Below are 54,490 nucleotides of genomic sequence, written 5' to 3'. Positions count from 1 at the left end.
TGGCCGGCGGCCAGGTCGAGTTCCTCGACTGAGCGCCACTCAGCCCCGCTCTTCCTGGCTGGCTCGCAGGCCAGCCAGCAGCAAGCGCTGGTAGAGTTCCTCGCGAAGCCCCTGCGGGTCGTCCAGGTCCATGCGCCGCAGATGCGCCGGGTAGGCTTCTGGCTCCGGCGCGTCCAGGGTCGCCTTGCCCAGTTCGAGGATCTCGCTCAGCTTCAGCTTGCGCTTGAGCCAACCCAGCGCCCGCAGCAGGTCCTGCTCGACCTCGTCGAAATCGCTGCCCAGGGGAAACTCCGGCAGCGCCGCTGCGTGGGCCTGGTGCAAGGCCTGCAGGCGCTCCGGAGTATTGTTGCGATAGCGTTCGGGGAGGACGAAATCCTTCGGCAGCTTGCCGGCCGCCTGGGCCTGCTCGGCCAGCGCCTGCTGGAAGCGCGAGTCGGCGATGGCCAGCAGCGCGGCGATCACTTCCGCGTCGTTCTTGCCGCGCAGGTCGGCGATCCCATACTCGGTGACCACCATGTCACGCAAGTGCCGGGGAATGGTGGTGTGGGCGTACTGCCAGACGATGTTCGAACTGACTTCCCCGCCGGATTCGCGCCAGCTACGCAGCATCAGGATCGAACGTGCGCCCTCCAGCTCGTGGGCCTGGGCGACGAAGTTGTACTGCCCGCCGACTCCACTGAGTACCCGGCCGTCCTCCAACTGGTCGGCGACCCCGGCGCCGAGCAGGGTCACGGTGAAGGCGCTGTTGATGAAGCGCGCGTCGCGCCGCTGCAGGCGCTTCAGCTCTTCCTGGCGGTACAGGTTGTTGACGAAGCCGATGCCGGTCATGCCGATCCCGGCGCGCTCTTCCAGCGACATCTCGCGCAGGCGCCGGTAGAACGCCAACGGACCGAGGAAAAAGCCGCCGTGCAGCCACACCCCGCCCTCCACCGGCGCCTCACCGCGCTCGGCGGCACGCTGTCGCGCTTCGTCGGGGTAGACCCGGCGGCTCAGTACGCCGGCCTCGGCCAACGCCAGCAGACCCGGCACGAACATCTCGCTGCAACCGTAGAGCCCCCGGCGGAACGGCTCCAGGCCGCCGTCGCGCTCGACCGCCTCGGCCCAGCGCGCACGCACACCCAGCTCGTCGATCAACGCCCGGTAGGTGGCGTTGTCGCGCTGGCGCAGCAGCAGGGCGGCGGTCAGCGCGTCGCCCATCGAGCCGATGCCGATCTGCAGGGTGCCGCCGTCGCGCACCAGCGCGCTGGCGTGGAGACCGATGCAGTGGTCCTGCAGGTTGACCGGCATGTTCGGCGTGGAGAACAGCCGGCTGCTTTCCGCCGGCGCGTCGATCAGCAGGTCGAATACCGACTCCTCGACCTCGGCGTCGCCCGGCAGGTAGGGCAGGTCATCGTGGACCACGCCGATGGCGACGATGGTCTCGCCGGCGGCGCGGCGCTTCTCCAGCATCGGCAGGAGGTCCAGGGTGATATCCGGGTTGCAGGCCAGGCTCAGCTTGCCCGGCCGCTCGGGATGCCGCGCCACCAGTTGGGCTACCGCGTTGACGCCCTTGGCGTTGATGTCGCGGGCGACGTGGCTGTAGTTGCAGCTGATGTAGTGCTGCTGCGCCGGCGCGCTGTCCAGCAGGCTGCCGGGCTGCAGGTAGAACTCCTCGACGCGGATGTTCGCCGGCAGTTCGTCGCGGCGCAGGGCGTGCAGGTAATCCAGCTCCGGGTAGTCGGCGAAGACCCGTTCGGCGAAAGGCTCGAGGAAGCGCCGCTGCAGGTCGCCGGCGGCAGCGGGACGCCCCAGGGAAAGCGCGGTATACAGCGTCAGCTGGCGCTCCGGCAGGGTCCGCAGACGCTGGTAGAGCGCGTTGACCAGCCGGTTGGGCTTGCCCAGCCCGAGGGGCAGGCCCATGCGGATCGGGCCCTCGATGGTCTGCAGCAAGTGATCGACTGCGGCGTCGATGGAACAGGTTCGGCTCAAGACGATGCCCTCCGGCGAATGGGTAGCCGGAAGTTTGGACCCTGTTTGCCGGCGGGACGATCCGCCAGCGGGAAAAACCCGCACCGTGGATACGAAAAAGCCGCCAGAAGGCGGCTTTTCGCGACACTGTTCCGGCGTTGTTACAGGCCGGACATGTGCTTGATCGCGGCTTTCAGCTCGTCGTCCGAGCAATCGGCGCAGGTGCCTTTCGGCGGCATGGCGTTGATACCGGAAATCGCCTTGGCCAGCAGGCCATCGAGGCCGCCCTGCTCCTTGGCGCGCTTGCCCCACTCGGCCTTGTCGCCAATCTTCGGCGCGCCCAGCAGGCCAGTGCCGTGGCAGGTGTTGCAGGTCTTGCCGACGATGTCTTCGCCGGAACGCGCACCGCCGCCACCGGCGGCTGCCGCGACGGCGCCGACGCCTTCGCATTCCTTGCCTTGTACGCAGACCTTGCCTACCGGCTCGAGGCGCTTGGCGATCGCATCGTCAGTGGTCGTAGCCTGAGCGCTTACAGCCCACAGGGCCAACACGGCAGCTTGGGCCGCCAGCATTTTTTTAATCAGGTTCACCCTTACACCCTCATCGTGGCTTATCACACCCGGGCACGATACCGATCACTGCGGGCCGCGCGGGCGGGCGCAAGTATAACGGCAAAGAAAGCCCGGCAGAAACAATTGCACACCCTCGCAAAGCCTTGCGGCATTAGGTCGCAGCCCCGCATGCCCCTTGTCGGCCGGCGCCCTTGGGGCCCGGCGGGGTCTTGTGCTTCAGGTCAGAAATTTGCGGGCGTGGTGGCACTGATCAAGCGTGCCGGCACATCGTAGGGATTGCGAAAACGGTGCGGCTTGTTGCTCTCGAAATAGTAGCTGTCGCCGCGCTCGAGCACATAGGTCTCGCTGCCGACGGTCAGTTCCAGGCGCCCGTCGACCAGCACGCCGGCCTCCTCGCCTTCGTGGTTGAGCATTTCCTCGCCGGTGTCGGAGCCCGGCGGGTAGGTTTCGTCGAGGAAGGCGATCGCCCGGCTCGGGTGCGCCTTGCCCACCAGGCGCATGGACACCGCGCCGCTGGAAATATCGATCAGTTCGTCTGCCTTGTAGACAACCTGGGTATGGCTGTCCTGCTCCAGGTCCAGGGAGAAGAACTCCACCAGGGACATGGGGATACCGCCCAGCACCTTCTTCAGCGAACTGATGGAAGGGCTCACGCTGTTTTTCTCGATCATCGAGATAGTGCTGTTGGTGACACCCGCCCGTTTGGCGAGTTCGCGCTGGGAAAGACCTTTGAGCTTTCGGATGGTTTGCAGACGAGCACCGACGTCCAAGGGTGGAGTCCTCCTTATTCTTCTGGCAGGCAAGGCAAAACGAGGCCGCACACGGCTGGCGACCCCAAGTCGGCCGTATCATGGCAACACTGTTCAGTATTTACAACAGATCGGTCGACATGCCTGCGCAAAGAATTCGGAAAGTTTTTCTCAAGCCCCGGAATAGACGCGCGGCACCCTTTTCAGGTTGCACAACAGCTGGTAGGGAATGCTGCCGAACTGCGCCGCCAGGGCGCCGACCGGCACGTTCGGGCCCCATAGTTCGACCCGGCTGCCCAGCCCGGCCTGGGGATGGTCGGTAAGGTCGACGGTGAGCATGTCCATCGATACCCGGCCAACCAGGCGCCCGGGCTTGCCGTCGATGAACACCAGGGTGCCGTCGGCGGCGTGGCGCGGGTAGCCATCGGCGTAGCCCATGGCGACCACACCGATGCGCTGCCTACGCTCCGTGCTGTAGCGCGCGCCGTAGCCGACCGGTTCGCCGGCCGGCAGGTCGCGGACGCTGATCACCTTCGATTCCAGGGTCATCACCGGGCGCAAGCGGTCGGCCAGCGGATGTGTGCGCTCGAACGGCGTGGCTCCGTAGAGCAGGATGCCCGGACGTACCCAATCGCTGGGCACCTTCGGCCAGCCGAGCACGGCTGGCGAATTGCGCAGGCTGATCTCGCCTTCCAGGCCCTGGCTCGCGGCCGCGAAGGCGGCGAGCTGTTCCTCGGTGCGCGGGCAATCCAGTTCGTCGGCGCGGGAGAAGTGGCTCATCATCACGATCTTCGCCACCTTGCCGCTGGCCCGCAGGCGCTCGTGGGCGGCGCGGAAGTCCTCGGGGAAGAAGCCGACGCGGTGCATGCCCGAATCCATCTTCAGCCAGACGTTCAGCGGGCGGGCCAGGCTGGCGCGTTCGATCGCCTCCAATTGCCAGGCGCAATGCACCACGCACCAGAAGTCGTGGGCGACGATCAGCTCCAGCTCGGACGCCTCGAAGAAGCCCTCCAGCAGCAGGATCGGCTGGCGGATACCGGCCTCGCGCAGCTCCAGGCCTTCCTCGATGCAGGCCACGGCGAAGCCATCGGCCTCGGCCGCCAGCGCTTCGGCACAGCGCACCGCGCCGTGGCCGTATGCGTCCGCCTTGATCACCGCGAGCGCACGGGCGCCGGTGGCCTCGCGGGCCAGCCGATAGTTGTGACGAAGGGCTTGCAGGTCGATCAGGGCACGGGCGGGGCGCATGGCGACGGGTCTCTCTTCAGCGAGGTGCGGCATCGCGCACCTTTCATCAGGCGAAAAAAAGCCCGGCTCTCCGGCCGGGCCAGACAAACTCAGGGCAGCGCAGCGACCACCGACATCTCTACCAGGATCTCCGGCTCGCAGAGCTTGGCTTCGACGGTGGCGCGCGCCGGCGCGACGCCGCGCGGCAGCCACTGGTCCCAGACGCGGTTCATGCCTTCGAAGTCGGCGTCGATGTCCTTCAGGTAGATGGTCACCGAGAGGATCCGGGTCTTGTCGGTGCCGGCCTCTTCCAGCAGACGCTCGATGGCCGCCAGGGTCTCGCGGGTCTGCTGCTCGACGCCCGCGGACATGTCCTCGCCCACCTGGCCCGCCAGGTAGACGGTGCCGTTGTGGACGACGATCTGGCTCATACGCTCGTTAGTGTGCTGGCGCTGGATGGGCATTCTTGGCGTTCTCCGGGGAATTGCTGTAGCGGGAAATATCCAGGCCTTCGGTGCTGATCTGCGGGCGCTTCTTCGCCATCAGGTCGGCCAGGTAGCGACCCGACCCGCAGGCCATGGTCCAACCCAGGGTGCCGTGGCCGGTATTGAGGAACAGGTTGCGGTAGCGGGTGGCGCCGACGATCGGGGTGCCATCCGGGGTCGCCGGGCGCAGGCCGGTCCAGAAGGTCGCCTGGCTGATGTCGCCGCCCTCGGGATAGAGGTCGGTGGTGATCATTTCCAGGGTCTCGCGGCGGCGCGGGTTCAGCGACAGGTCGAAGCCGGCGATTTCCGCCATGCCGCCAACGCGGATGCGCTGGTCGAAGCGGGTGATCGCCACCTTGTAGGTCTCGTCGAGGATGGTCGAGGTCGGCGCCATCTCCGGGTTGGTGATCGGCACGGTCAGCGAGTAGCCCTTCAGCGGATAGACCGGAGCCTTGATACCCAACGGCTTGAGCAGTTGCGGCGAGTAGCTGCCCAGGGCCAGTACGTAGTGGTCGGCGGTGAGCAATTCACCGTTGACCAGCACGCCGTTGATGCGGTCGCCGGCGAAGTCCAGGCGCTCGATGTTCTGGCCGAAGCGGAACTCCACGCCCAGGCCCTTGGCCATTTCCGCCAGGCGGGTGGTGAACAGCTGGCAGTCGCCGGTCTGGTCGTTGGGCAGGCGCAAGGCGCCGACCAGCTTGTCGGCGACCTTGGCCAGGGCCGGCTCGACGCGGGCGATGCCGTCGCGGTCGAGAACCTCGTAGGGCACGCCGGAGCGCTCGAGCACGGCGATATCCTTGCCAGCGGCATCCAACTGCGCCTGGGTGCGGAACAGTTGAGTGGTGCCGAGGGTGCGGCCCTCGTAGGCGATGCCGGTCTCGGCGCGCAGTTCGTCGAGGCAATCGCGGCTGTACTCGGACAGGCGGACCATGCGCTCCTTGTTCACCGCGTAGCGCTCGGCGGTGCAGTTGCGCAGCATCTGCAGCATCCAGGCGTACTGGCTGGGATCGGAGGTGAGCTTGATGGCCAGCGGCGCGTGCTTTTCCAGCAGCCACTTCATGGCCTTCAGGGGGATGCCCGGGGCTGCCCAGGGCGAAGCGTAGCCGGGAGACACCTGGCCGGCGTTGGCGAAGCTGGTTTCCAGCGCGGGACCGTCCTGACGGTCGACCACCACCACCTCGAACCCGGCACGGGCCAGGTAATACGCACTGGCGGTACCGATGACACCGCTGCCAAGGACCAGAACTCGCATTGTCGCCTCCCACGTCGCGGAGGAACCGCGGACGTTTGTTATTTTGAGCGTGTAGATGCGCGCAGTATAGGAAGAGGCAGACAGAAATAATCACCAATTTTAGGCGGTTACTCAGGTAAAAAACCGGACAACGACAGGTTTTACCGAGGCGCATCCACCATAAAACTGGAAAAATACCGCATATTTAAATGATCGAACTCAGGCCGGGAGCCGCTTTTTCGGGAAAGCCTGTCGCAGAAGCCATGGAAAACGGCAGGAGTCCCTGATGGAACCGCTCGCGACAGGAAAAATTCCGCGGACACTGCCCGACCCTTGCGACCGGAGCAGCGTCCCAGAGCGCTCGCGGAGCCTTTGCGCTATTTCTTCACCCACTTGCCGCCGACCTGGACATACTGCCCGGCAGGGGTTCTCTCCATCGCCTTCTTGCCGGCCATGGCCTCCACGTCGGCCAGCGAAGCGCCGCTGCTGTTGGCCACCTTCTGGTATTCGGCGCGCCGCGCGGCATTGATCTGCGCGGCGATGTCCGCCGCCTGGCCGCTGTTGCTGACCACGCCAAGGTAACCGTCCGCCTGCTCGCCGACCAGGCCCTGGGCCTTGGCGCCGCCAAGGGCCGACATGGCCTGGCCGAGGTCCATCGCCATGGCGGAAAGGCTGATGCCGAGGGCCAGCAGGGCGATACCGAGTTTGCTACGGGTTGTCATGGATCCGCTCCTTTAGAACAGGCCGCTGTTCTCGTTGATGATGCCGTCCAGAGCCTTGTCGACCTTGATGTAGATCTCGTGCTCGATTTTCACGTTGAGATTGATGTTGATCGGCTCGCTGGGAGCCGCCAGCTGCACGGTGGGCGTGCAGGCCATCGTCAGGCTGCCCAGCAGCAGGACAGCGAATAGAGCGCAGAGGCGCATCGGGGGTTCTCCTGTATGGCTCATGGCGCCGAAGCCTTGCGTTTCTGCATGCGCTCCTGCACACGTTGGCGAATGGTTTCGCTGACCCGGTCGCTCAGTTGCAGGCTGGTCAGCAGTGCCGGGATATCCTCCTCCAGGTTGACGTTGAGGTTGACCGGGCGCCCCTTCTCCAGGTCCGGGTTGCTGCCCTGCAAGCGCAGGCCGAGCAACAGCTTGCCATTCTCATGATAATCGACGCTGCTTTGCAGGACGTCGTAGTGGAAATCGTCGAGGGCATCGGCGACCAGCTTCATCCCCGGGTTGCTGCGCCCCAGCGCCTCGATCTTCGCCGAGCGGAAGCGCAGGTAGCCGGGCTCGCGGGCCTTGACCTGGCCGCCGGAGACGCTGGGCTTCCAGCGGTTCAGCATCAGCGGCAGCTCGCCGTCCAGGGTGCCTTCGCCGGCCAGGCCCTCCGCCGGATAGACCCGGAAAATCTCGCCGAGTTGTATGCCCTGGATACGCAAGGCGAACTTCTGCTCGGCCTGACCCAGGCGGATGCTCCCCGCGGGGACCGAGGCCTGCCCGCCGAACAGGCCGCTCTGCAACGTCTGCCAGCTCAGGCGGCCGCTGCCCGGCGCGGAAAGCGGGGCCTCGTAGCGCCCGCGGAAACTCATCGGCCCCAGCGGCAGGCCGGGATTGGCCTCGGCCAGGTTCAGGCCGGGGCTGTCCAGGCTCAACTGACCGCCGCGCAGGCGCAAGGCCAGGCTGCCGCCCAGCCCCTTCAGCTCGCTGCGGTCGTAGATACCGTCGAGGCCTTTCAGGGTCAGGTCCAGGTCGAGGGACGAGGCGCCCGCCGCATCGAGCTTCCAGCCGGCCGCGGCGATTGCGCGCCCATTGCCCAGTTCGAGCAGCCTCGGCCAGTCGGCGAGGGTCGCGGCCAGCGGATTGCCGGTACGGAAGAACACCTCGGCCAGCCTGGCGGAGAGTGCCAGGGGCGTCTTCGCGTCGCGCTGCAGCTGGATGTCCGCCGCCAGCCCCGCGCCGTTGCTCAGCCGTCCCTTCAGGCTGGTGCGCTCGAGGGTGGTGTCGAGCGGCCCCTTGAAGGTCCAGGCCAACGGCTTGAGGTTGGCCTGGCGGAGTTGTCCGACCTGCGCCTGCAGCGGCCCGGCGAAATGCAGCGCCAGCGGCTGGTAGGCCAGTTCGAGAGCGGTGCCGGCAAGGTCGAGGCGGGGCTGGCCAAGGTGCAGCGTCGACGGCTCGCCCAGGGAAGCCGCCTGCAATCGCGCGCCCGTGCCGAAGGAGAGGTTGGCACGCTGCCCGTCCAACCGGCCCTCCAGGGGAATCTCCGCGACCAGTCGCTCGGCTTTCCAGCCCTGGTATTGCAGGCGCGGCGCATCCACCTGCAAGCGGCCCTCCACCAGCCTGGCGGCCCAGGGCGAGATGCCCAGCAGGTCGAGTCGCGTCTCCAGCTTCAGCGTACTCGCGCCCTCGCTGGCGAACGCCAGGCGCAACGCGGTGATGCTATCGGCATCGCGCTCCAGCGGCTCGCTGCGCAAGCCCAGCACGCTCGGCCGCAGCTCGGCCGGGAGCGCCTGCAGCCACTCGCCGTGCAACTGGCTGAGGCGCAAGTCGCTGCGCAGCTGGCGTGGCAGCCAGGCACCCTCGTCCCCATCCAGTTGGACTTGCAGTTCGCCCTGTACATTACCCAGACCGGGCAGCGGCCAGGCTTGCGGAGCCTGCACCAGCAGCGCCGCCGAGCCACCGCCGTCGAGCACCCGGCGCGGCTCCAGCCAGTCGCGGCCAGGCGCCAGGCGGATCGTCCAGTCCGCTTGCAGACGCAGGGCTTGCGGTGCGTCGGGCAGGCGCTGCGCTTCCGGCAGCCAGCGATTGAGCCAGACCACCAGGCCACGGGTGTCCGGCAGGCCGGGCGCCTCCAGGCGCCCCCGCCAGAGGCCGTCGCCATCGGATGGCGCGAGCTGGCTATCCAGCGTCAGCAGCGCCTGCCGGTCGAGTTGCGCGCGCGCCCGCAGGCGCCAGCCGGCAGGCTCCTCGAAGAGCTGGGCGTCGAGCTGGGCCTGCTGTGCCTCCTGTTGCAGGCGCAGTTGCGCGGCCAGCGGAAACAGCGCTCCCGGCGGGCGGCCGATGTCCAGCCCGCCGTCCTGCTCGCAGCGGCCGGCGGGACAAGGCAGATCGAGATGGAAGCGTTCGAGGTGGATCTGTTCCGGCAGCCAGGCGAGGGTCTCGCGCAGGGACGTCCAGTCCAGCGCAGCGGAATCGTCGTCGGAACTCGCGGCAGCCGGTTGCCAGGCGAGCGCCACTTGCTCCACGCGCAGGCCGGGTAGACGCGGACGCCAACCCGACAGCCCGGGCCAGCGCAGCAGCGCGTGTTCCACGTCCAGTCGCAGTCTGGCGCCATCCGCGCCGCGCCGCTCCAGCGCCAACCGTCGCAGCCCGATGCCTTCGGCGGACAAGCCCAGACCTTGCCACTCCAGGCGCTCGACACCCTGCTCGCGCAACAGGCCGCGCCAGGCATGCCAGCCGTAGCCGAACGCCAGCAGCAACAGCACTGCAAATACCAGCAGCAACGTCGTCCTTTTGCGCAAACGCATGTCCTACCTCTGTCCGTTGCCGACCCGGCCAAGGGTGGCGGGGGCCTCGTGCAAGATCAAGGCGTTTTCCCTGGCCAGTGTTTTTCCCTGCTTTGGACGTTATATTGGCGGAAAATTTCCGGATTTTCCGAGCCAGACGGGGAGCCTCCATCCATGCGTACCCAGCATCAGAGCAAGCGCGAGCTGGACAAGATCGACCGCAACATCCTCCGCATCCTGCAGGAGGAAGGTCGCATTTCCTTCACCGAGCTGGGCGAACGCGTCGGCCTCTCGACCACACCCTGCACCGAACGCGTGCGCCGCCTGGAGCGCGAAGGCCTGATCATGGGCTATCACGCCCGGCTCAACCCGCAGCACCTGAAGGCCAGCCTGCTGGTGTTCGTCGAGATCAGCCTGGACTACAAGTCCGGCGATACCTTCGAAGAGTTTCGCCGGGCGGTGCTCAAGCTGCCCCATGTGCTGGAGTGCCACCTGGTGTCCGGCCACTTCGACTACCTGGTGAAGGCTCGCATCTCGGAAATGGCGTCCTACCGCAAGCTGCTCGGCGACATCCTGCTGAAACTGCCGCACGTACGCGAGTCGAAGAGCTATATCGTCATGGAAGAGGTCAAGGAATCGCTCGACCTACCGGTTCCGGATTGACCCAAGGCACTTTCCGGGAGTCCGCCAGGACTCCCGGCATAGACGGGAAACACCGTCGTTTCCGCACACGATCCCCGCAACACCTCGCAGTTTTTTCCTTTTTCGCCCTTGGCGAGCGCCTCGACTGACGTTTATGCTCCGTCAAATTTTCCACACATAATAATCAGGATTTCACACATGAACGCCCGCGTTCACCAGCCGGTGCATACCGCCCAACACGCCCCCTCCTACTACGCCGCCACGCTCAACCGACGCATCGAGTGCCCGCCCCTGGCCGGCGAAGAGCAGGCCGACGTGTGCGTCGTCGGCGGCGGCTTCTCGGGAGTGAACACGGCGTTGGAACTGGCCCAGCGCGGCTTCTCCGTGGTCCTGCTGGAAGCGTACCGGATCGGCTGGGGCGCCAGTGGACGCAATGGCGGCCAGTTGATCCGTGGCGTCGGCCATGACGTCGAGCAGTTCCTTCCGGTTATCGGCGCCGACGGCGTGAAGGCCCTCAAGCTGATGGGACTGGAGGCGGTGGAGATCGTCCGTCGCCGGGTCGAGCAGTACGCCATCGACTGCGATCTGCGCTGGGGCTACTGCGACCTGGCGAACAAGCCCGGCGACTACCAGGGCTTCCGCGAAGACATGGAGGAACTCCAGGCCCTCGGCTATCGCCACGAGATGCGCCTGGTGCCGGCCGCGGAGATGCGCAGCGTGGTCGGCTCCGATCGCTACGTCGGCGGCCTGGTGGACATGGGCTCCGGCCATCTGCATCCGCTCAACCTGGTCCTCGGCGAAGCCGCCGCTGCCCAGTCGCTGGGCGTCCGCCTGTTCGAGCGCTCGCCGGTGACGCGGATCGACTACGGCACGGAAGTCCAGGTGCATACCGCCGCCGGCAAGGTGCGGGCGAAGACCCTGGTGCTGGGCTGCAACGCCTACATGAACGACCTCAACCCGCTGCTCGGCGGCAAGGTACTGCCGGCCGGCAGCTACGTGATCGCCACCGAACCGCTGGACGAGCAACTGGCCCACCAACTGCTGCCGCAGAACATGGCGGTGTGCGACCAGCGCGTGGCCCTCGACTACTACCGGCTCTCCGCCGACAACCGCCTGCTGTTCGGTGGCGCCTGCCATTATTCCGGCCGCGACCCCAGCGACATCGCCGCCTACATGCGGCCGAAGATGCTGGAGGTATTCCCGCAACTGGCGAACGTCCGCATCGACTACCAATGGGGCGGCATGATCGGCATCGGCGCCAATCGCCTGCCACAGATCGGCCGCCTGCCAGGGCAGCCCAACGTGTACTTCGCCCAGGCCTATTCCGGACACGGGGTGAACGCCACGCACCTCGCCGGGCAGTTGCTCGCCGAAGCCATCGGCGGCCAGCAGAGCGACGGCTTCGACCTGTTCGCCAAGGTGCCGCACATCACCTTCCCCGGCGGCAAGCTGCTGCGCTCGCCACTGCTGGCGCTGGGCATGGCCTGGTACCGGCTGAAGGAAAAACTCGGTAGCTGAGCCCATCCGAGGCTCGCTGGATTCTGAAAAAATCAGGCGGGGCATCGCTCTTCCGAGGAAAACTCCTAGAATTCGCACGACCGGGATGAGCCGGTCGTTCGAGTTTCCACGGGAGATATCCTTGCTTCGCCGATTCCTCCTGCTGGCCCTCCTGGCCCTCTCCGGCTGCGCCAGCACTCCTCCGCCGCAACCGTCGTCGGCACTGCCCGCCGAGGGTACCTGGCTGGCCAGGCAGGCCGAAGTCCTGGGACGCGACCACCCCGGCCAGTCCGGCTTCCACCTGCTGGGCGCCAGCGAAGATGCCTTCGTCGCCCGCGCGGCGCTGATTCGCGCAGCCCAGCGCAGCCTCGACATCCAGTACTACATCGTCCACGACGGACTGACCACGCGCGCCCTCGCCTACGAGTTGCTCAAGGCAGCCGACCGTGGCGTGCGGGTACGCATCCTCATCGACGACACCGCCAGCGATGGCTGGGACTACGAGATCGGTGTGCTCTCCGCCCATCCGAACATCCAGGTGCGCCTGTTCAACCCGTTGCACCTGGGCCGCGCCACCGGCATCACGCGAGGCGTCGGCCGCCTGTTCAACCTGTCCCAGCAGCACCGGCGCATGCACAACAAGCTGTGGCTGGCCGACGGCACGGCGGCCATAGTCGGCGGACGCAACCTCGGCGACGAGTATTTCAACGCCAAGCCGGAGATGAACTTCACCGACCTCGACCTGCTCGGCGTCGGCCCCATCGCCAACCAGCTCTCGCACAGCTTCGACCAGTACTGGAACAGCGCCATCAGCCGGCCGATCGAAGACTTCCTCTGGCGCGCGCCCTATCCCGGCGAGCTGGACTCGGCCCGACGCAAGTTGCAGCGCTACCTGCGCAAGGAATCGGTGAAGGAGTCAGGCTACATCCGCCACCTGTTCGACCGCGGCGACCAGCCACGCCTGGGCAACTGGCTGGAGAATCTCACCTGGGCACGCGCCGAGGCGATCTGGGATGCCCCGCTGAAGGTATTGAGCCGCGGCGAACCCGACCCGCACCTGCTGCTCAGTCCGCACCTGGCGGGCCTGTTCAAGGGCGTGCAGAAGGAACTGATCCTGGTCTCGGCGTATTTCGTCCCGGCCAAGGACGGTCTCAACTACCTCACCGGCAAGGCCGACAGCGGCGTCCGCGTGCGCCTGCTGACCAATTCCCTGGAAGCCACCGACGTGCCCGCCGTGCATGCCGGCTACGCACCCTATCGGATGGCGCTGCTGGAACATGGCGTGAAGCTCTACGAGCTGCGCGCCAATCCCGACCAGCCGCTGAGCGGCGCACCCTGGCGCCTGCACGGATCGAGCAGCGCCAGCCTGCACAGCAAGGCGATGGTCTTCGACCGGCGCAAGGTATTCATCGGTTCGTTCAACTTCGATCCGCGCTCGATCCTGTGGAACACCGAAGTCGGGGTCATCGTCGACAGTCCGCTGCTGGCCGAGCAGGTCCGCCAACTGGCGCTGGAGGGCATGGCGCCGAGCGTCAGCTACCAGGTTCGCATCGACCGCAGCGGGAGCCGGCCGAGACTGGTCTGGATCGACGAACGCGACGGCCGGACCCAGGTCCTGCGCCACGAGCCGGGCAGCCTGTGGCGACGCCTGAACGCCTGGGTCGCGGGATTGATCGGACTGGAAAAGATGCTCTGAGGGTCACTCGGAGGCTTCTAGGCCGGTCGCCTCGTCGTCCGCCGGAGTCGCCCCGCGCAGCCGCACCAGCACCACGAAGCCCGCCGCTCCGAGCGCCATCATCAACGGCAGGGCGTGACCGCTGATCCACTGGCTGGCGGCGCCGGTGGCCAGCGGGCCGAGCAGGCAGCCGATTCCCCATAGCTGCGCGACATGGGCATTGGCCCGGACCAGGGCATCGTCTCGGTAGCGCTCACCGATCAGGATCAGCGCCAGGGTGAACAACCCGCCGGCGCTGGCCCCGAACAGCACCAGCAGCGGCCAGATCAACGGCGTCTGCAGCAGCAGGGGAATCGCCAGGCTGCTCAGCAGCAGCACCAGGCCGCAGCCGCCGAACAGGCCGCTGCGCGAGACCCGGTCGGCGAGCCAGCCGATCGGCAGCTGCAGCAATGCATCGCCCACCACCACGGTACTGACCATGGCCAGCGCCACCGCTTGCGGAAAGCCCTGGCGCAACCCGTAGACCGGCAGCAGGGTGAGGATCATCGCCTCGAAGGCAGCGAACAGCACCACCGCCCAGGCGATCGCCGGCAGGCCCCGGCAGAAGGCCCACAAACCGCGCCCGGAGGCGCTGTGCGGATCGACCTTGGGCGCACCGCTGCGGCCCAGCAGCAGCAACGAGCCAGCAATCAGCAGGCAGACGCCGAACCAGAAGCCACGGTCGTCGGCGGTACCGATGAAGGTCAGCAGTACCGGCCCGGACAGTTGGCTGAGGGCGTAGCCGGTGCCGTACAGCGCGACCAGCCGGCCACGCCACTTCTCCACTGCCAACTGGTTGATCCAGCTTTCCCCGAGGATGAACACCACGGTGAGCTGCACGCCGATCAGCAGGCGCAGCAACAGCCATACCGGGTAGCTCTGCAGCAGCGCCAGCAGGCCGACGGAGGCTGCCCCGGTGAGCAGGCACAACTGCATCAGCCGCGGCGTGCCGACGCGCGCGGCGAGGCGCCCGGCGATCATCGCGCCGAGCAGCACGCCCACTGCCGGCGTGCTGGCCATCACGCCGATGGCGAAACTGCCGTAACCCCAGCTCTCCAGGCGCAACGAGACCAGCGGCATGGTCAGGCCAAGGGCGAGGCCGATGCTGATGACTGCGGAACAGACGGCGAAATAGCTTCCCCAACGCATTGCGATTCTCCCGTTGGCACCCCGGAAGCCTTGCCGGGGCGAGCGGATATATCCGGCGCACGAAGCACAGCGGCCGGGCTTCCAGAAGGAAACCCGGCCGCGGGTGTGGCTCGAGAGAGCCGGCCCGGAAGGGCCGACCTAGGCGATCAGAGCTTGATCCAGGTCGCCTTCAGCTCGGTGTACTTGTCGAAGGCGTGCAGCGACTTGTCGCGACCGTTGCCCGACTGCTTGAAGCCGCCGAACGGAGCGGTCATGTCGCCGCCGTCGTACTGGTTGACCCAGACGCTGCCGGCGCGCAGGGCCTTGGCAGTCAGGTGCGCCTTGGACAGGTTGCTGGTCCAGACCGCCGCCGCCAGCCCGTAGGGCGTGTCGTTGGCGATGCGCACGGCTTCCTCGGCATCCTCGAACTCGATCACCGAGAGCACCGGGCCGAAGATTTCCTCGCGGGCGATCTTCATCGCATTGGTCACGCCGTCGAAGATGGTCGGCTCGACGTAGGTGCCACCGGTTTCTTCAAGAGTCCGCTTGCCGCCGGCAACCAGCTTGGCGCCGTCGTTGTGACCGGCCTCGATGTAGGACAGCACGGTGTTCATCTGCTGGGTGTCCACCAGCGCGCCGACGTTGGTTTCCGGATCCAGCGGGTTGCCCGGCTTCCAACCCTTGAGGGCCTCGATCACCAGGGGCAGGAACTTGTCCTTGATGGAGCGCTCCACCAGCAGGCGCGAACCGGCGGTGCAGACTTCGCCCTGGTTGAAGGCGATGGCGCCAGCAGCGGCCTCGGCGGCGGCCTTCAGGTCCGGAGCGTCGGCGAAGACGATGTTCGGGCTCTTGCCGCCGGCCTCCAGCCAGACGCGCTTCATGTTCGACTCGCCGGCATAGACCATCAGTTGCTTGGCGATCTTGGTCGAACCGGTGAACACCAGAGTGTCGACATCCATGTGCAGTGCCAGCGCCTTGCCCACGGTGTGACCGTAGCCCGGCAGCACGTTGAACACGCCTTTCGGAATGCCGGCCTCGACGGCCAGCTGGGCGATGCGGATGGCGGTCAGCGGCGACTTCTCGGAGGGCTTGAGGATCACCGAGTTGCCGGTGGCCAGGGCCGGACCGAGTTTCCAGCAGGACATCAGCAGCGGGAAGTTCCACGGCACGATGGCGGCGACCACGCCGACCGGCTCGCGGGTCACCAGGCCCAGTTCGGCATGGGGAGTGGCGGCGACTTCGTCATAGATCTTGTCGATCGCCTCGGCGCTCCAGCGCAGGCTGTTGGCAGCGCTGGCGACGTCGATGTGCAGCGAGTCGCTGATCGGCTTGCCCATGTCCAGGGTTTCCAGCAGGGCCAGTTCCTCGGCGTTCTCCAGCAGCAGATCGGCGAAGCGGATCATCGTCTGTTTGCGCTTGGCCGGCGCCAGGCGCGACCAGGCGCCGGAATCGAAGGCATTGCGGGCGACCTTGACCGCCTGCTCGGCATCGGCCAGGTCGCAACTGGCGACCTTGGCCAGGAAGCGGCCATCCACCGGGCTGAGGCAATCGAAGGTCTCGCCGGAGGCGGCGTTGCTGTATTCGCCGTTGACGAAGGCACGGCCTTCGATCTTCAGGTCTTTGGCGCGGGCTTCCCAGTCGGCGCGGGTCAGGGTGGTCATGACAACGTGTCCTCTTATTGGTGTTCTGGGCGCCTGGGAGACAGGCGCGCTGTCAGATTCTGCAAGGCGGGCGCGCGGCCCGTGGTGTCCGCCACCCTAAACCAGAGCAGCGCCTGTTTTCAATATATTTGACAGGAACGCCTCTAACTCCCTTGTCACGTTCATTATTTTAAACATAGACTCGCTCGGACTAGCGTCTTCATCCCTCGCGTGCAACCTGGGTGGCCCTATGACAATGAATAACGAGCCGCAGTCGAGCAGCCTCGACAACTTCTGGATGCCCTTCACCGCCAACCGCCAGTTCAAGGCGCGGCCGCGCCTGCTGGAAAGCGCCGAAGGCATCCACTATATCGCCCAGGGCGGGCGCCGCATCCTCGACGGCACCGCCGGCCTCTGGTGCTGCAATGCCGGCCACGGCCGGCGCGAGATCAGCGAAGCGGTGGCCCGGCAGATCGCCACCCTCGACTACGCCCCGCCGTTCCAGATGGGTCACCCGCTGCCGTTCGAACTCGCCGCACGGCTGGCGGAAATCGCCCCGGCGGGCCTGAACAAAGTATTCTTCACCAACTCCGGCTCGGAATCGGCGGACACCGCTCTGAAGATCGCCCTTGCCTACCAGCGCGCCATCGGCCAGGGCACCCGCACCCGCCTGATCGGCCGCGAACTGGGCTACCACGGAGTCGGCTTCGGCGGCCTGTCGGTAGGCGGCATGGTCAACAACCGCAAGGCCTTCTCCGCCAACCTGCTGCCGGGGGTCGACCACCTGCCGCACACCCTGGACGTCGCCAGCAACGCCTTCACCGTCGGCCTGCCCGAGCATGGCGTGGAAAAGGCCGAGGAGCTGGAACGCCTGGTGACCCTGCACGGCGCCGAGAATATCGCCGCGGTGATCGTCGAGCCGATGTCCGGCTCGGCCGGCGTGGTGCTGCCACCCAAGGGCTACCTTCAGCGGCTGCGCGAGATCACCCGCAAGCATGGCATCCTGCTGATCTTCGACGAAGTGATCACCGGTTTCGGCCGCGTCGGCGAAGCCTTCGCCGCGCAGCGCTGGGGCGTCGTCCCGGACCTGCTGACCTGCGCCAAGGGGCTGACCAACGGCAGCATCCCGATGGGCGCCGTATTCGTCGACGAGAAGATCCACGCTGCCTTCATGCAAGGCCCGCAGGGCGCCATCGAGTTCTTCCACGGCTATACCTATTCCGGCCACCCGGTAGCCTGCGCCGCCGCCCTGGCGACCCTGGACATCTACCGTCGCGACGACCTGTTCCAGCGGGCCGTCGAACTGGAAGGCTACTGGCAGGACGCGCTGTTCAGCCTGCGCGACCTGCCCAACGTGGTCGACATCCGCGCCGTCGGCCTGGTCGGCGGCGTGCAACTGGCGCCGCACGCGGACGGCCCCGGCAAGCGCGGCTACGACGTCTTCGAGCGCTGCTTCTGGGAGCACGACCTGATGGTCCGGGTGACCGGCGACATCATCGCCATGTCGCCGCCGCTGATCATCGACAAGCCCCACATCGACCAGATCGTCGAGCGCCTGGCCCAGGCCATCCGCGCCAGCGTCTGATCCAGCGGGCGGCTGGCGCCGCCCTGCCCCCAACTGGCCAGAACCACAAGAACCGAGAGTCAGCATGAACATCGAACAGATCGTCGACTTCGCCCAGGCCAACAGCGCCCCGGAGCACTACAGCCCGGCGCCGGAGAAAATCCTCAAGGGCGACCCGAAACAGAGCGTGCGCAACCACTACGGCAGCCCCTGCGGGCAGTTCAACGCCGGTATCTGGGAAGGCGCCGTGGGCCAGTGGACGGTGAACTACACCGAACACGAGTACTGCGAGATCATCCAGGGCGTCTCGGTGCTGCGCGACCGGCACGGCAACGCCAAGACCGTGCGCGCCGGCGACCGCTTCGTGATCCCTGCCGGCTTCCAGGGCACCTGGGAAGTGCTCGAAGCCTGTCGCAAGGTCTATGTGATCTTCGAAGCCAAGGCCTGAGCCCCGGCTTCATCCAGAATGCTTGTTACCCTTGCCCGCCACCTGGCGGGCTTTTTTGTGCGCGGCCCGGGGTTCGTACGCCGGAAATGAAAAAGCCCGCCAGGTGGCGGGCTTTTCGCAAGGTGCCGGATCAATTACTTGATCTTGGCTTCCTTGTAGATCACGTGCTGACGAACGACCGGATCGTACTTCTTGATCTCGATCTTCTCAGGCTTGGTACGCTTGTTCTTGTCGGTGGTGTAGAAGTGGCCGGTACCGGCGCTGGACACCAGACGAATCAATTCACGCATGATTCAGCTCCTTAGAATTTTTCGCCGCGGGCACGCAGGTCAGCCAGGACGGCCTCGATGCCACGCTTGTCGATGATACGCATGCCCTTGGCGGAAACGCGCAGACGTACGAAGCGCTTCTCGGACTCGACCCAGAAACGGTGGTGCTGCAGGTTCGGCAGGAAACGGCGGCGGGTTTTGTTGTGTGCGTGGGAAATGTTATTCCCGGTAACCGGACCCTTACCGGTTACTTGACAGACTCTAGACATGCCTCAGCCCTCTATAACCTCATGCCCAACCCGGCATGGGTTGGCTGCTTTAACTCAAGTTCGATACTCAGTTTCACCGGGGTCTTACCCGCTGCATCCCGACGAAGGAGAGCGTGGCCCCAGAAAAGAGCGCAGCTTTATATCAGAAAGGCGCCCCGCGCCGCAAGGGCGAAGACCCATGGCGCAGCCGCGGCCCGCCTCGCTGCGGGCTTCGCACCGCGGCCGTTCGTCGCCTTGCCTCGTTGTCGCTGCCCGCCGCATGGTCTAGGGTAGCGATTCAAGGTCGCCAACGGCCTTGCATGACTGCGCCCAACCGCTGCGGATGGGCATGTTAACCGTTCGAATGGAGCCCGTCATGCGCCTCGCCGCTTTCTCCCTGTTCCTCGCCCCCCTGCTGCTCGCCCAGCCCGCCGCCGCTGCCGCCTTGAGCGTGTGCACCGAAGCCAGTCCCGAGGGCTTCGACGTGGTCCAGTACAACTCTCTGACCACCACCAACGCCTCGGCCGATGTGCTGATGAACCGCCTGGTCGAGTTCGACGCCGGCAAGGGGGCGGTGGTGCCCTCGCTGGCCGAGCGCTGGTCGGTGTCCGACGACGGCCTGAGCTATCGCTTCGACCTGCGCCAGGGCGTGCACTTCCACAGTACCGCCTACTTCAAGCCGAGCCGTACTCTCGACGCCGACGACGTGGTGTTCAGCTTCCAGCGCATGCTCGATCCGGCCAATCCCTGGCACAAGGTGGCGCAGAACGGCTTCCCGCACGCCCAGTCGATGCAACTGCCGGAACTGATCGAGCGGGTGGAGAAAAGCGGCGACCACCAGGTGCTGTTCGTTCTCGACCACCCCGACGCGACCTTCCTGCCGATGCTGAGCATGGGCTTCGCCTCCATCTATTCGGAGGAATACGCCGACCAGTTGATGAAGGCCGGAACCCCGGAAAAGCTCAACGCCGAGCCGATCGGCAGCGGCCCGTTCGTGTTCAAGCGCTTCCAGAAGGACGCGGTGGTGCGCTACGCCGCCAACCCCGAGTACTTCGCCGGCAAGCCGGCGGTCGACGCGCTGATCTTCGCCATCACCCCGGACGCCAACGTGCGCCTGCAGAAGTTGCGCCGCGGCGAATGCCAGATCGCCCTGTCGCCGAAGCCGCTGGACGTGGAGAGCGCGCGCAAGGACGCCAGCCTGAAGGTCGAGCAGACGCCCGCCTTCATGACCGCCTTCGTCGCCCTCAATACCCAGCATCCGCCGCTGGACGATCCCAAGGTGCGCCAGGCGATCAACCTGGCCTTCGACCGCACCAGCTACCTGCAGGCGGTATTCGAAGGCAGCGCCAGTGCCGCCACCGGCATCTATCCGCCGAACACCTGGAGCTATGCCAGGGATATTCCCGCCTACCCGCACGACCCCGAACAGGCGCGCAAGCTGCTGGCCGGCAAGCAGCTTCCCGAGCTGAACATCTGGACCCGCCCTTCCGGCAGCCTGCTCAACCCCAACCCGAGCCTCGGCGCCCAACTGCTCCAGGCCGACCTGGCGGAGGCCGGGATCAAGGCCAACATCCGCGTCATCGAATGGGGCGAACTGATCCGTCGCGCCAAGAACGGCGAACACGACCTGCTGTTCATGGGCTGGGCCGGCGACAACGGCGATCCGGATAACTTCCTCACCCCGCAATTCAGCTGCGCCAGCGTCAAGTCGGGGCTCAACTTCGCACGCTATTGCGATCCCGGCCTGGATAAGCTGATTGCCGACGGCAAGGCCGCCAGCAGCCAGGAACAACGCACTGGCCTGTACCACCAGGCGCAGAAACTGATCCACGAACAGGCGCTCTGGCTGCCCCTGGCCCACCCGACCGCCTTCGCCCTGACCCGCCAGGAGGTGCAGGGCTACCAGGTCAATCCGTTCGGTCGCCAGGATTTCTCGCGGGTCGCCGTGAAACGCTGAAGGCCACGCCCGGGAGAACGCAGCGATGGATCTCGACCGTCTCTACCTGCCGCATTGGCAGTTCAGCGAACACCACCAGCGGCTGATCGACGCGCCGGCCGCCGCGCTGCTCGACGCGGTGGAAGACCTGCTGCGCTTCGACGACCCGCTGGTGCGCGCCCTCCTCGTCCTGCGCGAAGCTCCGGGAAGGCTGGCCGGCCTGCTGGGCCGGCGCAACGACCTGGCCGGCCGCCCACGCTTCGGCCTGCATGAGTTCACCCGCCTGGAGCGCCACGCCGACCAGGCCATCGCCTACGGACTGGTAGGTCGCTTCTGGCGCGCCGACTTCGCGCTGGAGCGCATCGCGGACGGCGAACATTTCCGCCGCTACGACCAGCCCGGAGTGGCCAAGCTGGTGCTGGGTTTCCGTTGCACACCCAGCGCCGGCGCTACCCTGCTGCACACAGAAACCCGGGTGTTCTGCCCCGATCGCGCCAGCCGCCTGCGCTTCACCCCCTACTGGTGGGCGATCCGCCCGGTCAGCGGGCTGATCCGCCGGCGCCTGCTGGCGGGCATCGAGCGGCGCCTGGGCTGAGCCCTTCGCCGAACGCTCACAGCCAACCGTATTCGGCCAGCGACAGCGGCTCGCCATCGCCGATGATGAAGTGGTCGAGCACCCGCACGTCGATGAGCGCCAGGGCTTCCTTGAGGCGCGCGGTGAGCTGGCGGTCGGCGAGACTCGGACGGGCGTCGCCGGAAGGGTGGTTATGGGTCAGGATCAGCGCCGCCGCGTTGTGCGCCAGGGTGCGCTTGACCACCTGGCGCGGGTAGACGCTGGCGCCGTCGATGCTGCCCTGGAACAGCACCTCGAACGCCAGGACCCGGTGCCTCGTGTCGAGGAACAGGCAGGCGAACACCTCGTGCTGCTCGTGGCGCAGGCGCGCCTTGAGATAGTCGCGCACCGCCTGCGGGCTCTCCAGTATCGAATCGCGACGCAGGCGCTCGGCCAGGTGGCGCCGGCCCATCTCCAGCACGGCCTGCAATTGCGCATACTTGGCCACGCCGAGCCCGAGATGGCCGCAGAACGAGGCGAGGTCCGCCTCGAGCAGGGCACGCAGCCCGCCGAACTCGCTCAACAGCCGCCGCGACAGCTCGACCGCACTGCAACCGGTCACTCCGGTGCGCAGGAAGATCGCCAACAGCTCGGCATCGGAAAGGGCCGCCGCGCCCTGCTCCAGAAGCTTCTCCCGAGGCCGTTCGGCTTCGGGCCAATCGCGGATGCTCATTCGCTTTCCCCATCGAGCCCGCCCGCTGTTCCCGTGCGGACGCTGTGCTATCTTAGCCCATCCTTTTTGCGCGGCAGACGACCTGGGGAGGCGCGTTTGCCGAAGCGCATGTCATCCATTTCCTTATTAAGGCAAGCCTATGCAGCGGCTCTATCGGAAACGCATCGTCCTCGGCGTGGGCGGCGGCATTGCCGCCTACAAGAGCGCCGAACTGGTCCGCCGCCTGCGCGACCAGGGCGCTGAAGTCCGAGTGGTGATGACCCAGGGCGGCCGCGAGTTCATCACCCCCCTGACCCTCCAGGCGTTGTCCGGCCATCCGGTGCACACCGATCTGCTGGACCCAGCGGCGGAAGCCGCGATGGGCCACATCGAACTGGCCCGCTGGGCCGATCTGGTGCTGATCGCACCGGCCACCGCCGACCTCATGGCGCGCCTGGTCCAGGGCGTGGCCAACGACCTGCTGACCACCCTGGTGCTGGCCACCGACGCGCAAATCGCCCTGGCACCGGCGATGAACCAGGCCATGTGGCGCGACACCGCGACCCAGGCCAACGCCGAGCTGCTGCGCCAGCGCGGCTTCCACCTGTTCGGTCCGGCAGCGGGCAGCCAGGCCTGCGGCGACGTCGGCCTCGGGCGCATGCTCGAAGCCGAGGAACTGGCGCAGCGCGCCGCCGACTGCTTCCAGCGCCAGGCGCTGACCGGCGTGCATGTGCTGATCACCGCCGGCCCGACCCAGGAAAACATCGACCCGGTGCGCTACATCACCAACCACAGTTCCGGAAAGATGGGCTTCGCCCTCGCCGAGGCGGCGGTGGAAGCCGGCGCACGGGTGACCCTGGTCACCGGCCCGGTGCACCTGCCGACGCCCGACCGGGTGCAGCGCGTCGACGTGGTCAGCGCCCGCGACATGCTGGCCGCCTGCGAGGCGGCGATGCCCTGCGACCTGCTGATCGCCTCCGCGGCGGTCGCCGACTACCGCCCGGAAGTGGTCGCCGCGCACAAACTGAAGAAAGACCCTACCAGCGGCGAGGGCTTGCTCTTGCAGCTGGTGCGCAATCCCGACATTCTCGCCACCCTCGCACAGCGCGAGGACCGTCCCTTCAGCGTGGGCTTCGCCGCAGAAACCGAAAACCTGCTGGACTATGCTGCACGCAAGCTGAAGGACAAGAACCTCGACCTGATCGTCGCCAACGACGTGGCCAACCCCTCGATCGGCTTCAACAGCGACGAGAACGCGATCACGGTGATCGACCGCGACCTGCATCCGAGCACCTTCGCCCAGACCAGCAAGGGCAAGATCGCTCGCCAGTTGATCGCCTTCATCGCCGACCGCCTCAACCAGCAATGAGTTACTGATGCACTCTCTCCAAGCCAAGATCCTCGACCCCCGCCTGGGCTCCGACTTCCCGCTCCCGCAGTACGCCACGCCGGGCTCGGCCGGCCTGGACCTGCGCGCCATGCTCAAGGAAGACAGCGTCCTCGGCCCGGGCCAGACCCTGCTGATTCCCACCGGCCTGTCCATCTACATCGCCGATCCCGGCCTCGCCGCCCTGGTCCTGCCGCGCTCCGGCCTGGGCCACAAGCACGGTATCGTGCTGGGCAACCTGGTCGGCCTGATCGACTCGGACTACCAGGGCGAGCTGATGGTGTCCTGCTGGAACCGCGGCGAGTCGCCGTTCACCATCGCCGTCGGCGAGCGCATCGCGCAGTTGGTACTGGTGCCGGTGGTGCAGGCGCATTTCGAGCTGGTCGAGCAGTTCGACGAAAGCCAGCGCGGCGCCGGCGGCTTCGGCCATTCCGGCAGCCACTGACCCCGAACACAGGACGAGACGCCGAGGAGACGCGGCATGAAGCTTTTCCAGCGCACCGCCAAGGATGGAAACGAGTTGGGCGATCTGCTCGAACCGGAAAAGAAGCCGCTCAAGGCAACGTCCGAACGCGCTGACCGCAAGGACCTGCTGCCCGGCATAGGCGCCAGCCTGCTGGGCGTGGCGGCCGCCGGCGCCCTGCTCTGGTTCGGCGTCTTCGGCGGTGCCGGCGAGGCGCAGCAGCGCCAGTTGGACGCGGCCTGGGCCGAAGGCCAGGCCGGTGCCTTGCGCCAGGCCTTGCAGCAACTCGCTGCCGATACCCGCGCCGCCGCGGCCAGCCCCCTCGCCCTCGAAGCCCTGCAAAGCGGCGACGCCGCCCGTGTCGAGGCCGCCCAGCGCAGCCTGCTGGCCTGGGACGGCGTGGTCGATGCCCACCTGAACGCGCCCGGCCAGGCCGCCCAGGACAACGACAGCCCCGGCCCGGTCAGCTTCGCCGCCCTGGATATCCTGCACCGGGTGGAAAGTGGCCAGAACGTCGCCGCCGAAGCCTACAAGGTCGGCCAGCGCTGGCTGCTGTACAGCGCCGCGCCGGTGCGCGGCGCCGACCAGAGCCTGCAAGGCACGCTGCTGCTGGCGGTCGACCTGCAACGGCTGCTGCGCGCCCTGCCGCCCTTGCCGGGCGATGCCGGCCAGGTGCAACTGGTCCAGCAGTTCTCCGGCGCACCGGCCCAGGTGCTGCTGCAACGCGGTACGCCGGCGCCGGGCAAGGGTGCGCAAGCGTTGGACAGCGGCAATCCGAACTGGAAACTGAACTACACGCCCGGCAGCATCGCCTCGACCCAGGCCTCGCCGCTGCTGCTGGCACTCGCGGCGCTGCTGGCCCTGCTCGGCGGCATCCTCGGCGCCTACCTCACCCGTTCGTCGCTGTTGCGCCGCCTGCATCAGGATGTCCTGACCCTCGGTCAGTATCTTCAGGAACTCGGCGGGCAACGCACTGCCAAACCCCCTGTGCCTAGCCTGCCGGGCTTCGCCCCGCTGATCCAGGCATTGGCCCGCCAGCCGCGGCGCAAGCCGGAGCCGACCGGCGCGCCCAGCCCTGCCAAGGCAGCGCCAGTGGCGCCGGTGGCGGTGGCGAAAGCGCCTCCTCGCGAGGAGCCGGCATTGGCAGATCCGTTGTTCCAGAACACCGACATTCTGGATATCGACATTCTCGATGAAGACCAGGACCTCCTGGGATTGGAGCAAACCCCCATCATGAGCACTGCAAAAGCACCGACGCTGCCCGCCAGCATCTTCCGCGCCTACGACATCCGCGGCGTGGTAGGCGACACCCTCACCGCCGAGACCGCCTACTGGATCGGTCGCGCCATCGGCTCGGAAAGCCTCGCCCGCGGCGAACCGTGCGTCGCTGTCGGCCGCGATGGCCGCCTGTCCGGTCCCGAGCTGGTCAAGCAGCTGATCCAGGGCCTGGTGGACTGCGGTTGCCAGGTCAGCGACGTGGGCATGGTGCCTACCCCGGTGCTGTACTACGCGGCCAACGTGCTCGAGGGCAAGTCCGGGGTGATGCTGACCGGCAGCCACAACCCGCCGGACTACAACGGCTTCAAGATCGTGGTCGCCGGCGAGACCCTGGCCAACGAGCAGATCCAGGCCCTGCGCGAGCGCATCGAGAAAAACGACCTGGCATCCGGCGTCGGCAGCGTAGAGCAGGTCGACATCCTGCCGCGCTACTTCAAGCAGATCCGCGACGACATCGCCATGGCCAAGCCGATGAAGGTGGTGGTCGACTGCGGCAACGGCGTGGCCGGGGTGATCGCCCCGCAGCTGATCGAGGCCCTGGGCTGCAGCGTGATCCCGCTGTACTGCGAGGTCGACGGCAACTTCCCGAACCACCATCCGGACCCGGGCAAGCCGGAGAACCTGAAGGACCTGATCGCCAAGGTCAAGGCCGAGAACGCCGACCTGGGCCTGGCCTTCGACGGCGACGGCGATCGCGTCGGCGTGGTCACCAATACCGGTACCATCATCTATCCGGACCGTCTGCTGATGCTGTTCGCCAAGGACGTGGTCTCGCGCAACCCGGGGGCCGACATCATCTTCGACGTCAAGTGCACCCGCCGCCTGATCGCCCTGATCAGCGGCTACGGCGGCCGTCCGGTGATGTGGAAGACCGGCCACTCGCTGATCAAGAAGAAGATGAAGGAAACCGGCGCCCTGCTGGCTGGCGAGATGAGCGGCCACGTGTTCTTCAAGGAGCGCTGGTTCGGCTTCGACGATGGCATCTACAGCGCCGCCCGCCTGCTGGAAATCCTCAGCCAGGACCAGCGCGACAGCGAGCACGTGTTCTCGGCCTTCCCGAGCGACATTTCCACCCCGGAAATCAACATCACCGTCACCGAGGACAGCAAGTTCGCCATCATCGAGGCGCTGCAACGCGACGCCCAATGGGGCGAAGGCAACATCACCACCCTCGACGGCGTGCGGGTCGACTACCCCAAAGGCTGGGGCCTGGTACGCGCCTCCAACACCACGCCCGTGCTGGTCCTGCGCTTCGAAGCGGACACCGAGGAAGAGCTGGAGCGCATCAAGACCGTCTTCCGTAACCAACTGAAGGCAGTGGATTCCTCGCTGCCCGTGCCCTTCTGACATGTCGGAGCTCCCCATGACCCTGAGTCGCGATGACGCCGCCCAGGTTGCCAAGGTCCTTTCCGAGGCCCTGCCCTACATCCGCCGCTTCGTCGGCAAGACGCTGGTGATCAAGTACGGCGGCAACGCCATGGAGAGCGAGGAGCTGAAGGCCGGCTTCGCCCGCGACGTGGTGCTGATGAAAGCGGTCGGCATCAACCCGGTGGTGGTGCATGGCGGCGGCCCGCAGATCGGCGACCTGCTCAAGCGCCTGTCGATCGAGAGCCACTTCATCGACGGCATGCGCGTCACCGACGCGGCGACCATGGACGTGGTGGAGATGGTCCTCGGCGGCCAGGTGAACAAGGACATCGTCAACCTGATCAACCGCCACGGCGGCAGCGCCATCGGCCTGACCGGCAAGGACGCCGAGCTGATCCGCGCGAAGAAGCTCACCGTGACCCGCCAGACCCCGGAGATGACCAAGCCGGAGATCATCGACATCGGCCATGTGGGCGAAGTCACCGGGGTCAACGTCGGGCTGCTGAACATGCTGGTCAAGGGCGACTTCATTCCGGTGATCGCGCCGATCGGCGTGGGCAGCAACGGCGAGTCCTACAACATCAACGCCGACCTGGTGGCCGGCAAGGTGGCGGAAGCGCTGAAGGCCGAGAAACTGATGCTGCTGACCAACATCGCCGGCCTGATGGACAAGCAGGGCCAGGTGCTGACCGGGCTGTCCACCGAACAGGTCAACGAGCTGATCGCCGACGGCACCATCTACGGCGGCATGCTGCCGAAGATCCGCTGCGCCCTGGAAGCGGTGCAGGGCGGCGTGACCAGCGCGCACATCATCGATGGCCGGGTGCCGAATGCCGTACTGCTGGAAATCTTCACCGACAGCGGCGTCGGCACCCTGATCAGCAACCGCAAGCGTCACTGATCGCCCGCCACGGCGCGCTCCGGCGCGCCATGGCGGTTCCCCCATTAGCGTCGCGCGGCCAGCGTGAAGACCTGGTCCAGCGGGCTCGTGCCCTCGCTACGGAAGGTCGCCGGGCTCACTCCCGTCCAGCGCTTGAATGCGCGTCTGAAACTGCGGATATCACGATATCCCACTTCCTCGGTGATACGTTCGATGGACATCCCGGGGTTGCCCAGCAGGCTCATCGCCCGCCCTCGCCGCACCTGCTCCAGCAACGCCTCGAAGGTCAGCCCGTGTTCGGCCAGCCGGCGCCGCAGGGTGCGGCTGCTCATGTTCAGTTCGGCGGAAATCCTTTCTATCTGGCTGCCCAGGCTGAGGTCGCGGGCGATGGCCCGTTCCACCGCCTGGACCAGGTCGAGTTTCCGGTGCACCTGGGTGCTTTCCTGCTCCAGCAGGGCAAGCGCCTGGCGCAACGCCAGCAGGTTGTGGTTGGGCAGGCGCATGTCCAGCCAGTGGCTGGCGATCGCCATGCGGTTGTGCAGGCAGCCGAAGCGTACCTGGGGCCCCAGCAGACGCAGGTATTCGCCCGCGTAGGGCGGAGCGGCATGGATGAGTTCGATGCCCAGCGGTTCGAACGCCGGGCTGACCAGGGCACGCCCATACACCAGCAGGCTGGCGAAGAACTCCTCGATGGCGAACACCTGCACCTCGCTGCTGGGCAGGTGGCATTCGACCTCGACGAAGAAGGTTTCGCCCTGCTGGTAGACGCTGGAGGTGACGATCCCGCCCGAGCTGTGCTGGTAGCGCACGCCGATGTCGAACGCGTCGCGCAGGGTCCGGCACAACGACAGCACATGGCCCAGCAGGCCAAGGGTGCCGAGCACGTTCTGGTGTCCGACCCACAGCCCCAGCCCCCGCTCCGGCAGGGCCTGGAGGGCACGCTGGATCATGCTCACGGCCTGGCGGTAGGAGATGCGCTGGGTAGGGTCCTGCAGGTCTTCGACGGTGAAGCCCAGGCCCCGGCACAGCCGCGCGGGATCGACGCCATGGCCTTCGACCACCTCGGCCAGCGTCTGCAGCAGGAAGGTGGATACCTGGGCGAGTTCGTAGCGCGCATCGGCGGCATTGTGCATGGGCGAAATCCTGAGCCGGTCTCGGCTTCGTTCTTGTTCTGGCGGTGGATCGCGACATGGGATGAGCGTCCCATCATATAGCGTTCCGCGCAGATGTAACAAAGCATTGCGCAGTGTCCGCAAATCCCCCCCTCGCTGACCGTCAATGCCCTGCCTCGGCCTGCCGTTAGGGCTTATTCCTATGCCGTGCCCCGAGCCACGCCAACAATAATAAGAGCCCGCCCATGAACCCGATCCGCCCCCACAGACCCCTGCGCCTGGCCGCTTGCGTCACCCTCGCCTTCAGCTGCTGCACCCACGCCAGCGAAGGCGGCGTGGACAACATTGGTCCAGGAACCGACGGTTTCTTCACCCTGCCACTGGACGTCGACAACCTCCCCGACCACATGTTCGCCTTCAACGTCTACTACAACCACTACGAAGCCAGGAAGCTGAACATCAGCTCCTTCGGCGGCAAGGTGTCCGACGTGAAGATCAGCTCGGATGCGATCATCCCTCGCCTGGACTACCTGAGCCCGCTGCGGATCTTCGGCGGGCGCCTGGGCGGCTACATCGCCCAGCCCTATCTCCGCCAACGGGTGGCCGCGTTCGGCCTGAGCGACGAACGGGAAAGCATGGGCGACACCACCTTCGCGCCGATCATCCTCTGGGACATGGGCAAGGACCTGACCCTGGCCGCCGCCGTGGAAATCACCGTGCCCACCGGCAAGTACGATGCCGAGCGGCTGGCCAACACCAGCAACAACTTCTACACCTACAAGCCGCTGTTCTCCTTCACCTGGCTGCCCAGCGAACGCACCGAGCTGTCGCTGAAGGCCACCTACAGCTTCAACATGGAAAACCACGACACCGACTATCGCTCGGGGCAGATCTTCCATTTCGACTATTCGGCCAGCTACCGGGTGACCGACAACCTGCGCCTCGGCCTGAACGGCTACTACCTCAAGCAGACCACCGACGACAAACAGAACGGCGAGACCGTACGGGTGTTCGGTTTCGGCGAGGAAGTCGACGACGGCGTACGCGGCCAGGTCTTCGCCATCGGCCCGGCCGTGCACCTGACTTTCCTCAAGTACGCCAGCGCGGAGATCCGCTGGGCCAAGGAGTTCGACGTGGAGAACCGCCCCGAAGGCGACATGCTCTGGGCCAAGCTGACCATTCCGTTCGAACTCTGAGGCATCGGAACGAAGCGGCAGCCCGGTATCCGCAGGCTGCCGCCATCGACGAGGAAAAGCGCCAGGCGTCCTAGGCGTAAACCGGCCAGCGCTCGACGATCCGCCCGCCGCGCAGCGCCAGCAGGTCGCCGAATTGCAGCAGCACCGACTCGCTCTGGGTCGGCCGCAGGAAGACCTGGTCGTCCACCTCCAGGCCCACCGAAGGCGAGCCGTTGACCATTTCCTGGTTCGAGCTGCGCCCGTAGATGCCGTTGCTGCGCAGTCCCTCGGGCGAGGCGAAGTCGGCCATCCAGTTGCCGCCGTAGATGAAGAAGGTGCCGCGCTGGTTGGGGTCCCACCAGGAAAACAGCCGGGACTTGCCGTCCAGCGCGGGGATCTGCACCGCGCCGGTGCTCTTGAGTACCGGCGTGGCGATGTAGACGGCCGGCACGTGCTCGGCCAGGGACGCCAGGTCGTAGTGGCTCGGCTTGAGCATGGCGGTGCCCACCGAGACCTCGCTGCTCAGCGTTTCCTTCTCGTGCATGCGATAGCTGGGGCTGCCGGCGGTATTCAGGGTCAGCTGTGGTGTCCACAGCGCGGCGAAGCGCTGGCGGGCGAAGTCGACATGTCCCTGGTAGAGCGCCATGACCTTGGCGAACAGCTCCTCGGGCGAACCGAGGATGCCCGGCACCCCCATTCCGACGAAGGGGTCGTAGCCCATGAAGCCAGCGAACTCCAGGTACTGCGGATGCGCCGCGATCAGCGCCAGCAATTCGCCCAGCGCGGCCTGGTCGGCCACCCCGCCGCGATGCAGGCCGACGTCCAGTTCGATGTTGACGCGCATCCGGGTACCCAGCCCCTGGGCCAGCGCCAGGTACTGACGCAAGCGCTGCGGCGTATCGATCAGCCATTGCAGCTGCCGCGCCGGGTCGAACGCACCCTTGTGCTCGCGGTAGAACAGTTCCGCCGAACGCACCGGCAACGGCTTGCCGAGGAGGATGTCGGCATCCGCAAAAGCGACCGCGTCGTGGTTGAGGAACGGTTGGTGGAAGGACATCAGCCGCCGGGTGCCGGCGCGCCTGGCGATGTACGCCAGCAGGCCGGGCGAAGGCAGCGATTTCTCCACCAGCCGCAGATGCTTGCCGCCGCGGCGGACCGAACGCATCACCACATCGATGTTGTGGTCCAGGCGATCGAGGTCGATGAGCAGCACCGGGCACATCGGGCCATTGGCCTTGAGTTCGCGGTTCAGCGCGCGGAAATAGTCGTCGTACGGCCCGCCACGGTCGGCGGGACGCATCCAGGCGGCAGTTCCCGCCAGCAGCGCGCCGGCCCCGAGGCCGGCGAACATGAACTTGCGTCGATTCACGGCGTCGCTCCTTTCAGGTCACGCCCAGGATGGAAGAGAGGTGCGCATTGAGGAACCGCCCGCGGGGATCCAGCGCCTGGCGCACCTCGGCGAACGCCTTCCAGCGCGGATAGAGCCCCTGCAACTGGTGCGCGTTGAGGCCATGCAGCTTGCCCCAGTGCGGCCGCCCGGCGTATTTCCAGAAGATCGGTTCCACCGCGGCGAAGAAGTTGTGGTGGTCCATGCTGTAGTGCTGATGCACGGAAATGGAACAACTGTCGCGGCCCTCGAACATGCTCAGGGGAATATCGTCGGCCTTCACGTAGCGGTACTCGATGGGAAACCAGGTGCGCAGGTCCTTGTCGCGGATCAGCGCGAGGATCTCCCGCAGGCAGGCGGGGCCATGCTCGGCGGGGACCGAATACTCCATCTCGTTGAAGCGCACGTTGCGCACGTTGGCGTAGACCGCATAGGAATCGTCGACCCGCTCGTCGAAGCGGGCGAAGTGGCGCAGGCTGTTGAGCAGGGTGCGGCGGGTCTCCGGGAAGTCGCTGAGGTACTTGTCGAGACCTTCGATCAGGCCGACGAACTCGTTGCCGCCTTCCTTCGCCGGGTCCAGGGGCGGGGTCTTCGGCTCGTCGGTCTCGTTGAGGGCGATCGACAGGGCGTAGTCGGAGTGGGTCACCACCAGCATCTCCCAGTGCTGGTTCTCGCGCGTGTTCTTCTCCACGTCTTCCAGCAACTCCTCGGTCCGGGCGATCCACTGCCGTTCACGCAGGCGGTAGGCCGCGCGGTTCTGCAGGCGCACCCGGGTCACGACGCCCAGCGCCCCCAGCGAGACCCGCGCGGCATCGAACACCTCCGCGTTGCGCTTGGCGTCGCACTCGAGCACCTCGCCGCTCGCGGTGACCAGTTGCAGACCGCGGACCTGGGCGGAATAGGAACCGAAGCCGACCCCGGTGCCATGGGTGGAAGTAGCGATGGCGCCGGCCAGGGTCTGGTAATCGATATCGGCCATGTTCACCAGCGCCTGGCCGATCTCCTTGAGCGGAGCGCCCATCTGCGACATCGGCGTGCCGCCGCCGAACTCGGCCTGGAGGGTCGCGCTGTCGTGGCTGAGCAAGCCGCTGAAGTAGGCGAGCGAGAGCAGGGTGCCGTCGGTCGGGACCAACGCGCTGAAGGAATGGCCGGAACCCACCGGGCGGATCCTGCCGGGTGCCTGGCGGACGACCCGGACCAGTTCGTCGAGGTCTTTCGGCGCCTCCCGCGCCAGGGGCAGGCAGCTTTGCGCGCCGGACCAGTTGCGCCAGGGGATCAGGCGCGGTGCGCGGAGCAACTCCGCCAGCGCGGGGTTTCCTACCATGGCGGCGAACGCGCCGAGCGCTCCCGCCCGGTGCAGGAGCTGGCGTCGCGACAGATGACTTGGCATGCCGGTATCCCCTATCGGTCCTGCGCTGCGGACATGAAATCGATCAAAGCCCGGAACTGTTCTTCCGAGCACTGCATGCACATGCCCATGGGCGGCATGCCCTTGTAGCCGTTGATGCTGTGGTCCAGCAGGGTGTCGATGCCCTGCGCCAGGCGTGGCGCCCAGGCAGCGGTATCGCCGGTCAGCGGTGCGCCGGAGGCGGGATTGGCGTGACAGAGCTTGCAACTGGCGGAATACACCTGCGCCAACGCAGGGTCCGCAGGGACACGCTGGGAATCGGCGGCCCGCGCCGGCGGCTCCGTGGATTCTCCGCAGGCCACCAGCATCAGGCCCAGGGCAAACAGCAACCCCGGGCGGCAAAGGCGCGAGTTGCCCGGTCCGGGACGGAGCGTGGACGACATGGTGTTCCTCTCTCGTTGCGCACGGCGTGCGTTCTCGTCGAACAACACTAAGGCCGCGACGCCCCGAGGATGAGGGCAATGCGGGCCAGCGACGGGGGGTTCTGCGGCCAGCCCTTTCGCACCGCGCGATGGCGGTCTAGAGTCGATGTCTGCAGCAGCGTCGAGGAACCGGCATGAGCAGCGCAGCACAGCGCCAGAACTACACCTTCTTCCATTCCCTGCGGGTTCGCTGGGCGGAGGTCGATCCGCAAGGCATCGTCTTCAACGGCAACTACCTGACCTATCTCGACGTCGCCACCACCGAGTACTACCGCCAGCTCGGCATGTCCTACCCGGCCGACCTGCTGCGCGGCGGAGGCGACCTGTTCGCGGTGAAGAGCACCCTGGAATACCGCGCCCCGGCGCATTTCGACGACTGGCTGGACATCGGCACCCGCGTGGCGCGGCTGGGGCGCAGCAGCCTGGTTTTCGAGCTGGGCATCTGGCGCGACGAGCAGTTGCTCACCGTCGGCGAGCTGGTCTACGTCTATGCGGATGCGAACGAGCGACAGAGCCAGCCCCTGCCGGACTGGCTGCGCGAGAAGATCAGGGCGTTCGAGCGACAGTCGCCAGTGGAATCAGGGACTCACGCCGAGTAGCTGGGAGAGCCGCGCGCGGTCGGCGGCATAGGTTCTTTCCGCGTCTTCGCGGGCCTTCTGGAAACGCCCGATCTCGCCCTGCAGGCGCTTTTCCTCCTGCTTGAGATCGTCCAGCTGATCCACCAGCGCCTGCGCCACCGGACGTCCGGCACGCTCCTGGTTGGCCGCCTGGCCTTGCAGGTTGGCCTGTTGCAGCTTGAGCGACTGCAGGTTGCCGCGCGCCACGCTGCTCAGCCCGTCCAGTTCCGCCAGGCGCCGTTCGCGAGCGCGATCGACGTCCTCGAGGCTGGAATACAGGCGCAGCAGCTGCGCATCGGAGCTGGCCTGGGCCTGGGCCGCCTTGCGCTGCCGCAGTTCCTCGGCGGTCGGCGCCGGCGGTACGGTGCGGATCACCCGGCCCTGGTCGTTGAGGACCTGGTAGCCCTTGCCGATGTACTGCGGCGGCACACCCTGGCGGTCGAGCACCACCACGCCCTTGTCGTTGACGTAGCGGTACAGCTCCACCGCTCCGCCCGGCGCCGCCTGGGCGCCGAAGGAAAGCCCCTGGAGCACCAGCCCCAGGGCCATCAGGCAACGCATTACATCCTGTCCGAGCATGCCAGTCCCTTGTGAAAGGTTCAGATACCGTATTGGGCGCGATAGGCCTCTACCGCCGGCAGATGCTTCTTCAGTTCAGCATCTTCGGCAAGATATTCCAGCACCTGCTCCAGGGAAACGATGCTCACCACCGGCATGCCGAAGTCGCGCTCGACCTCCTGGATCGCCGACAGCTCGCCCTTGCCGCGCTCCTGGCGGTTCAGCGCGATCAGCACGCCCGCCGCCCTGGCGCCCTGGGCGTCGATGATCTGCATCACTTCGCGGATCGCGGTGCCGGCGGTGATCACGTCGTCGATGATAAGCACACGGCCGCTCAGCGGCGCGCCTACCAGCGTGCCGCCTTCGCCGTGGTCCTTGGCTTCCTTGCGGTTGAAGCACCAGGGCAGGTCGCGCTGGTGCTGCTCGGCGAGGGCCACCGCGGTGGTGGCGGCCAGGGGAATGCCCTTGTAGGCAGGGCCGAACAGGACGTCGAAGTCGATTCCGCTGTCGATCACCGCCTCGGCGTAGAAGCGTCCCAGGCGGGCCAGCGCCAGGCCGCTGTCGAACAGGCCGGCATTGAAGAAATAGGGGCTGGTGCGCCCGGACTTGAGGGTGAACTCACCGAAGCGCAGAACCCCGCGCTCGATGGCGAAACGAATGAAATCGCGCTGATACGCCTGCATGAATGACACCAAGCCGCATGAATTTAGCTAAACCGTTTGAGCTCGGGTATCATACACGCACGTGATTTTGGGGGCCATTTATGCGGATCATCAGTGTGAACGTGAATGGTATTCAGGCTGCGGCCGAGCGCGGTTTGCTCAGTTGGCTGCAAGCACAGAATGCCGACGTGATCTGCTTGCAGGACACCCGAGCCTCCGCCTTCGATCTGGATGACCCGTCCTTCCAACTGGACGGCTACTTCCTTTATGCCTGCGATGCCGAGCTACCCGAACAGGGCGGTGTCGCACTCTACAGCCGTTTGCAGCCCAAAGCTGTGATCAGCGGCTTAGGTTTCGAAACGGCCGATCGTTACGGGCGCTACCTGCAAGCCGACTTCGACAAGGTGAGTATCGCCACCCTGCTGCTGCCTTCCGGGCAGAGCGGAGACGAGAGCTTGAACCAGAAATTCAAGTTCATGGACGACTTCACCCATTACTTGAGCAAGCAGCGTCGCAAGCGCCGCGAATATATCTACTGCGGCTCGCTGTACGTCGCCCATCAGAAGATGGACGTGAAGAACTGGCGCGAATGCCAGCAGATGCCGGGCTTCCTCGCGCCCGAACGGGCCTGGCTGGACGAAGTGTTCGGCAACCTCGGCTATGCCGACGCCCTGCGCGAAGTCAGCCGCGAAGGCGACCAGTTCAGCTGGTGGCCGGACAGCGAACAGGCCGAGATGCTCAACCTCGGCTGGCGCTTCGACTACCAGGTGCTGACCCCCGGCCTGCGCCGCTTCGTGCGCAACGCCAAGCTGCCGCGCCAGCCGCGCTTCTCCCAGCATGCGCCGCTGATCGTCGACTACGACTGGCAGCTGAGCATCTGAGCCCTGTCAGACACGAAAAAGCCGGCGCATGCGCCGGCTTTTCTATTTTCCGTACGGCCTACTTGATCAGCCGCAGGCAGAACGGATAGCGATAGGCCTTGCCTTCGTTGGCCTTGATGCCGGCGATGATGGTCAACACCAGCGCCGCCAGGCAGACCAGGCCGAGCAGGAAGAAGCCGATCACCACCAGCATCAGCAGGAAGCTGACGAACATCGCCAGCGCCACGGTGATCTGGAAGTTCAGCGCTTCCTTGCCCTGGGCGTCGACGAACGGATCGCTCTCGCGCTTGAGTTGCCAGACGATCAGCGGCCCGAGCAGGCTGCCGAAGGGAAACACCAGGCCGATGAATGCCGCGAAATGGCAGAACATCGCCCATTGCCGGGCTTCTTGGCCGGGGTTCGCGGCGACCTCTTCGGATACATCGTTCATGTAGCGCTCCTTACTCCGGGGCCCGGCAGGCAGTGCCGGGCGTCTGCTCATTCGGCCAGCGCGGCGCGCTGAAGTTCGAACAGCTCCTGCATGCCCTGCTGGGCCAGTTCGAGCATGGCGTTCAGCTCGGCGGGACGGAACGGCGCGCCTTCGGCGGTTCCCTGCACCTCGATGAAGCCGCCGGCATCGGTCATCACTACGTTCAGGTCGGTTTCCGCGGCGGAATCCTCCAGGTAGTCCAGGTCGAGGACCGGCACGCCCTGGTAGATGCCCACGGAAACGGCGGCGACCATCTGCTTCAGCGGGTTGCCCTTGAGCGCGCCACGCTTCTTCAGCACCGCCAGGGCGTCGATCAGCGCCACGGTGGCGCCGGTGATCGAGGCGGTGCGGGTGCCGCCGTCGGCCTGGATCACGTCGCAGTCGATGTACAGGGTGTTCTCGCCGAGCTTGCCGAGATCCAGCGCCGCTCGCAGGGAGCGGCCGATCAGGCGCTGGATCTCCAGGGTACGACCGCCCTGCTTGCCGCGGCTGGCCTCGCGCTGGTTACGCTCGCCGGTGGAGCGCGGCAGCATGCCGTACTCGGCGGTCAGCCAACCCTGGCCCTGGCCCTTGAGGAAGCGCGGCACCCCGGACTCGGCGCTGACGGTGCAGATCACCTTGGTATCGCCGAACTCGACCAGCACCGAACCTTCTGCGTGCTTGGTGTAATGGCGGGTGATGCGGATCGGGCGCAGCTGGTCGGCGGCACGGCCACTGGGACGATTCATCGTGGATATCCTGTACTGAGAAAGCGGAATTGGCCGCCATTATAGAGGCCAGCCCGGGCTCTCAACCACCGTCGGCGTGCGGGCCCCGCCGGACGTGGGTTACAATGCCCGGCTCGAATCACGGCAGCCGCACGCGTCCGGCGCCGAACGCACTCCCCCACACGACTATCGAGGTAGACCCATGGTGCACAGCATGACCGCCTTCGCCCGCGTCGAGCAGGCCGGTACCCACGGCACCCTGAGCTGGGAGCTGCGCTCGGTCAACCACCGTTACCTGGAGCCCCACCTGCGCCTGCCCGACGCCTTCCGCGACCTCGAAGGCGCGGTGCGCGAGGCGCTGCGCCAGGGCCTGTCGCGTGGCAAGGTGGAATGCACCCTGCGCTTCGCCGAGGAAACCGCCGGCAAGAGCCTGCAGGTCGACCAGGAGCGCGCCCGCCAACTGGTCGCCGCCGCCGAAGGCGTAGCCGCCCTGATCCGCCAGCCGGCGCCTCTCGATCCGCTCGCCGTGCTGGCCTGGCCCGGCGTACTGGTAGCCGACTCGGCCGACCCGCAGGCGCTCAACGCCGCCGCCCTGGAAGCCTTCGGCCAGGCCCTGGAGCAACTCAAGGCCGGCCGCTCGCGCGAAGGCCAGGAACTGGCGAAGCTGCTCAACGAACGGCTCGACGCGATGCTGGTGGAAGTCGGCAACCTGCGTGAACTGGTGCCGACCATGCTGGCCAACCAGCGGCAGAAGATCCTCGACCGCTTCGCCGAACTCAAGGCCGAACTCGATCCGCAGCGCCTGGAGCAGGAGCTGGTCCTGCTGGCGCAGAAGAGCGATGTCGCCGAGGAGCTGGACCGCCTCGCCACCCACGTCGGCGAGGTCCGCCGGGTCCTCAAGGCCGGCGGCGCCGCCGGTCGGCGCCTGGACTTCCTGATGCAGGAACTCAACCGGGAAGCCAACACTCTAGGCTCCAAGGCGTTCGACCCGCGCTCGACCCAGGCGGCGGTCAACCTCAAGGTCCTGATCGAGCAGATGCGCGAGCAGGTCCAGAACATCGAATGACCGGCGGGCGCCTCCGCCCGATCTCTTTCCAACCCGTACGAAGCACCAGGAACACCCCATGTCCGGCACCCTGTACATCGTTTCCGCTCCCTCCGGCGCCGGCAAGACCAGCCTGGTGAAGGCCCTGCTCGACGCCGCCCCCGAGGTCCGCGTGTCCGTCTCCCATACCACCCGCGGCATGCGTCCGGGCGAGGTGGACGGGGTCAACTACCACTTCACCAGCCGCGAGGAATTCCTCGCCATGCTCGAGCGCAACGAGTTCCTCGAGCACGCCGAGGTCTTCGGCAACCTCTACGGCACCTCGCAGCGCTGGGTCGAGAAAACCCTCGCCGAAGGCCTCGACCTGATCCTCGAGATCGACTGGCAGGGCGCCCAGCAGGTGCGCCGGCTGATGCCCGAGGCCCAATCGATCTTCATCCTTCCGCCGAGCCAGGAAGCCCTGCGCCAGCGCCTGACCAACCGCGGCCAGGACAGCGACGAGGTGATCGAGCGGCGCATGCGCGAAGCCGTCAGCGAAATGAGCCACTACGTGGAGTACGATCACCTGGTGATCAACGACGATTTCGCCCACGCCCTGGACGACCTCAAGGCGATCTTCCGCGCCCGCCAGTTGCGCCAGGACGCCCAGCAGCAACGCCACGCCGAACTGCTCGGTCGTCTGCTCGCCTAAATCGGCTCTTCCATAAAGATTGGCGATTTTTTAGACTATTCAGTCCGCCCGGCAAACGTCGGGCTCACTTTTCGTTACGAGGAACACCATGGCCCGCGTCACCGTTGAAGACTGCCTGGACAACGTCGATAACCGTTTCGAGCTGGTCATGCTCGCCACCAAGCGCGCCCGTCAGCTGGCTACCGGCGGCAAGGAGCCGAAAGTGGCCTGGGAAAACGACAAGCCGACCGTCGTCGCCCTGCGCGAGATCGCTTCCGGCCTGGTCGATGAGAACGTCGTCCAGCAGGAAGACATCGTCGAGGACGAACCGCTGTTCGCAGCGTTCGACGACGAGGCCAACACCGAGGCCCTGTAAGCCATGGCCTCGGCTCGACGTCGCCTGCGAGCGCCGCAACCCGCCTACGGGCAGGGGGTGAACCCTTGCCGGGCATAGACGCCTTCGCCGACAGACTGTCGAGCTACCTCGGGCCGGACCAGGTCAACCTGGTCCGCCGTGCCTACTACTACGCCGAGCAGGCCCACGACGGGCAACGCCGCCGCAGCGGCGAGCCGTACGTGACCCATCCGCTGGCGGTCTCCAACATCCTCGCCGACATGCACATGGACCATCAGAGCCTGATGGCCGCGATGCTGCACGACGTGATCGAGGACACCGGCATCGCCAAGGAAGCGCTCACCGCGCAGTTCGGCGAGACGGTTTCGGAACTGGTCGACGGGGTCAGCAAGCTGACCCAGATGAACTTCGAGACCAAGGCCGAGGCCCAGGCCGAGAACTTCCAGAAGATGGCCATGGCCATGGCCCGCGATATCCGCGTGATCCTGGTCAAGCTGGCCGACCGCCTGCACAACATGCGCACCCTCGAGGTGCTGTCCGGCGAGAAGCGCCGGCGCATCGCCAAGGAAACCCTGGAAATCTATGCGCCCATCGCCAACCGCCTGGGTATGCACACCATGCGCGTGGAGTTCGAGGACCTCGGTTTCAAGGCCATGCACCCGATGCGCGCCGAGCGCATCCGCCAGGCGGTGAAGAAGGCCCGCGGCAACCGCCGCGAGATCGTCGGCAAGATCCAGGAGTCGCTGGTCAACTGCCTCGCCCGCGAAGGCATGGAAGGCCAAGTGATCGGCCGCGAGAAGCACCTCTACAGCATCTACCAGAAGATGCGCGGCAAGCGTAAGGCGTTCAACGAGATCATGGACGTCTACGCCTTCCGCATCATCGTCGACAAGGTCGATACCTGCTATCGCGTGCTGGGCGCCGTGCACAGCCTGTACAAGCCGTTCCCCGGACGCTTCAAGGACTACATCGCGATTCCCAAGGCCAACGGCTACCAGTCGCTGCATACCACCCTGTTCGGCATGCACGGGGTACCCATCGAGATCCAGATCCGTACCCGCGAGATGGAAGAGATGGCCAACCACGGGATCGCCGCGCACTGGCTGTACAAGTCCAACGACGAAACGCCCAAGGGCACCCATGCCCGCGCCCGGCAATGGGTGAAGGGCGTGCTGGAACTGCAGCAGCGCGCCGGCAACTCGCTGGAATTCATCGAGAACGTGAAGATCGACCTGTTCCCGGACGAGGTCTACGTGTTCACGCCCAAGGGCCGCATCATGGAGCTGCCCAAGGGTTCCACCGCGGTCGACTTCGCCTACGCGGTGCACACCGACGTCGGCAACAGTTGCATCGCCTGCCGCATCAACCGCCGCCTGGCGCCGCTCTCCGAGCCGTTGCAGAGCGGCCAGACGGTGGAAATCGTCACCGCCCCGGGCGCCCGGCCGAACCCGGCCTGGCTGAGCTTCGTGGTCACCGGCAAGGCGCGCACCCATATCCGCCATGCGCTCAAGCTGCAACGCCGCTCCGAGTCGATCAACCTCGGCGAGCGCCTGCTGAACAAGACCCTCACCGGCTTCGACAGCCACCTCGAGAAGATTCCCCAGGAACGCATCCAGGCCGTGCTCGCCGAGTACCGCATGGAAGTCTTCGAAGACCTGCTGGAAGAGATCGGCCTGGGCAACCGCATGGCCTACGTGGTCGCCCGTCGCCTGCTATCCAGCGAGGGCGAGGAAGCGCCGAGCGCCGAGGGTCCGCTGGCGATCCGCGGCACCGAAGGCCTGGTCCTGAGCTACGCCAAGTGCTGCACACCGATTCCCGGCGACCCGATCGTCGGCCACCTGTCCGCCGGCAAGGGCATGGTGGTGCACCTGGAAAGCTGCAAGAACATCAGCGAAGTACGCCACAACCCGGAAAAATGCATCCAGCTCAGCTGGGCCAAGGATGTCACCGGCGAATTCAATGTCGAACTGCGCGTCGAGCTGGAGCACCAGCGTGGCCTGATCGCCCTGCTCGCCACCAGCGTCAACGCGGCCGACGGCAACATCGAGAAGATCAGCATGGACGAGCGCGACGGTCGCATCAGCGTGGTCCAACTGGTCGTCAGCGTGCACGATCGCGTCCACCTGGCCCGCGTCATCAAGAAGCTGCGCGCCCTCAAGGGAGTGATCCGGATCACCCGCCTGCGCAGCTGACCCGCTTTTTCCTGTGTCATCCGGCGCCCCCGCGCCCACTCGATTTCAGCAAGGAGTTCCCATGACCAAGACCGTTATCCACACCGACAACGCCCCGGCCGCCATCGGCACCTACTCCCAGGCCATCAAGGCCGGCAATACCGTCTACGTGTCCGGGCAGATCCCGCTGGACCCGAAGACCATGGAACTGGTGGAGGGCTTCGAGGAGCAGACCGTCCAGGTGTTCGAGAACCTCAAGGCGGTGATCGAGGCTTCCGGCGGCTACCTGCACGACGTTGCCAAGCTGAACATCTTCCTCACCGACCTGTCGCACTTCGCCAAGGTCAACGAGATCATGGGCCGCTACTTCACCCAGCCCTACCCGGCGCGCGCCGCCATCGGCGTGGCCGCCCTGCCGAAGGGCGCACAGGTGGAAATGGACGCCATCGTCGTCCTCGAGTAAGCCGGATGTTCGCGACGGGGCCCAAGGCCCCGTCGCTCTGCATGGAGTAGCACGATGCGCCGCGTGATTTTCCTCGCCGCAGCCGCCACCCTGCTGGCCGGCTGCGCCGGCACGGCCGATCCGTCCGGCACCTGGATCAACCAGGCCGCCATCGACGCCGCGAGCAAGGACGGCAAGCTGCGCGAGGCCCTGCTCGCCTATGGCCCGAACCTGGAGTGGAAGCTCGACAGCAAGGCAGGCGAAGCCACCTTCAGCAACGGCTTCGAACTGGGCGAAGGGACCCTGAGCAAGAGCGATGACGAGCACTGGAAGGTCGCCTTCTATGGCGACGACAACCAGGAGAGCCTCGAACTGGACGGCAAGGAGCTGATCCAGCAGGCCAGCGCCAACGGCCCGGAACAGCGTTTCCGCCGTCTCGACCCGCAACCCGCGGCCAACAGTCCTGCCGGCAGCGGTTTCGAGCGGGCCTTGTACGGCAGCTATCTGAAGGGCAGCTGGAAGATCCGCGAAGGCCAGGGCCAGGGCGGCAAGGTCGAGTTCCAGGCCAATGGCCTGGTCAGCGGTCTGCCCGGCGCCGAACGCTACGCGCTGTGCCTGGCCGGCGATTGCGCGGCGATGAGCGGCGACAACGACAGCATCTGGCTGCAACAAGGCAACCGCGGCCGCGAACTGCTGTTCAGCCTCGACGACGACGAGCTGCAACTGTTCGAGGCGGTCAACACCGCCGGCACCAACGAGATGCCCAGCTACGTGCCCGGCAAGCGCGTCTGGCTGCTGGAGCGCTGACGCCTCTCAGAGGGCGGCCAGCACCAGCCAGCCGCCCAGCGCCAGCAGCAGGACGCCGCACAGCCGGTCCAGCGCGCCTACCCGCCGTTGCAGCCAGCCGCGCCAGCGCTGCCTGTCCAGCAGGCGCACCAGCGCCATGTCCCAGCACAGCACCGCCAGGCTCATCCACGCCAGGCACAGGGCCAGCGCCCAGCCCGGCAGGCTGAAGCGCGCCAGCACGCCGAACAGCCCCGCATAGAAGATCGGCAGCTTGGGATTCAGGCTGCTCGCCAGCAGGCCGTCGCGCAGCCCGCGCAGATAGCTGCCGCGTGACGGGACGTCGCGCTGCGCCGGCATTTCCAGTCGCCTGTGCGCAAGCAGCGCCTGGCCCGCCAGCCAGAGGAAGTACAGTCCGCCGAGCGCCTGCAGCCAGCGCAAGGCGCTGTGCGCCGAGTCCGGCACGCTGGCCAGCAGGCCGAGCACCAGTAGCATGCTCACTAGGTTGGCCAGGGCGATGCCGGCGGCCACCCCGTCGGCCTGGCGCCGGCCGCGCAGCAGGGCGGCGCGCACCAACAGGAAGAAATCCGGCCCCGGCGACAGCAGGGCGGCGAAATGGGTACTGGCGACAAGAACGAACGCGGCGAACATGAAGGCCCCTCGAAACGCGAAGGACTCCAGTCTGTGCAGCGCAGTGGGCGCCGTATTGGAAAAAACTCAGGTCTTGGCGCTGCGCCGGAACTGCCCCGGAGTGACCCCGGTGAAACGCCGGAAGGTCGTGGAGAAGTGCGCCTGGTCGTAGAAGCCGAGGTGCTGGGCGAGTTCCGCCAGCGGCCGTTCTTCCAGCAACAGGCGCTTGGCCTGGCGCACCCGGCATTGCAGTTGGTAGGTATGCGGCGGTACGCCGTAGGCACGCCGGAAAGCCTCGATCAGGTGGCGCGGGTGGCGCTGCAGCAACTGCGCCAGCTGGTCCAGACCGAGCGCCTCGGTGGCGTGCGCTTCCAGGTAATCGCGCAGGCGAGCGGTGGTTCCGCCGTCGCGGGGCGCCGCGGCCGCCGGGCGCAAGCCGCCGTGGCGCACGAAGACCTGTTCGAGCAAGGCCAGCAGGCGGCTTTCCAGCCCCAATGCGTCGCTGCGCTGGAAATCCTCGGCCAATCGCGCCAGGCCAACCGTCACGCTGCCGTCGTCGGCCGGGTTCAGTTCGCCGAAGCCGCGCGGCAACTGTTTGCGGCCGAGCAGGCCGAGCAGGCGCGTTTCCTCGACATAGAGCATCCGGTAGACCAGCCGCTCGGATTCGGCGTGCCCGGTATGCGGCTCTTCCGGGTTCATCAGCGACAGGGTGCCGGCCGGCAGCGCATGGCGCCGCCCGCGGCACTGGTAGCCGCCGACGCCATGGAGGATCGAGCCGATGGCGAAGGCCGAATGGCTGTGGCGACCGAACGCCTGGCCGGAGAAGTCCGCATGGAACAGCTCCACGCCAGGCAGCCAGGGACGCGCCAACAACCGGTTGGCAGCCATCAGGCGTCCCCGAGCACCGCCGCGTAGCCCTCGCGGTAGCTGGGATAGCGCGGCACCCAGCCGAGCGCCCGGGCGCGGCGGTTGCTGCAACGCTTGCTGCCGGCGCGGCGTACCGAATGTTCGTCGGCCCATTGGCTGACGCCCAGGCGCTGGCGCAGGTAGTCGACCACCTCGTGCATCGCCACGGGCGCGTCGTCGACACCGATGTAGCAGTCCTCCAGCGCCTGGCCGCCGGCATCGGCGCGCAACAGGAAGGCCAGCAGCCCGGCCGCATCGTCGGCGTGGATCCGGTTGGCATACAGCGGCGGCTCGCTGACCACCCGGTAACCCTGGCGCACCTGGTTGAGCAGCCACTCCCGCCCCGGACCGTAGATGCCGGCCAGGCGCACGCGGGTAGCCGCTATCCCGCTGTCCAGCGCGACCTGCTCGGCGTCGAGCATGATCCGTCCGGAATAGGCCTGGGAAAGCGCCGGCGACTCCTCGTCGATCCAGCCGCCATCGGTCTGCGCGTAGACCCCGGTGCTGGAGACGAACAGCAGGCGCCTGGGCCGCTGGCCGTGGGCCTGCAACCAGCCCAGCACATGGCGCAGGCCGTCGACGTAGGCGGCACGGTAGCCAGCCTCGTCGTGCTGACTGGCGGCGGCGCTGTACACCAGGTAGTCGAGCGGCTCGCTCGGCCACTGCGCGGGACACTCCGGAGCCTGCAGATCGCCAGCCACCGGCAGGATCCCCTGCGGCAAGGCGTCCACCGAGCGACGCAGGCCATGGACCCGCCAGCCATCGGCCAGCAGCGCCTCGCCGAGGCGCCCGCCGACATCGCCGCAGCCGGCGATCATCACTGTTTGCGACATGAAGCCGTCTCCTTCCTACAACAAGGCGGGCAGTGTAGGCGTCGAATCGTCTGCAATGCACGCCCGATCATGCCCCCGGAGGTTGGTTCGCGGCGGTGCAGCCGCTATGCTTGGCCGATCTTAACGGATGAGCAGCCATGACCCTCACCGAACTGCGCTACATCGTCACCCTCGCCCAGGAACAACACTTCGGCCGTGCCGCCGAGCGTTGCCACGTCAGCCAACCGACCCTCTCGGTCGGCGTGAAGAAGCTCGAGGACGAGCTGGGGGTGCTGATCTTCGAGCGCAGCAAGAGCGCCGTGCGCCTGACGCCAGTGGGCGAAGGCATCGTCGCCCAGGCGCAGAAGGTCCTCGAACAGGCCCAGGGCATCCGCGAGCTGGCCCAGGCCGGCAAGAACCAGCTGGCCGCGCCGCTGAAGGTCGGCGCCATCTATACCATCGGACCCTACCTGTTCCCGCACCTGATTCCCCAGCTGCACCGGGTCGCGCCGCAGATGCCGCTGTACATCGAGGAGAACTTCACCCATATCCTCCGCGACAAGCTGCGTACCGGCGAACTCGACGCGATCATCATCGCCCTGCCGTTCCAGGAAGCCGACGTCCTGACCAAGCCGCTGTTCGACGAGCCCTTCTATGTGCTGATGCCGGCCGACCATCCCTGGACCGCCAAGGCCAGCATCGATTCCGAGCTGCTCAACGACAAGAGCCTGCTCCTGCTCGGCGAAGGCCACTGCTTCCGCGACCAGGTGCTGGAAGCCTGCCCGACCGTACGCAAGGGCGACGAGAACAAGCACACCACGGTGGAGTCCTCGTCGCTGGAGACCATCCGCCACATGGTCGCCTCCGGACTGGGCGTCTCGGTGCTGCCGTTCTCCGCGGTGGACAGCCACCACTACGCGCCGGGCGTCATCGAAGTGCGCCCGTTCAGCGCGCCGGTACCGTTCCGTACCGTTGCCATCGCCTGGCGCGCCAGCTTCCCGCGTCCACGCGCCATCGAAGTGCTGGCCGACTCGATCCGCCTGTGCTCGGTGGCCCGTCCGCAACCCCAGGAACAACCGCAAATCGCATGACCGAGCTGTCCAGGGTCCCGGTCACCGCGCTAAAGGGCGTAGGCGCCGCGCTGGCGGAGAAGCTCGCTCGGGTAGGCCTGGAAACCCTGCAGGACATCCTGTTCCACCTGCCCCTGCGCTACCAGGACCGTACCCGCGTCACCGCCATCGGCGCCCTGCGGCCAGGGGCCGACGCGGTGGTCGAGGGCGTGGTGGCCGGCGCCGACGTGGTGATGGGGCGCCGCCGCAGCCTGCTGGTGCGCCTGCAGGACGGCAGCGGCACCCTGAGCCTGCGCTTCTACCATTTCAGCCAGGCGCAGAAGGACGGTCTCAAGCGCGGCACCCACCTGCGCTGCTACGGCGAAGTCCGGCCGGGTGCCTCGGGCCTGGAGATCTACCATCCGGAATACCGCGCGCTGAACGGCGACGAGCCGATTCCGGTGGAGCAGACCCTGACGCCGATCTACCCGACTACCGAGGGCCTCACCCAGCAGCGCCTGCGCCAGTTGAGCCAACAGGCCCTGGCCATGCTCGGCCCCAGCAGCCTGCCCGACTGGCTGCCGGCGGAACTGGCCCGCGATTACCAACTTGGCCCGCTCGACCAGGCGATCCGCTACCTGCACCGGCCGCCACCGGATGCCGACATCGAGGAACTGGCCGAAGGCCGGCACTGGGCGCAGTTGCGCCTGGCCTTCGAAGAACTGCTGACCCACCAGTTGTCCCTGCAGCGTCTGCGCGAAGCCGTGCGCTCGCAGGCAGCGCCGCGCCTGCCGGCGGCCAGCCGCTTGCCGAAACGCTTTCTTGCCAACCTCGGCTTCCAGCCGACCGGCGCGCAACGCCGGGTCGGCGCGGAGATCGCCTACGACCTGGCCCAGGACGAGCCGATGCTGCGCCTGGTGCAAGGCGACGTCGGCGCCGGCAAGACCGTGGTCGCCGCCCTCGCCGCCCTGCAAGCCATAGAGGCCGGCTACCAGGTGGCGCTGATGGCGCCGACCGAGATCCTCGCCGAGCAGCATTTCCTCAACTTCAGCAAGTGGCTCCAGCCGCTGGACATCGAAGTCGCCTGGCTGGCCGGCAAGCTCAAGGGCAAGGCCCGCGCGGCGGCACTGGAACGCATCGGCGACGGCGCGCCGATGGTGGTCGGCACCCACGCGCTGTTCCAGGATGAAGTGAAATTCAAGCGCCTTGCGCTGGCGATCATCGACGAACAGCACCGCTTCGGCGTGCAACAGCGCCTGGCCCTGCGCCAGAAGGGCGTGGACGGCAGGCTCTGCCCGCACCAGTTGATCATGACCGCCACGCCGATCCCGCGGACCCTGGCGATGAGCGCCTATGCCGACCTCGACACCTCGATCCTCGACGAGCTGCCGCCCGGGCGTACCCCGGTGAATACCGTGCTGGTGGCCGACAGCCGCCGCATCGAGGTGATCGAGCGAGTCCGCGCAGCCTGCCGCGAAGGGCGCCAGGCCTACTGGGTGTGCACCCTGATCGAAGAGTCCGAGGAGCTTACCTGCCAGGCCGCCGAGACCACCTACGAAGAGCTTTCCTCGGCGCTGGGCGAACTGCGCGTCGGCCTGATCCACGGGCGCATGAAGCCGGCGGACAAGGCCGTGGTGATGGAAGCCTTCAAGGAAGGCATGTTGCAACTGCTGGTGGCGACCACGGTGATCGAGGTCGGCGTCGATGTGCCCAACGCCAGCCTGATGATCATCGAGAACCCCGAACGCCTTGGCCTGGCCCAACTGCACCAGTTGCGCGGCCGGGTTGGCCGGGGCAGCGCCGCCAGCCACTGCGTGCTGCTCTACCACCCACCGCTGTCGCAGATCGGCCGCGAGCGGCTGGGCATCATGCGCGAGACCAGCGACGGTTTCGTCATCGCCGAGAAGGACCTGGAATTGCGCGGCCCCGGCGAAATGCTCGGCACCCGCCAGACCGGCCTGCTGCAATTCAAGGTCGCCGACCTGATGCGCGACGCAGACCTGCTGCCGGCGGTCCGCGATGCCGCCCAATCCCTCCTGGCGCACTGGCCGCAGCATGTCAGCCCACTGCTCGAACGGTGGTTGCGCCACGGCCAGCAATACGGTCAAGTGTGATCTATTTCGCTCTCGCTGACCGGCGTAGGTCTCAGTCTTGAAGCAGCTCTGGTTATACTGAGGGAAAATCCAGCTCGCATGGTCTCGTCATGACAGAAGCCGCCCTGGCCTCCGCCGATGCTCCGCACGCCCCCCAGGTCATCCTCCAGCTGCTCGCCAAGCTAGGCATCGCCTGCCGCGAGGTCAGCGACAGCGCGGAGCTGCCTGCCGCCCGCCGGGTCCAGGCGGTGCTGCTGGACGACGCCGTCGGCACCCTGCTGGTGCTGTTCCCGCAGAGCCAGTTGCTGGACCTCGCCCGGCTCACCGAACTGACCGGCCGCAAGCTGCTGGCGATCAAGCCCGAGCGCCTGGAACGAATGCTCGGCAAGCACGAGTTGCACCGCCTGCCGGCGTTGCCACCCCTGACCAGTTCGCCCTGCCTGTACGACGAGCGCCTGTTGCAGGAGCCGCGCCTGCTGATCGAGTCCGGCCAGCCCGGCATCCTCCTGGAGATCGCCAGCAACGACTTCCGCGGCCTGCTGGGCAAGGCCAGCGCCGCGCGCTTCGGCGAACCGCTGGAAAACATCAACCTGAACCTTGACCGCCCGGACGACGACCGTGCGGAAATCAGCCAGGCCGTGCAGGCCTTCACCGCCCGGCGCATCCAGCAGCGCCTGGAGCAGACCATCGAGATTCCACCGCTGCCGCAGACGGCGCAGAAGATCATCAAGCTGCGGGTCGACCCCAACGCCAGCGTCGACGACATCACCGGCCTGGTGGAAACCGATCCGGCGCTCGCCGCCCAGGTGGTCAGTTGGGCGGCCTCGCCCTACTACGCCGCGCCGGGCAAGATCCGCTCGGTGGAAGACGCGATCGTCCGCGTCCTCGGTTTCGACCTGGTGATCAACCTGGCCCTCGGCCTCGCCCTGGGCAAGAGCCTGAGCCTGCCCAAGGACCAGCCGCAGCAGGCCACGCCCTACTGGCAGCAAGCGATCTACACCGCCGCGGTAATCGAGGGCCTGACCCGCGCCATGCCGCGCGAGCTGCGCCCGGAGTCCGGCCTGAGCTACCTGGGCGGCCTGCTGCACAATTTCGGCTACCTGGTCCTGGCGCATGTCTTCCCGCCGCATTTCTCGCTGATCTGCCGGCACTTGGAGGTCAACCCGCACCTCGGCCATGCCTACATCGAACAGCACCTGCTGGGGATCACCCGCGAGCAGATCGGCGCCTGGCTGATGCGCGTCTGGGACATGCCTGACGACCTCTATTGCGCCCTGCGCTTCCAGCAGGATCCCAGCTACACCGGGCCGAACGCGGTCTACGCCAACCTGATCTGCCTGACCAACCGGTTGCTGCGCAACAGCGGCATCGGCGATGGCCCGCAGCAAGCGATTCCGGCGGCATTGTACGAGCGCCTGGGGATCACCCCGGAGAAGGCTGGGGACGCCGTGAAAAAGGTGTTGGAAGCGGAAGCGGCTCTGCGCGAACTGGCGGCCCAGTTCAATCGCTTGCCGGGGTGACCGGGTAGTCCGCCGCGAAACGCACTACCGAAGGGCTGCATCCGCAGCCCGGGCAAGATCGAAAGCCGCCGTCAGGCGGCTTTCTTCTCCGGAGCCTTCTTCTTCGGATTGAGGTACTTCACCAGGCCCTGGAACCAGATCACCAGCGCCGGATTGCCCTGTATCTGGATATCCTTGTTCTGGATGCCCTGCATGAAGGCCAACTGCGGGTTCTTCGAAGTCATCGCGGCGAAACCGTAGGCTCCGTCCTTGAACCCCAGGGAAAATGCCGGTTGCGGATGGGTACCGCGCTTGCTGCTCACACGCAGGTCCCTGACCAGGTAGTGGCGCGCCACCTTGCCGTCGAGGGTATGCAACTGGAACACCAGGTCCTTGCCCTCGAGCTGCTTCTGGAAAGCGGGATTGTCGCGGCTGGCCTTGGCCATCAGGCGACCAAGCATCCACAGGAGAAGACGAAATTTCATGCACGCGCCTCGATATCCGGGGAGATGAGCGGCGCATTGTAGCTGTTCGCGAGGAGGACTACAGCTGTCCTTTCGATGAGCGCGGAAGCGTCTTCGACGAAGCCCGGAGCCGCTCTGACTACAGTAAAAACGTTTATTTTCAATAACTTAATAGAAGTTTATTTCCGCACTGGAATTGAAAGTCATGCCACGAAAGCCCGTAACAGCGCGGACCTCGTTTTCGGTTGCGGAAACGTTTCTGGGGCAGCCAGCTCGCATGCTGGCGAATGAGGTGTTGGAGATCGGCCGATGTGACGGGAGATTTCCGGCACATGTCTTCGGGGGTGCAAAATCATTGCAGCCCCCTGGCCGAGACATGCCGGAAATTTTCCGATATCTCCCCGTGACCCAGGCAAGGCTACGCAGGTATCGGGTGGCGATCCCTCAGCGATCCAGGAAGGCAGGCTTGAGGCTCAGGCCTAGACGGGCTGCTGATCACTTATCAAGCGGCTTCATGATTTCCTTTAGATGGCCAAGCACTAGACCACCTAAAGCACCACTGAACAGCATTTTGTCAATAGCATTAATGTCTTCTACGCTAAGCCAGCGGAGCTTTGCGTCTCCCCACTGATAGGGGCCGGCAAGGTGCCACAGCCGAACAAGCACCAGCGCCCCGAGAATCCAAGCCCCAAACCTCAAGGCTTTGATCGTTAGACGATAGACCTCATTGTGCGCCCCTCTTCGCGGATCAAGCTCCTTCCATTTTAGCTCCTCACGAACGGCATCTGAATCCCCCTTCGCCTGCTTCAACCAGGGGGCATCCGACGGGAGCTCCGGGCCTGGAACCTCACTTTGCTTGACAGACTCCTTCTCAGGCTCCGACATTCATAGGCCTCCTGCCACGCAGGAGGTCCTTATAATGGTTACTGATGAGGTCGTCCGGAATCTCAACTCCGCGGAGTTCTGGATGATACACCGTATCCCATGGCGTCCCACTCTGGTGCGTCAGATAGGAAAGTTGAGGTCCAGACAAATGGCCATATTTATCAAATACATCTGTCAGGAAGTCTACGTCCTCCATATTGACTGGCGGCGGCCCCTCCCCAACCATGTGTAGCGGGATTGGATTACGACCGAACTGCTTGGTCGCATGATATAGGTCAGGCATCACTGGCCCGTACTGCCAAGCCTCTATACGGTTACGGAATAGGTCAATACCGCGCAGACCTAAGCTCCACCCATGCGCTATGTACACGAGTTTCATTAGCTGCATGGGGGTCAGACTTACTCCTTTTGACTTGGCGATTTTGAGGATCGCATCTGCCACAGTGAGCACGTCGTACATAAGCCCTCCTTGTCAGCCGATTTAGTCTATTCGTAGACAAAATGAGGCGAATTCTGCACAAGTCAAGAGCTGTGTCAAACCGTACCAATGTGTGCCATCACGCCCAGCACGCTCCGACTCGCTACGCGCCTGCCCTGCAGATGCATTTCACTCTCGCAAAGAGATTTGTAACAGCGGGACACCAGAGCCAGGCTGGCCTGATCGTGGCTCACCCTCAATCTGAGGTCGGATGATCCGGCATCAAGCCGGCCAGCCGCCGGTTCGAGACTTCAGCCAGTGGCCGGGGTGTTCGAAAGTCTTCGGGTACCCATCTACCGTTAGAGGTTGCCCCCTCCGGGGAAAACCGGCTGGGGGGGCAGGTCTAGCTATAACGTACCGTGAACCCCGACTGTGAAATTGAATATGACTCAACCAATCGATCCCCAGACAGCCGTGCTCTTGGCCCAGACACAGATTGCAGCAGTGACGCAGGCAGACACCCACACTGACGCCGTGGCTCAGTATTGGAAAGCCGATGGCTACCTACAAGCCTTGATTGACGCCGGCTTGCTAGATGCCGCACGGCTTCCTGAATTGAAAGAGTTGCTGGTTCGCACTTACGCAGAGTGGATTCCCCCACCCCACAACCCGGTCTATTGACCCCGCTTGCACAGAACGGCCAATCGACGGCTTAATGAACAGGTGAGTCTTGAGTGAGGCTGACGGGGGATTAGTCGGCGAGTGCCCTTGGAAGAAAAACCCCGACTGTCTGCGCGAACAGCTAGAGTTTCTGTAGCAGACTGGCCCCGTCCTGAGCATTCAGCCGGGGCCTTGCTACTTTCGGGCAGCGGATACCTGGCCTTGACCTCCTCGACCCTGGCTATCCAAGCGCTGTAGTTCGGTTCAGCGCCAGCCTTGACGTACGGAAAGGGAATTAAAACGCTCAACAAAGCACGACAATATCGCCAGCCGCCACACGCTCGGACAGAGATGTCAGCTTGCCGATCCCTTCCTGCAGAAATCGGCTGAGCTGCTCGATGCACTCGCGCTGGTCATCCGTGAGGCTGAACTCAGCCTCCATGCTTTCCATCAGGTCAAGGCAACACTGGTTGAGGAACCCCACCTCCAGTAACTCCGCCCGGAGCCTACGCCGCAACATCTCGTCCATACCAACATCCCTATCTACTCGACACATCAGCGAGGGACCGTAGCAAAAACGAGATACCGGTCACAATTATCAAAATGCTTAGGACCATGGGAGCGGATACCGCTCTTTGCTCGCCTGAACAGCCTTGACCTAGGTAGCTAGGTCCGGCTCGGAGCCGCCCTTGATCGCTTCGACCTCGGCCTCGACTTGGTAGGGCACGCAAGATAGCTCCTTTAGAGCAGGCCGTCATGATCCGGTAACACTCCTCTTGAACCCGCAGACCTGAGATCGAATCAACCTTTTTACACCACGACTGATCTGTGCCTTAATGAGCGCTCTTCTTTCACAGGTAGGTGATTTATGAAATCTAGATTAAATGTGCTAGCTCTAGGTTTGATCTTCGCAGCAAGCTCAGCACTTGCTGGCAACATTGTCCCTCGCGGCCTTAACAGCGTTGGTAAACTTGCCGAGTCCCCCAATGGAGTCTACCGCCTAGAGCTTACCAATACAGGCGACCTTGCCATCTTTGATAAAAACAACAAGTTCATCTGGAGAGCAGACGAGTCCACAGGGATTGTTGGAAAGATGACTGGCGATGGCTGCCGTCATGACGGATGGCGAATGCAGGTCTATGAGGGCATCAGTATCGAAGATCGCAAGGGGTGTTTTAAGTATCTAACCAAGATAGATAGCAACCTGCCTGAAAATGCTGGTGATTACACCAACTATGTCCTGCAAGATGACGGTAACCTTGTCGCATACCTAACAAATATCCGATGGAAAACAGGTGCGTATCGGACAGCTGCCGCCGGCGCCACACAGTCAGTTATTATTCCTCCGGGCACAGTCATGCCACGAGGCACCGTATATGTGAATGGCAATTACAGCTTCCGCTTTCAGACAGATGGCAATCTAGTAGTTTACAGTGGTTCTACTCCGATCTATAACGCGGAGCTTGATGGCAAGGGCGGAGTTAAAGCTCAAATGCAGTACGACGGAAACTTTGTCGTATATGACGCTAACGATAACGCGATTTGGCACACGCACACGGATGGTAATCAGAATGCCTACATGGCTTTCCAGCCCGATGGCCATTTGCTTATTGTGAAGCAGGATGTAATCTGGGCCCGCTTTGGGCACCAGTCGACATACTGGGCACCAGCCAAGCCAGGCTCTCCGTTTTTCATCCCTCTCGGCTGGTTGATTCCAGACTCCATCAACAACTGGCTTTAAGCCGGGTGTATGTATAAAGGGCCCCAGCTTGAAGCTGGAGCCCTTACATATCAAAGAGGTGAAGACTATCAGAACGCCCCCCCGCGGCCCTGGTACACTGGCCTATCGCCTCTACGCCTTTTTTGACGTCAACCACAAGGACAGGCTCAATTTCCCTCAGCCAATCCAGAGCGCTAGCCTGACAGCAATGCTGCTGCTTGCGATGCATTGCAGCCAGGCCTGGATGCAGACGAGCAGAGGTAGGTACAAAAATGTGGACCAACAGGCACCGATACGCTTAAGCTACAAAAATTTACCAGAACCCTCTTGCATTTCAAGCTTGAGCACAGATCATCGCAGTACAACCACTCAAGTGAGACCCTCAAAAATCCAAAATCAGCCCCAGAAGCAAGTAAAACATAAAAACAACTTTTTGGAGACTCAAAAAAATGATAACTAAAATTGAATTTTATATAATAGATTTCAAATACAGAATCTCCACCGAAAGAGATACTTTCCATGGAGAGAGTCGAACCGTTTTTCCTTCAGCCGTAATGCCTGAAAACTTTTCTGAAGACGGATTCCAGAAAAGAGTCGCAGAAATCCTGAACAGCAAAACACTCGAACTGCTGCCTCAAATTTTCATTGAGCACAACATCAATACCAACGACAGCAGCGCAATTTCCTTTGACCTAGAAGTAATTAAGTCAACAAAAGTCAACACTTCTGTCTCAACCAGCATCTCGCAACAACCATCCAACCCTCTATAAATAAGGCCAAGCGACAAAAATTTACTCATCAACATAGTTCAACGGGCACGATCATGATCGTAACTATCAGATTATGAAGATGATAGTTACGATCATCGAAAACATTCGACAAAAACATGATTTCGCGCACACTGAATATCGTGCCTCGGCCACCGCTTACCGATGTGCGCCGATGTTGCTCAACTCTTGCGTGATGGCTGGTGGATCTCCGCACACGATCCGCTCACCTTGAAACGCGGGTCGGCTCGGCTCAGTCAGACCTCGATATCGAACTGGGGGAGCTGCGGCGCCG

Annotated in this window: 55 protein-coding genes and 1 pseudogene (1 of these 56 cut by a window edge); 26 read left to right on the top strand and 30 right to left on the bottom strand. The window is 65.4% G+C overall.

What is annotated here, in order from left to right; translation table 11 throughout:
- A protein-coding gene (locus HMPREF2886_RS08960; protein ID WP_003110452.1) for a xanthine phosphoribosyltransferase crosses the window boundary here: on the top strand, positions 1-32 show its 3' end. 541 nt of this gene lie to the left of the window's left edge; the window shows 32 of its 573 coding nt (coding positions 542-573); its start codon lies off the left edge, out of view; it ends in the stop codon at positions 30-32.
- A 7-nt stretch (positions 33-39) separates the two neighbouring features.
- Here HMPREF2886_RS08960 and HMPREF2886_RS08955 read toward each other — a convergent pair whose 3' ends face one another.
- From HMPREF2886_RS08955 to HMPREF2886_RS08915, 9 genes are all read right to left on the bottom strand, one after another.
- Positions 40-1,899, bottom strand: coding sequence for an acetyl-CoA hydrolase/transferase C-terminal domain-containing protein (locus HMPREF2886_RS08955; RefSeq protein WP_079387395.1), 1,860 nt, complete (start codon positions 1,897-1,899; stop codon positions 40-42).
- A gap of 209 nt (positions 1,900-2,108) precedes the next feature.
- Positions 2,109-2,537, bottom strand: coding sequence for a c-type cytochrome (locus HMPREF2886_RS08950; protein ID WP_031673978.1), 429 nt, complete (start codon positions 2,535-2,537; stop codon positions 2,109-2,111).
- A 203-nt stretch (positions 2,538-2,740) separates the two neighbouring features.
- Positions 2,741-3,289, bottom strand: coding sequence for a cupin domain-containing protein (locus HMPREF2886_RS08945; RefSeq protein ID WP_003096513.1), 549 nt, complete (start codon positions 3,287-3,289; stop codon positions 2,741-2,743).
- Positions 3,290-3,439: 150 nt separating this feature from the next.
- Entirely contained in the window at positions 3,440-4,513 is a 1,074-nt protein-coding gene (gene alr, locus HMPREF2886_RS08940) for an alanine racemase (protein ID WP_070747166.1), read from the bottom strand.
- Positions 4,514-4,602: 89 nt separating this feature from the next.
- Entirely contained in the window at positions 4,603-4,956 is a 354-nt protein-coding gene (locus HMPREF2886_RS08935; protein WP_003098273.1) for a RidA family protein, read from the bottom strand.
- The gene (gene dadA / locus HMPREF2886_RS08930; RefSeq protein ID WP_003098274.1) at positions 4,931-6,229 is read right to left on the bottom strand and encodes a D-amino acid dehydrogenase; all 1,299 of its coding nucleotides are present in this window, start codon (positions 6,227-6,229) and stop codon (positions 4,931-4,933) included. Before dadA ends, HMPREF2886_RS08935 begins: the two co-directional genes overlap by 26 nt.
- 356 nt (positions 6,230-6,585) lie before the next feature.
- A complete protein-coding gene (locus HMPREF2886_RS08925) occupies positions 6,586-6,930 on the bottom strand; it encodes a YdbL family probable chaperone protein (RefSeq protein WP_003098276.1) in 345 nt (114 codons plus the stop codon).
- A 12-nt stretch (positions 6,931-6,942) separates the two neighbouring features.
- Positions 6,943-7,134 carry a YnbE family lipoprotein gene (locus tag HMPREF2886_RS08920; RefSeq protein ID WP_003096523.1) on the bottom strand — a complete coding sequence of 64 codons (192 nt, stop codon included), beginning with the start codon at positions 7,132-7,134 and terminating at the stop codon, positions 6,943-6,945.
- Positions 7,135-7,154: 20 nt separating this feature from the next.
- Positions 7,155-9,722, bottom strand: coding sequence for an intermembrane phospholipid transport YdbH family protein (locus HMPREF2886_RS08915; protein ID WP_042168728.1), 2,568 nt, complete (start codon positions 9,720-9,722; stop codon positions 7,155-7,157).
- Between the two features lie 153 nt (positions 9,723-9,875).
- Between HMPREF2886_RS08915 and dadR the strand changes: the two genes are divergently transcribed.
- The 3 genes from dadR to HMPREF2886_RS08900 all read left to right on the top strand — a co-directional run bounded on the left by dadR (position 9,876) and on the right by HMPREF2886_RS08900 (position 13,536).
- A complete protein-coding gene (gene dadR, locus HMPREF2886_RS08910) occupies positions 9,876-10,364 on the top strand; it encodes a transcriptional regulator DadR (RefSeq protein ID WP_003096535.1) in 489 nt (162 codons plus the stop codon).
- Between the two features lie 177 nt (positions 10,365-10,541).
- Entirely contained in the window at positions 10,542-11,861 is a 1,320-nt protein-coding gene (locus HMPREF2886_RS08905; RefSeq protein WP_033970053.1) for an NAD(P)/FAD-dependent oxidoreductase, read from the top strand.
- Positions 11,862-11,946: 85 nt separating this feature from the next.
- Positions 11,947-13,536: a phospholipase D family protein gene (locus HMPREF2886_RS08900; protein ID WP_042168731.1), complete on the top strand. Its 1,590-nt coding sequence runs from the start codon at positions 11,947-11,949 to the stop codon at positions 13,534-13,536.
- Positions 13,537-13,539: 3 nt separating this feature from the next.
- Here the strand turns inward: HMPREF2886_RS08900 and HMPREF2886_RS08895 are convergent, their stop codons facing one another.
- Both HMPREF2886_RS08895 and HMPREF2886_RS08890 read right to left on the bottom strand, forming a co-directional pair.
- Positions 13,540-14,703, bottom strand: coding sequence for an MFS transporter (locus HMPREF2886_RS08895; protein WP_033978476.1), 1,164 nt, complete (start codon positions 14,701-14,703; stop codon positions 13,540-13,542).
- A 146-nt stretch (positions 14,704-14,849) separates the two neighbouring features.
- Positions 14,850-16,343, bottom strand: a complete 1,494-nt coding sequence (locus HMPREF2886_RS08890) for an aldehyde dehydrogenase (protein ID WP_003098285.1) — start codon at positions 16,341-16,343, stop codon at positions 14,850-14,852.
- Positions 16,344-16,572: 229 nt separating this feature from the next.
- Here HMPREF2886_RS08890 and HMPREF2886_RS08885 point away from each other — a divergent pair, with 229 nt between their 5' ends.
- Both HMPREF2886_RS08885 and HMPREF2886_RS08880 read left to right on the top strand, forming a co-directional pair.
- Entirely contained in the window at positions 16,573-17,907 is a 1,335-nt protein-coding gene (locus tag HMPREF2886_RS08885; RefSeq protein WP_058017129.1) for an omega-aminotransferase AptA, read from the top strand.
- Positions 17,908-17,971: 64 nt separating this feature from the next.
- Positions 17,972-18,334, top strand: coding sequence for a cupin domain-containing protein (locus HMPREF2886_RS08880; protein ID WP_003096551.1), 363 nt, complete (start codon positions 17,972-17,974; stop codon positions 18,332-18,334).
- Positions 18,335-18,468: 134 nt separating this feature from the next.
- Here HMPREF2886_RS08880 and rpmG read toward each other — a convergent pair whose 3' ends face one another.
- Complete coding sequence (gene rpmG / locus HMPREF2886_RS08875) at positions 18,469-18,624, bottom strand: 50S ribosomal protein L33 (protein WP_003096555.1); 156 nt, start codon at positions 18,622-18,624, stop codon at positions 18,469-18,471.
- Between the two features lie 11 nt (positions 18,625-18,635).
- Positions 18,636-18,872 carry a 50S ribosomal protein L28 gene (rpmB, locus tag HMPREF2886_RS08870; protein ID WP_003096556.1) on the bottom strand — a complete coding sequence of 79 codons (237 nt, stop codon included), beginning with the start codon at positions 18,870-18,872 and terminating at the stop codon, positions 18,636-18,638.
- Positions 18,873-19,227: 355 nt separating this feature from the next.
- On the opposite strand from rpmB, the gene HMPREF2886_RS08865 reads away from it, so the two are divergent.
- Together HMPREF2886_RS08865 and HMPREF2886_RS08860 are read left to right on the top strand one after the other, a co-directional pair.
- Entirely contained in the window at positions 19,228-20,808 is a 1,581-nt protein-coding gene (locus HMPREF2886_RS08865; protein ID WP_070747164.1) for an ABC transporter substrate-binding protein, read from the top strand.
- Positions 20,809-20,833: 25 nt separating this feature from the next.
- Positions 20,834-21,382, top strand: coding sequence for a hypothetical protein (locus HMPREF2886_RS08860; RefSeq protein WP_070747162.1), 549 nt, complete (start codon positions 20,834-20,836; stop codon positions 21,380-21,382).
- Between the two features lie 16 nt (positions 21,383-21,398).
- Here HMPREF2886_RS08860 and radC read toward each other — a convergent pair whose 3' ends face one another.
- Positions 21,399-22,073 carry a RadC family protein gene (gene radC / locus HMPREF2886_RS08855; protein WP_003096559.1) on the bottom strand — a complete coding sequence of 225 codons (675 nt, stop codon included), beginning with the start codon at positions 22,071-22,073 and terminating at the stop codon, positions 21,399-21,401.
- Positions 22,074-22,212: 139 nt separating this feature from the next.
- On the opposite strand from radC, the gene coaBC reads away from it, so the two are divergent.
- From coaBC to argB, 4 genes are read left to right on the top strand one after another with little or no spacing between them, the layout of a single operon-like run.
- Positions 22,213-23,421, top strand: a complete 1,209-nt coding sequence (gene coaBC, locus HMPREF2886_RS08850; RefSeq protein WP_003098292.1) for a bifunctional phosphopantothenoylcysteine decarboxylase/phosphopantothenate--cysteine ligase CoaBC — start codon at positions 22,213-22,215, stop codon at positions 23,419-23,421.
- Between the two features lie 7 nt (positions 23,422-23,428).
- Positions 23,429-23,884, top strand: a complete 456-nt coding sequence (dut, locus tag HMPREF2886_RS08845; RefSeq protein WP_019372296.1) for a dUTP diphosphatase — start codon at positions 23,429-23,431, stop codon at positions 23,882-23,884.
- Between the two features lie 36 nt (positions 23,885-23,920).
- Positions 23,921-26,527 carry a phosphomannomutase/phosphoglucomutase gene (locus HMPREF2886_RS08840; RefSeq protein ID WP_070747160.1) on the top strand — a complete coding sequence of 869 codons (2,607 nt, stop codon included), beginning with the start codon at positions 23,921-23,923 and terminating at the stop codon, positions 26,525-26,527.
- Positions 26,528-26,543: 16 nt separating this feature from the next.
- Positions 26,544-27,449, top strand: a complete 906-nt coding sequence (gene argB, locus HMPREF2886_RS08835) for an acetylglutamate kinase (RefSeq protein WP_003096572.1) — start codon at positions 26,544-26,546, stop codon at positions 27,447-27,449.
- A 44-nt stretch (positions 27,450-27,493) separates the two neighbouring features.
- Here argB and sphR read toward each other — a convergent pair whose 3' ends face one another.
- Complete coding sequence (gene sphR, locus HMPREF2886_RS08830) at positions 27,494-28,561, bottom strand: AraC family transcriptional regulator SphR (protein ID WP_039028185.1); 1,068 nt, start codon at positions 28,559-28,561, stop codon at positions 27,494-27,496.
- A 224-nt stretch (positions 28,562-28,785) separates the two neighbouring features.
- Between sphR and HMPREF2886_RS08825 the strand changes: the two genes are divergently transcribed.
- Positions 28,786-29,736, top strand: a complete 951-nt coding sequence (locus HMPREF2886_RS08825) for a SphA family protein (RefSeq protein ID WP_033970061.1) — start codon at positions 28,786-28,788, stop codon at positions 29,734-29,736.
- A 70-nt stretch (positions 29,737-29,806) separates the two neighbouring features.
- Here the strand turns inward: HMPREF2886_RS08825 and HMPREF2886_RS08820 are convergent, their stop codons facing one another.
- The 3 genes from HMPREF2886_RS08820 to HMPREF2886_RS08810 all read right to left on the bottom strand — a co-directional run bounded on the left by HMPREF2886_RS08820 (position 29,807) and on the right by HMPREF2886_RS08810 (position 32,893).
- Positions 29,807-31,015 carry a DSD1 family PLP-dependent enzyme gene (locus HMPREF2886_RS08820; RefSeq protein ID WP_003146627.1) on the bottom strand — a complete coding sequence of 403 codons (1,209 nt, stop codon included), beginning with the start codon at positions 31,013-31,015 and terminating at the stop codon, positions 29,807-29,809.
- Positions 31,016-31,097: 82 nt separating this feature from the next.
- Positions 31,098-32,426 carry a D-arabinono-1,4-lactone oxidase gene (locus tag HMPREF2886_RS08815; RefSeq protein ID WP_079387393.1) on the bottom strand — a complete coding sequence of 443 codons (1,329 nt, stop codon included), beginning with the start codon at positions 32,424-32,426 and terminating at the stop codon, positions 31,098-31,100.
- Between the two features lie 77 nt (positions 32,427-32,503).
- Positions 32,504-32,893 carry a c-type cytochrome gene (locus HMPREF2886_RS08810; protein ID WP_033970064.1) on the bottom strand — a complete coding sequence of 130 codons (390 nt, stop codon included), beginning with the start codon at positions 32,891-32,893 and terminating at the stop codon, positions 32,504-32,506.
- A gap of 173 nt (positions 32,894-33,066) precedes the next feature.
- Here HMPREF2886_RS08810 and HMPREF2886_RS08805 point away from each other — a divergent pair, with 173 nt between their 5' ends.
- Positions 33,067-33,531 carry an acyl-CoA thioesterase gene (locus HMPREF2886_RS08805; protein WP_003098308.1) on the top strand — a complete coding sequence of 155 codons (465 nt, stop codon included), beginning with the start codon at positions 33,067-33,069 and terminating at the stop codon, positions 33,529-33,531.
- Here the strand turns inward: HMPREF2886_RS08805 and HMPREF2886_RS08800 are convergent.
- Positions 33,511-34,128 carry a hypothetical protein gene (locus HMPREF2886_RS08800; protein ID WP_033970065.1) on the bottom strand — a complete coding sequence of 206 codons (618 nt, stop codon included), beginning with the start codon at positions 34,126-34,128 and terminating at the stop codon, positions 33,511-33,513. The two genes, HMPREF2886_RS08805 and HMPREF2886_RS08800, sit on opposite strands and share 21 nt — an antisense overlap.
- A 20-nt stretch (positions 34,129-34,148) precedes the next feature.
- Positions 34,149-34,790: an orotate phosphoribosyltransferase gene (gene pyrE / locus HMPREF2886_RS08795; protein WP_003096586.1), complete on the bottom strand. Its 642-nt coding sequence runs from the start codon at positions 34,788-34,790 to the stop codon at positions 34,149-34,151.
- Positions 34,791-34,870: 80 nt separating this feature from the next.
- Here pyrE and HMPREF2886_RS08790 point away from each other — a divergent pair, with 80 nt between their 5' ends.
- The gene (locus HMPREF2886_RS08790) at positions 34,871-35,650 is read left to right on the top strand and encodes an exodeoxyribonuclease III (RefSeq protein ID WP_003098313.1); all 780 of its coding nucleotides are present in this window, start codon (positions 34,871-34,873) and stop codon (positions 35,648-35,650) included.
- A gap of 58 nt (positions 35,651-35,708) precedes the next feature.
- Here the strand turns inward: HMPREF2886_RS08790 and HMPREF2886_RS08785 are convergent, their stop codons facing one another.
- On the bottom strand, positions 35,709-36,080 hold the full coding sequence (locus HMPREF2886_RS08785; RefSeq protein ID WP_070747158.1) for a DUF4870 domain-containing protein: 372 nt from the start codon (positions 36,078-36,080) through the stop codon (positions 35,709-35,711).
- 47 nt (positions 36,081-36,127) lie between these two features.
- Positions 36,128-36,847 (bottom strand): ribonuclease PH, encoded by a 720-nt coding sequence (gene rph, locus HMPREF2886_RS08780; RefSeq protein ID WP_033970066.1) that lies wholly within the window; start codon positions 36,845-36,847, stop codon positions 36,128-36,130.
- Between the two features lie 181 nt (positions 36,848-37,028).
- Between rph and HMPREF2886_RS08775 the strand changes: the two genes are divergently transcribed.
- The 6 genes from HMPREF2886_RS08775 (at position 37,029) to HMPREF2886_RS08750 (ending at position 42,316) form a co-directional block, all read left to right on the top strand.
- Positions 37,029-37,892 (top strand): YicC/YloC family endoribonuclease, encoded by an 864-nt coding sequence (locus tag HMPREF2886_RS08775; protein WP_033970067.1) that lies wholly within the window; start codon positions 37,029-37,031, stop codon positions 37,890-37,892.
- A gap of 58 nt (positions 37,893-37,950) precedes the next feature.
- Positions 37,951-38,562 carry a guanylate kinase gene (gmk, locus tag HMPREF2886_RS08770; protein WP_003098317.1) on the top strand — a complete coding sequence of 204 codons (612 nt, stop codon included), beginning with the start codon at positions 37,951-37,953 and terminating at the stop codon, positions 38,560-38,562.
- An 88-nt stretch (positions 38,563-38,650) separates the two neighbouring features.
- Entirely contained in the window at positions 38,651-38,917 is a 267-nt protein-coding gene (gene rpoZ / locus HMPREF2886_RS08765) for a DNA-directed RNA polymerase subunit omega (RefSeq protein ID WP_003096602.1), read from the top strand.
- 65 nt (positions 38,918-38,982) lie between these two features.
- Entirely contained in the window at positions 38,983-41,088 is a 2,106-nt protein-coding gene (gene spoT / locus HMPREF2886_RS08760) for a bifunctional GTP diphosphokinase/guanosine-3',5'-bis pyrophosphate 3'-pyrophosphohydrolase (protein WP_003096603.1), read from the top strand.
- Positions 41,089-41,149: 61 nt separating this feature from the next.
- Complete coding sequence (locus HMPREF2886_RS08755; protein ID WP_003096609.1) at positions 41,150-41,530, top strand: RidA family protein; 381 nt, start codon at positions 41,150-41,152, stop codon at positions 41,528-41,530.
- A gap of 54 nt (positions 41,531-41,584) precedes the next feature.
- Positions 41,585-42,316, top strand: coding sequence for a hypothetical protein (locus HMPREF2886_RS08750; protein WP_033970068.1), 732 nt, complete (start codon positions 41,585-41,587; stop codon positions 42,314-42,316).
- Between the two features lie 6 nt (positions 42,317-42,322).
- On the opposite strand, the gene HMPREF2886_RS08745 is transcribed toward HMPREF2886_RS08750, so the two are convergent.
- From HMPREF2886_RS08745 to HMPREF2886_RS08735, 3 genes are all read right to left on the bottom strand, one after another.
- Positions 42,323-42,943: a LysE family translocator gene (locus tag HMPREF2886_RS08745; RefSeq protein WP_070747156.1), complete on the bottom strand. Its 621-nt coding sequence runs from the start codon at positions 42,941-42,943 to the stop codon at positions 42,323-42,325.
- 66 nt (positions 42,944-43,009) lie between these two features.
- On the bottom strand, positions 43,010-43,810 hold the full coding sequence (locus HMPREF2886_RS08740; RefSeq protein ID WP_033970070.1) for an AraC family transcriptional regulator: 801 nt from the start codon (positions 43,808-43,810) through the stop codon (positions 43,010-43,012).
- A complete protein-coding gene (locus tag HMPREF2886_RS08735; RefSeq protein ID WP_039028184.1) occupies positions 43,810-44,661 on the bottom strand; it encodes an SDR family oxidoreductase in 852 nt (283 codons plus the stop codon). The genes HMPREF2886_RS08740 and HMPREF2886_RS08735 overlap by 1 nt, the downstream gene beginning before the upstream one ends.
- A gap of 137 nt (positions 44,662-44,798) precedes the next feature.
- Between HMPREF2886_RS08735 and oxyR the strand changes: the two genes are divergently transcribed.
- The 3 genes from oxyR (at position 44,799) to HMPREF2886_RS08720 (ending at position 49,302) form a co-directional block, all read left to right on the top strand.
- Complete coding sequence (gene oxyR, locus HMPREF2886_RS08730) at positions 44,799-45,731, top strand: oxidative stress transcriptional regulator OxyR (RefSeq protein WP_058178515.1); 933 nt, start codon at positions 44,799-44,801, stop codon at positions 45,729-45,731.
- A complete protein-coding gene (gene recG / locus HMPREF2886_RS08725; RefSeq protein ID WP_003096624.1) occupies positions 45,728-47,803 on the top strand; it encodes an ATP-dependent DNA helicase RecG in 2,076 nt (691 codons plus the stop codon). Before oxyR ends, recG begins: the two co-directional genes overlap by 4 nt.
- Positions 47,804-47,892: 89 nt before the next feature.
- Positions 47,893-49,302 carry an HDOD domain-containing protein gene (locus tag HMPREF2886_RS08720; RefSeq protein WP_003098324.1) on the top strand — a complete coding sequence of 470 codons (1,410 nt, stop codon included), beginning with the start codon at positions 47,893-47,895 and terminating at the stop codon, positions 49,300-49,302.
- Positions 49,303-49,373: 71 nt separating this feature from the next.
- On the opposite strand, the gene HMPREF2886_RS08715 is transcribed toward HMPREF2886_RS08720, so the two are convergent.
- From HMPREF2886_RS08715 to HMPREF2886_RS08705, 3 genes are all read right to left on the bottom strand, one after another.
- A complete protein-coding gene (locus HMPREF2886_RS08715; protein WP_070747154.1) occupies positions 49,374-49,766 on the bottom strand; it encodes a helicase in 393 nt (130 codons plus the stop codon).
- Positions 49,767-50,240: 474 nt separating this feature from the next.
- Entirely contained in the window at positions 50,241-50,630 is a 390-nt protein-coding gene (locus HMPREF2886_RS08710) for a hypothetical protein (RefSeq protein WP_031691137.1), read from the bottom strand.
- A complete protein-coding gene (locus HMPREF2886_RS08705; RefSeq protein ID WP_031691139.1) occupies positions 50,617-51,090 on the bottom strand; it encodes a Panacea domain-containing protein in 474 nt (157 codons plus the stop codon). Before HMPREF2886_RS08705 ends, HMPREF2886_RS08710 begins: the two co-directional genes overlap by 14 nt.
- Positions 51,091-51,492: 402 nt before the next feature.
- Here HMPREF2886_RS08705 and HMPREF2886_RS08700 point away from each other — a divergent pair, with 402 nt between their 5' ends.
- Positions 51,493-51,729: a hypothetical protein gene (locus HMPREF2886_RS08700; RefSeq protein ID WP_031691141.1), complete on the top strand. Its 237-nt coding sequence runs from the start codon at positions 51,493-51,495 to the stop codon at positions 51,727-51,729.
- 179 nt (positions 51,730-51,908) lie between these two features.
- On the opposite strand, the pseudogene HMPREF2886_RS35285 reads toward HMPREF2886_RS08700, so the two are convergent.
- Both HMPREF2886_RS35285 and HMPREF2886_RS08690 read right to left on the bottom strand, forming a co-directional pair.
- Positions 51,909-51,998: pseudogene (locus HMPREF2886_RS35285) on the bottom strand (hypothetical protein); the annotation flags it as partial.
- 14 nt (positions 51,999-52,012) lie between these two features.
- Positions 52,013-52,237: a DUF7364 domain-containing protein gene (locus HMPREF2886_RS08690; RefSeq protein WP_003129771.1), complete on the bottom strand. Its 225-nt coding sequence runs from the start codon at positions 52,235-52,237 to the stop codon at positions 52,013-52,015.
- 339 nt (positions 52,238-52,576) lie between these two features.
- Between HMPREF2886_RS08690 and HMPREF2886_RS33080 the strand changes: the two genes are divergently transcribed.
- Positions 52,577-53,449: a hypothetical protein gene (locus tag HMPREF2886_RS33080; protein ID WP_023123514.1), complete on the top strand. Its 873-nt coding sequence runs from the start codon at positions 52,577-52,579 to the stop codon at positions 53,447-53,449.
- Positions 53,450-54,490: the final 1,041 nt, after the last annotated feature.

The sequence above is a fragment of the Pseudomonas sp. HMSC066A08 genome, from assembly GCF_001813025.1.
GTDB classification, from domain to species: domain Bacteria; phylum Pseudomonadota; class Gammaproteobacteria; order Pseudomonadales; family Pseudomonadaceae; genus Pseudomonas; species Pseudomonas aeruginosa.
This window is presented reverse-complemented; position numbering and strand designations above follow the sequence as displayed.

Excerpts from the sequence above, each read along its gene's own strand:
- HMPREF2886_RS08955 (WP_079387395.1), bottom strand. The coding sequence starts at position 1,899 with ATGGGCCTGCCCCTCGGGCTGGGCAAGCCCAACCGGCTGGTCAACGCG.
- alr (WP_070747166.1), bottom strand. The coding sequence starts at position 4,513 with ATGCGCCCCGCCCGTGCCCTGATCGACCTGCAAGCCCTTCGTCACAAC.
- HMPREF2886_RS08935 (WP_003098273.1), bottom strand. The coding sequence starts at position 4,956 with ATGCCCATCCAGCGCCAGCACACTAACGAGCGTATGAGCCAGATCGTC.
- dadA (WP_003098274.1), bottom strand. The coding sequence starts at position 6,229 with ATGCGAGTTCTGGTCCTTGGCAGCGGTGTCATCGGTACCGCCAGTGCG.
- HMPREF2886_RS08925 (WP_003098276.1), bottom strand. The coding sequence starts at position 6,930 with ATGACAACCCGTAGCAAACTCGGTATCGCCCTGCTGGCCCTCGGCATC.
- HMPREF2886_RS08920 (WP_003096523.1), bottom strand. The coding sequence starts at position 7,134 with ATGCGCCTCTGCGCTCTATTCGCTGTCCTGCTGCTGGGCAGCCTGACG.
- HMPREF2886_RS08915 (WP_042168728.1), bottom strand. The coding sequence starts at position 9,722 with ATGCGTTTGCGCAAAAGGACGACGTTGCTGCTGGTATTTGCAGTGCTG.
- dadR (WP_003096535.1), top strand. The coding sequence starts at position 9,876 with ATGCGTACCCAGCATCAGAGCAAGCGCGAGCTGGACAAGATCGACCGC.
- HMPREF2886_RS08905 (WP_033970053.1), top strand. The coding sequence starts at position 10,542 with ATGAACGCCCGCGTTCACCAGCCGGTGCATACCGCCCAACACGCCCCC.
- HMPREF2886_RS08900 (WP_042168731.1), top strand. The coding sequence starts at position 11,947 with ATGAGCCGGTCGTTCGAGTTTCCACGGGAGATATCCTTGCTTCGCCGA.
- HMPREF2886_RS08895 (WP_033978476.1), bottom strand. The coding sequence starts at position 14,703 with ATGCGTTGGGGAAGCTATTTCGCCGTCTGTTCCGCAGTCATCAGCATC.
- HMPREF2886_RS08890 (WP_003098285.1), bottom strand. The coding sequence starts at position 16,343 with ATGACCACCCTGACCCGCGCCGACTGGGAAGCCCGCGCCAAAGACCTG.
- HMPREF2886_RS08885 (WP_058017129.1), top strand. The coding sequence starts at position 16,573 with ATGACAATGAATAACGAGCCGCAGTCGAGCAGCCTCGACAACTTCTGG.
- HMPREF2886_RS08880 (WP_003096551.1), top strand. The coding sequence starts at position 17,972 with ATGAACATCGAACAGATCGTCGACTTCGCCCAGGCCAACAGCGCCCCG.
- rpmG (WP_003096555.1), bottom strand. The coding sequence starts at position 18,624 with ATGCGTGAATTGATTCGTCTGGTGTCCAGCGCCGGTACCGGCCACTTC.
- rpmB (WP_003096556.1), bottom strand. The coding sequence starts at position 18,872 with ATGTCTAGAGTCTGTCAAGTAACCGGTAAGGGTCCGGTTACCGGGAAT.
- HMPREF2886_RS08865 (WP_070747164.1), top strand. The coding sequence starts at position 19,228 with ATGCGCCTCGCCGCTTTCTCCCTGTTCCTCGCCCCCCTGCTGCTCGCC.
- HMPREF2886_RS08860 (WP_070747162.1), top strand. The coding sequence starts at position 20,834 with ATGGATCTCGACCGTCTCTACCTGCCGCATTGGCAGTTCAGCGAACAC.
- radC (WP_003096559.1), bottom strand. The coding sequence starts at position 22,073 with ATGAGCATCCGCGATTGGCCCGAAGCCGAACGGCCTCGGGAGAAGCTT.
- coaBC (WP_003098292.1), top strand. The coding sequence starts at position 22,213 with ATGCAGCGGCTCTATCGGAAACGCATCGTCCTCGGCGTGGGCGGCGGC.
- dut (WP_019372296.1), top strand. The coding sequence starts at position 23,429 with ATGCACTCTCTCCAAGCCAAGATCCTCGACCCCCGCCTGGGCTCCGAC.
- HMPREF2886_RS08840 (WP_070747160.1), top strand. The coding sequence starts at position 23,921 with ATGAAGCTTTTCCAGCGCACCGCCAAGGATGGAAACGAGTTGGGCGAT.
- argB (WP_003096572.1), top strand. The coding sequence starts at position 26,544 with ATGACCCTGAGTCGCGATGACGCCGCCCAGGTTGCCAAGGTCCTTTCC.
- sphR (WP_039028185.1), bottom strand. The coding sequence starts at position 28,561 with ATGCACAATGCCGCCGATGCGCGCTACGAACTCGCCCAGGTATCCACC.
- HMPREF2886_RS08825 (WP_033970061.1), top strand. The coding sequence starts at position 28,786 with ATGAACCCGATCCGCCCCCACAGACCCCTGCGCCTGGCCGCTTGCGTC.
- HMPREF2886_RS08820 (WP_003146627.1), bottom strand. The coding sequence starts at position 31,015 with ATGCGTCCCGCCGACCGTGGCGGGCCGTACGACGACTATTTCCGCGCG.
- HMPREF2886_RS08815 (WP_079387393.1), bottom strand. The coding sequence starts at position 32,426 with ATGGTAGGAAACCCCGCGCTGGCGGAGTTGCTCCGCGCACCGCGCCTG.
- HMPREF2886_RS08810 (WP_033970064.1), bottom strand. The coding sequence starts at position 32,893 with ATGTCGTCCACGCTCCGTCCCGGACCGGGCAACTCGCGCCTTTGCCGC.
- HMPREF2886_RS08805 (WP_003098308.1), top strand. The coding sequence starts at position 33,067 with ATGAGCAGCGCAGCACAGCGCCAGAACTACACCTTCTTCCATTCCCTG.
- HMPREF2886_RS08800 (WP_033970065.1), bottom strand. The coding sequence starts at position 34,128 with ATGCTCGGACAGGATGTAATGCGTTGCCTGATGGCCCTGGGGCTGGTG.
- pyrE (WP_003096586.1), bottom strand. The coding sequence starts at position 34,790 with ATGCAGGCGTATCAGCGCGATTTCATTCGTTTCGCCATCGAGCGCGGG.
- HMPREF2886_RS08790 (WP_003098313.1), top strand. The coding sequence starts at position 34,871 with ATGCGGATCATCAGTGTGAACGTGAATGGTATTCAGGCTGCGGCCGAG.
- HMPREF2886_RS08785 (WP_070747158.1), bottom strand. The coding sequence starts at position 36,080 with ATGAACGATGTATCCGAAGAGGTCGCCGCGAACCCCGGCCAAGAAGCC.
- rph (WP_033970066.1), bottom strand. The coding sequence starts at position 36,847 with ATGAATCGTCCCAGTGGCCGTGCCGCCGACCAGCTGCGCCCGATCCGC.
- HMPREF2886_RS08775 (WP_033970067.1), top strand. The coding sequence starts at position 37,029 with ATGGTGCACAGCATGACCGCCTTCGCCCGCGTCGAGCAGGCCGGTACC.
- gmk (WP_003098317.1), top strand. The coding sequence starts at position 37,951 with ATGTCCGGCACCCTGTACATCGTTTCCGCTCCCTCCGGCGCCGGCAAG.
- rpoZ (WP_003096602.1), top strand. The coding sequence starts at position 38,651 with ATGGCCCGCGTCACCGTTGAAGACTGCCTGGACAACGTCGATAACCGT.
- HMPREF2886_RS08755 (WP_003096609.1), top strand. The coding sequence starts at position 41,150 with ATGACCAAGACCGTTATCCACACCGACAACGCCCCGGCCGCCATCGGC.
- HMPREF2886_RS08750 (WP_033970068.1), top strand. The coding sequence starts at position 41,585 with ATGCGCCGCGTGATTTTCCTCGCCGCAGCCGCCACCCTGCTGGCCGGC.
- HMPREF2886_RS08745 (WP_070747156.1), bottom strand. The coding sequence starts at position 42,943 with ATGTTCGCCGCGTTCGTTCTTGTCGCCAGTACCCATTTCGCCGCCCTG.
- HMPREF2886_RS08740 (WP_033970070.1), bottom strand. The coding sequence starts at position 43,810 with ATGGCTGCCAACCGGTTGTTGGCGCGTCCCTGGCTGCCTGGCGTGGAG.
- HMPREF2886_RS08735 (WP_039028184.1), bottom strand. The coding sequence starts at position 44,661 with ATGTCGCAAACAGTGATGATCGCCGGCTGCGGCGATGTCGGCGGGCGC.
- oxyR (WP_058178515.1), top strand. The coding sequence starts at position 44,799 with ATGACCCTCACCGAACTGCGCTACATCGTCACCCTCGCCCAGGAACAA.
- recG (WP_003096624.1), top strand. The coding sequence starts at position 45,728 with ATGACCGAGCTGTCCAGGGTCCCGGTCACCGCGCTAAAGGGCGTAGGC.
- HMPREF2886_RS08720 (WP_003098324.1), top strand. The coding sequence starts at position 47,893 with ATGACAGAAGCCGCCCTGGCCTCCGCCGATGCTCCGCACGCCCCCCAG.
- HMPREF2886_RS08715 (WP_070747154.1), bottom strand. The coding sequence starts at position 49,766 with ATGAAATTTCGTCTTCTCCTGTGGATGCTTGGTCGCCTGATGGCCAAG.
- HMPREF2886_RS08710 (WP_031691137.1), bottom strand. The coding sequence starts at position 50,630 with ATGTCGGAGCCTGAGAAGGAGTCTGTCAAGCAAAGTGAGGTTCCAGGC.
- HMPREF2886_RS08705 (WP_031691139.1), bottom strand. The coding sequence starts at position 51,090 with ATGTACGACGTGCTCACTGTGGCAGATGCGATCCTCAAAATCGCCAAG.
- HMPREF2886_RS08700 (WP_031691141.1), top strand. The coding sequence starts at position 51,493 with ATGACTCAACCAATCGATCCCCAGACAGCCGTGCTCTTGGCCCAGACA.
- HMPREF2886_RS08690 (WP_003129771.1), bottom strand. The coding sequence starts at position 52,237 with ATGGACGAGATGTTGCGGCGTAGGCTCCGGGCGGAGTTACTGGAGGTG.
- HMPREF2886_RS33080 (WP_023123514.1), top strand. The coding sequence starts at position 52,577 with ATGAAATCTAGATTAAATGTGCTAGCTCTAGGTTTGATCTTCGCAGCA.